The organism is Novosphingobium sp. AAP93 (genome assembly GCF_001296055.1).
In the GTDB taxonomy this organism is placed as follows: domain Bacteria; phylum Pseudomonadota; class Alphaproteobacteria; order Sphingomonadales; family Sphingomonadaceae; genus Novosphingobium.
Window position 1 is genome coordinate 1 of record NZ_LJHZ01000050.1, and the last position, 47,373, is coordinate 47,373.

Annotated in this window: 41 protein-coding genes; 19 read left to right on the forward strand and 22 right to left on the reverse strand. The window is 66.2% G+C overall.

The features are described from left to right. Positions 1-68: 68 nt before the first annotated feature. Positions 69-401: a hypothetical protein gene (locus tag IP83_RS20620; protein WP_369817012.1), complete on the forward strand. Its 333-nt coding sequence runs from the start codon at positions 69-71 to the stop codon at positions 399-401. Between the two features lie 788 nt (positions 402-1,189). After that, positions 1,190-1,717: a winged helix-turn-helix domain-containing protein gene (locus tag IP83_RS20625; protein WP_197274326.1), complete on the forward strand. Its 528-nt coding sequence runs from the start codon at positions 1,190-1,192 to the stop codon at positions 1,715-1,717. Positions 1,718-1,974: 257 nt separating this feature from the next. Here the strand turns inward: IP83_RS20625 and IP83_RS08970 are convergent, their stop codons facing one another. The 4 genes from IP83_RS08970 to IP83_RS08985 form a co-directional block, all read right to left on the reverse strand. Further along, positions 1,975-3,408: a glutamate synthase subunit beta gene (locus tag IP83_RS08970; RefSeq protein WP_054121878.1), complete on the reverse strand. Its 1,434-nt coding sequence runs from the start codon at positions 3,406-3,408 to the stop codon at positions 1,975-1,977. 180 nt (positions 3,409-3,588) lie between these two features. Then, positions 3,589-8,241 (reverse strand): glutamate synthase large subunit, encoded by a 4,653-nt coding sequence (gltB, locus tag IP83_RS08975; RefSeq protein ID WP_054121879.1) that lies wholly within the window; start codon positions 8,239-8,241, stop codon positions 3,589-3,591. A gap of 234 nt (positions 8,242-8,475) precedes the next feature. After that, positions 8,476-9,825 carry a hypothetical protein gene (locus IP83_RS08980; RefSeq protein WP_156309644.1) on the reverse strand — a complete coding sequence of 450 codons (1,350 nt, stop codon included), beginning with the start codon at positions 9,823-9,825 and terminating at the stop codon, positions 8,476-8,478. A 52-nt stretch (positions 9,826-9,877) separates the two neighbouring features. After that, a complete protein-coding gene (locus IP83_RS08985) occupies positions 9,878-11,110 on the reverse strand; it encodes a TIGR04063 family PEP-CTERM/XrtA system glycosyltransferase (RefSeq protein ID WP_054121881.1) in 1,233 nt (410 codons plus the stop codon). Positions 11,111-11,220: 110 nt separating this feature from the next. On the opposite strand from IP83_RS08985, the gene IP83_RS20180 reads away from it, so the two are divergent. From IP83_RS20180 to IP83_RS08995, 3 genes are all read left to right on the forward strand, one after another. After that, positions 11,221-11,394 (forward strand): hypothetical protein, encoded by a 174-nt coding sequence (locus IP83_RS20180; RefSeq protein ID WP_156309645.1) that lies wholly within the window; start codon positions 11,221-11,223, stop codon positions 11,392-11,394. Next, positions 11,387-12,757 (forward strand): putative O-glycosylation ligase, exosortase A system-associated, encoded by a 1,371-nt coding sequence (locus IP83_RS08990; protein WP_054121882.1) that lies wholly within the window; start codon positions 11,387-11,389, stop codon positions 12,755-12,757. The genes IP83_RS20180 and IP83_RS08990 overlap by 8 nt, the downstream gene beginning before the upstream one ends. Before the next feature lie 86 nt (positions 12,758-12,843). Then, positions 12,844-13,293 carry a MaoC family dehydratase gene (locus tag IP83_RS08995; protein WP_054121912.1) on the forward strand — a complete coding sequence of 150 codons (450 nt, stop codon included), beginning with the start codon at positions 12,844-12,846 and terminating at the stop codon, positions 13,291-13,293. Here the strand turns inward: IP83_RS08995 and IP83_RS09000 are convergent. Together IP83_RS09000 and IP83_RS09005 are read right to left on the reverse strand one after the other, a co-directional pair. Next, positions 13,274-14,161 (reverse strand): glycosyltransferase, encoded by an 888-nt coding sequence (locus IP83_RS09000; protein ID WP_197274327.1) that lies wholly within the window; start codon positions 14,159-14,161, stop codon positions 13,274-13,276. The genes IP83_RS08995 and IP83_RS09000 overlap by 20 nt on opposite strands. 259 nt (positions 14,162-14,420) lie before the next feature. Continuing rightward, on the reverse strand, positions 14,421-15,668 hold the full coding sequence (locus IP83_RS09005; RefSeq protein ID WP_072384687.1) for a polyhydroxyalkanoate depolymerase: 1,248 nt from the start codon (positions 15,666-15,668) through the stop codon (positions 14,421-14,423). Between the two features lie 159 nt (positions 15,669-15,827). On the opposite strand from IP83_RS09005, the gene IP83_RS09010 reads away from it, so the two are divergent. From IP83_RS09010 to IP83_RS09020, 3 genes are all read left to right on the forward strand, one after another. Further along, on the forward strand, positions 15,828-17,648 hold the full coding sequence (locus IP83_RS09010; protein WP_054121884.1) for an ABC transporter transmembrane domain-containing protein: 1,821 nt from the start codon (positions 15,828-15,830) through the stop codon (positions 17,646-17,648). A 100-nt stretch (positions 17,649-17,748) separates the two neighbouring features. Then, positions 17,749-19,881, forward strand: a complete 2,133-nt coding sequence (locus IP83_RS09015; RefSeq protein WP_054121885.1) for a M13 family metallopeptidase — start codon at positions 17,749-17,751, stop codon at positions 19,879-19,881. A gap of 66 nt (positions 19,882-19,947) precedes the next feature. Further along, positions 19,948-20,760, forward strand: a complete 813-nt coding sequence (locus tag IP83_RS09020) for an undecaprenyl-diphosphate phosphatase (protein ID WP_054121886.1) — start codon at positions 19,948-19,950, stop codon at positions 20,758-20,760. Between the two features lie 236 nt (positions 20,761-20,996). On the opposite strand, the gene phhA is transcribed toward IP83_RS09020, so the two are convergent. Continuing rightward, positions 20,997-21,935 (reverse strand): phenylalanine 4-monooxygenase, encoded by a 939-nt coding sequence (gene phhA, locus IP83_RS09025; RefSeq protein WP_054121887.1) that lies wholly within the window; start codon positions 21,933-21,935, stop codon positions 20,997-20,999. Between the two features lie 159 nt (positions 21,936-22,094). Between phhA and ppk2 the strand changes: the two genes are divergently transcribed. From ppk2 to ribA, 5 genes are all read left to right on the forward strand, one after another. Further along, a complete protein-coding gene (ppk2, locus tag IP83_RS09030) occupies positions 22,095-22,829 on the forward strand; it encodes a polyphosphate kinase 2 (RefSeq protein WP_054121914.1) in 735 nt (244 codons plus the stop codon). A gap of 104 nt (positions 22,830-22,933) precedes the next feature. Next, positions 22,934-23,101, forward strand: a complete 168-nt coding sequence (gene rpmG / locus IP83_RS09035; RefSeq protein ID WP_054121888.1) for a 50S ribosomal protein L33 — start codon at positions 22,934-22,936, stop codon at positions 23,099-23,101. 65 nt (positions 23,102-23,166) lie between these two features. Further along, positions 23,167-23,841: an outer membrane lipoprotein carrier protein LolA gene (locus tag IP83_RS09040; protein WP_054121889.1), complete on the forward strand. Its 675-nt coding sequence runs from the start codon at positions 23,167-23,169 to the stop codon at positions 23,839-23,841. A 305-nt stretch (positions 23,842-24,146) separates the two neighbouring features. Further along, positions 24,147-24,950: an exodeoxyribonuclease III gene (locus IP83_RS09045; RefSeq protein ID WP_054121890.1), complete on the forward strand. Its 804-nt coding sequence runs from the start codon at positions 24,147-24,149 to the stop codon at positions 24,948-24,950. Continuing rightward, entirely contained in the window at positions 24,947-26,017 is a 1,071-nt protein-coding gene (ribA, locus tag IP83_RS09050; protein WP_054121891.1) for a GTP cyclohydrolase II, read from the forward strand. Before IP83_RS09045 ends, ribA begins: the two co-directional genes overlap by 4 nt. Before the next feature lie 100 nt (positions 26,018-26,117). Here the strand turns inward: ribA and IP83_RS09055 are convergent, their stop codons facing one another. From IP83_RS09055 to IP83_RS09115, 13 genes are all read right to left on the reverse strand, one after another. Next, positions 26,118-26,582, reverse strand: a complete 465-nt coding sequence (locus IP83_RS09055; RefSeq protein ID WP_231624977.1) for a DUF2721 domain-containing protein — start codon at positions 26,580-26,582, stop codon at positions 26,118-26,120. Beyond that, complete coding sequence (locus IP83_RS09060; protein ID WP_054121893.1) at positions 26,572-27,375, reverse strand: class I mannose-6-phosphate isomerase; 804 nt, start codon at positions 27,373-27,375, stop codon at positions 26,572-26,574. The genes IP83_RS09055 and IP83_RS09060 overlap by 11 nt, the downstream gene beginning before the upstream one ends. Next, positions 27,372-28,412: a mannose-1-phosphate guanylyltransferase gene (locus IP83_RS09065; protein ID WP_054121894.1), complete on the reverse strand. Its 1,041-nt coding sequence runs from the start codon at positions 28,410-28,412 to the stop codon at positions 27,372-27,374. The genes IP83_RS09060 and IP83_RS09065 overlap by 4 nt, the downstream gene beginning before the upstream one ends. Positions 28,413-28,513: 101 nt before the next feature. Further along, positions 28,514-29,257 (reverse strand): TonB family protein, encoded by a 744-nt coding sequence (locus IP83_RS09070; RefSeq protein ID WP_054121895.1) that lies wholly within the window; start codon positions 29,255-29,257, stop codon positions 28,514-28,516. 54 nt (positions 29,258-29,311) lie between these two features. Then, complete coding sequence (gene fdhD / locus IP83_RS09075; RefSeq protein ID WP_054121896.1) at positions 29,312-30,097, reverse strand: formate dehydrogenase accessory sulfurtransferase FdhD; 786 nt, start codon at positions 30,095-30,097, stop codon at positions 29,312-29,314. Then, positions 30,087-30,311: a formate dehydrogenase subunit delta gene (locus tag IP83_RS09080; protein WP_054121897.1), complete on the reverse strand. Its 225-nt coding sequence runs from the start codon at positions 30,309-30,311 to the stop codon at positions 30,087-30,089. Before IP83_RS09080 ends, fdhD begins: the two co-directional genes overlap by 11 nt. After that, a complete protein-coding gene (gene fdhF, locus IP83_RS09085) occupies positions 30,308-33,187 on the reverse strand; it encodes a formate dehydrogenase subunit alpha (protein WP_054121898.1) in 2,880 nt (959 codons plus the stop codon). The genes IP83_RS09080 and fdhF overlap by 4 nt, the downstream gene beginning before the upstream one ends. Beyond that, the gene (locus IP83_RS09090; RefSeq protein ID WP_054121899.1) at positions 33,177-33,695 is read right to left on the reverse strand and encodes a molybdenum cofactor guanylyltransferase; all 519 of its coding nucleotides are present in this window, start codon (positions 33,693-33,695) and stop codon (positions 33,177-33,179) included. The genes fdhF and IP83_RS09090 overlap by 11 nt, the downstream gene beginning before the upstream one ends. A gap of 130 nt (positions 33,696-33,825) precedes the next feature. Further along, positions 33,826-35,367, reverse strand: a complete 1,542-nt coding sequence (locus tag IP83_RS09095) for an NADH-ubiquinone oxidoreductase-F iron-sulfur binding region domain-containing protein (protein ID WP_054121900.1) — start codon at positions 35,365-35,367, stop codon at positions 33,826-33,828. Beyond that, entirely contained in the window at positions 35,364-35,786 is a 423-nt protein-coding gene (locus tag IP83_RS09100; protein WP_054121901.1) for an NAD(P)H-dependent oxidoreductase subunit E, read from the reverse strand. The genes IP83_RS09095 and IP83_RS09100 overlap by 4 nt, the downstream gene beginning before the upstream one ends. Before the next feature lie 70 nt (positions 35,787-35,856). Then, positions 35,857-36,762: a LysR family transcriptional regulator gene (locus tag IP83_RS09105; RefSeq protein ID WP_054121902.1), complete on the reverse strand. Its 906-nt coding sequence runs from the start codon at positions 36,760-36,762 to the stop codon at positions 35,857-35,859. Positions 36,763-36,815: 53 nt separating this feature from the next. Then, entirely contained in the window at positions 36,816-37,847 is a 1,032-nt protein-coding gene (locus IP83_RS09110) for an NAD-dependent epimerase (RefSeq protein WP_054121903.1), read from the reverse strand. A 35-nt stretch (positions 37,848-37,882) separates the two neighbouring features. Then, positions 37,883-39,166 carry a nucleotide sugar dehydrogenase gene (locus IP83_RS09115; protein ID WP_054121904.1) on the reverse strand — a complete coding sequence of 428 codons (1,284 nt, stop codon included), beginning with the start codon at positions 39,164-39,166 and terminating at the stop codon, positions 37,883-37,885. Between the two features lie 275 nt (positions 39,167-39,441). Between IP83_RS09115 and bioB the strand changes: the two genes are divergently transcribed. From bioB to IP83_RS09140, 5 genes are all read left to right on the forward strand, one after another. Continuing rightward, complete coding sequence (gene bioB, locus IP83_RS09120; RefSeq protein WP_054121905.1) at positions 39,442-40,497, forward strand: biotin synthase BioB; 1,056 nt, start codon at positions 39,442-39,444, stop codon at positions 40,495-40,497. Positions 40,498-40,500: 3 nt separating this feature from the next. Continuing rightward, complete coding sequence (locus IP83_RS09125; protein WP_054121906.1) at positions 40,501-41,625, forward strand: 8-amino-7-oxononanoate synthase; 1,125 nt, start codon at positions 40,501-40,503, stop codon at positions 41,623-41,625. Continuing rightward, positions 41,622-42,242, forward strand: coding sequence for a dethiobiotin synthase (gene bioD / locus IP83_RS20880; protein ID WP_054121907.1), 621 nt, complete (start codon positions 41,622-41,624; stop codon positions 42,240-42,242). The genes IP83_RS09125 and bioD overlap by 4 nt, the downstream gene beginning before the upstream one ends. Continuing rightward, the gene (locus IP83_RS09135; protein WP_054121908.1) at positions 42,239-43,492 is read left to right on the forward strand and encodes an adenosylmethionine--8-amino-7-oxononanoate transaminase; all 1,254 of its coding nucleotides are present in this window, start codon (positions 42,239-42,241) and stop codon (positions 43,490-43,492) included. Before bioD ends, IP83_RS09135 begins: the two co-directional genes overlap by 4 nt. A 127-nt stretch (positions 43,493-43,619) precedes the next feature. Then, the gene (locus IP83_RS09140; RefSeq protein WP_054121909.1) at positions 43,620-45,359 is read left to right on the forward strand and encodes a hypothetical protein; all 1,740 of its coding nucleotides are present in this window, start codon (positions 43,620-43,622) and stop codon (positions 45,357-45,359) included. Here the strand turns inward: IP83_RS09140 and IP83_RS09145 are convergent, their stop codons facing one another. Continuing rightward, a complete protein-coding gene (locus IP83_RS09145; RefSeq protein WP_054121910.1) occupies positions 45,360-46,028 on the reverse strand; it encodes a peptidylprolyl isomerase in 669 nt (222 codons plus the stop codon). 219 nt (positions 46,029-46,247) lie between these two features. Between IP83_RS09145 and IP83_RS09150 the strand changes: the two genes are divergently transcribed. Further along, positions 46,248-46,595 (forward strand): energy transducer TonB, encoded by a 348-nt coding sequence (locus IP83_RS09150; protein ID WP_054121911.1) that lies wholly within the window; start codon positions 46,248-46,250, stop codon positions 46,593-46,595. An 85-nt stretch (positions 46,596-46,680) separates the two neighbouring features. Here the strand turns inward: IP83_RS09150 and IP83_RS09155 are convergent, their stop codons facing one another. Then, the gene (locus IP83_RS09155) at positions 46,681-47,277 is read right to left on the reverse strand and encodes a sigma-70 family RNA polymerase sigma factor (protein ID WP_369817013.1); all 597 of its coding nucleotides are present in this window, start codon (positions 47,275-47,277) and stop codon (positions 46,681-46,683) included. Positions 47,278-47,373: the final 96 nt, after the last annotated feature.

The following is a 47,373-nucleotide window of genomic DNA, read 5'->3' on the forward strand; positions in this document are numbered from 1 at the left end:
CCTGACGATGACCCAAGGCCACCGCCGAAATTACACCACATTGACGGACGCAACCCGAAGCCATCAGCATGGCCATTGATATTGGTGCAGAGCGACGCAAGACTACGACTGGCGCAGTCGCCATGCGGACCGCTTCGAAAGTTTGTCCGGAGCTTCAACTTTTAGATCGTGCCGGATCCATCGAGGCGAGCGCGCTCGTGGCCGATATGCTGATCGCACGGACAGGCGTCGACGCCGTGACCGCAGCGCGGGCTGGACGCATGGCCATCGAGGTGGCAAGGGCTGGTCTGGATTTCCTGCCTTACGAGAAACCGGCGGACTATGCAGCGTGGGTGGATGAAGCCAAGGCCGTAGTCTGCAACTACCTCGCGCCGTACTTCGAGGATCGCGCCGGCCTCTGACCTTGCGGCGGTTAAAAAATAAGTATTTACTTTTCCGCAGCCGGTGCTGGTCACGTGAGCGGGGAAAATACGGACCGGACCAGAAATCCGGGTCATGAAAATCCGGCGAAGGCGACGTTAGCGCCCCGATGATGTGGCTAACGGTATGAATAATATAGGAAATAATTGGATCGCGATTCAATTCCAAGCAAGCGATTGATCGTAAGTCGGTGCCTGCCTGGCAGGGCTGGCTCGCAAGCACATCAATAAGTGCAGGCGAGTGCGGGCCAGTAGAAAATATTTCTTCAGAATTCCATTTTGGCTGTATTCCTTAAAAATAGCCTGAAATCGATATCTTTAAAACAATCAGAATGGTCCTATTAACTCATGTAACCACTGCCTCATTCATTAACGTTTTATCGAGAACGCGGACTGATCAAATTTTGTTATCTCCCTAGCACAATCCGCCACGCAACCAAGGTGGAGTGCAACGAGGCTTATTAGGTGTGCTAACAGTCAATCGTCATCAGGCGGCTGAGCGAGGCCACAAGAAGACAGAGCTGTGCGCCGTCCCCGGATCGGCCACTTACGGCGAACAATTGGCATCTACCATAATGCAATTATTGCCGTCCGAAGAATTGGAATTATTTAGAAAAGTATCATTCCGGTATATTTCAATTAACGATCAGTTAAGGCCTGAAAGAGACGCGTGGATAGCATCGATATCTGATAATATCCAATATTATTTATCGCGATTTGAAGACACGTACCCGCTTTCTAGCGCCAATTCTGACTACGATATATTGGTAATGAGCGGTAATGACGCAGCTCGTGTTGCCAAGTTCGCTAAAACCAATTTTGCCTTGATCGGCAGCCGACCTCGTGTTGCGCTCGTGAGCTTTTGGGACCCAAGGCGCCGGACGCAAGTGCTTAATGCCGGATTCGACGACGTCCTAGATTGCTCGCGGTTGAACCCAATGGAAGGCGTGCTGAGGCTGTCGGCACTTTGGCGGCGCCATCAACTGACCGCGCAAGCCCAAACGGAAAGGGTAGAAGCGTTACGCATCCTTGCTGAGTTCACTAAATTAGAAACGTCACTAACCGCATCAGAGGCGCGCGTTCTTTCGAAATTAAGCGAAAATGTTGGAAAATGTGCATCCTATATCAAGCTGTGTGGTGTCGCCAGCAATAGCCATGAAAGCATAAGTTTCAACCACTTAAAAGTTATCGTTTCTGGTTTGCGGAAGAAATTAGCAGATGAATTTGAGATAAGATCGGTAAATTCTTACGGATACTCGCTCTATCCTAAAAATTCATCTGATTTCACTATCCCTTAGATGGGGCTTGCGGGCACGTTCTCTAGGTTACCGTGACACGTGCAACAACCCCCAAATACACGGGATGCAAGGGCGATGGCCCTTGCCCGCCGGAGGCTCTTTCTTTCGGCGTTGTTTTGGGCTGATGGCCACCTCCCGAAAGCCCCCTCCTCTGAAGAGGAGGGGGCTTTCGGGAGGTTTGTGCTTGGGGCGCTGGCCCCTCCACCACCGCCTGCGGCGGCGGTCCCCCTCCCCGAGCTAGCTCGGGGAGGTATTGATTAGCGCGGGAGTTCGCTCACGCCCATCAGGGCCTCGTCCACGGCGCGGGCGCATTGGCGGCCTTCGCGGATGGCCCAGACGACGAGGCTCTGGCCGCGGCGCATGTCGCCGCAGGTGAAGATGCGTTCGTGGCTGGTGTGGTAGTCGCTGGTGTTCGCCTTGACGTTACCGCGCGCGTCGAGTTCGACGCCGGCCTGTTCGAGCAGGCCTGCCCTGCGCGGGCCGACGAAGCCCATGGCGAGGAAGATGAGATCGGCGGGGATGACGAAGGTGCTGCCTTCGACTTCCTCCATCTTGCCGTTCTTCCACTCGACGCGAACGCATTCGAGGCCGGAGACGTCGTTTTCACCGAGGACGCGCTTGGTGAGGACGGCGAACTCGCGTTCCACGCCTTCCTCGTGGCTGGAGGAGGTGCGCAGCTTGAGCGGCCAGTTGGGCCAGGTGAGCGCCTTGTCTTCCTTTTCGGGGGGGCGCGGCATGATTTCGAGCTGGGTGACCGAGAGGGCGCCCTGGCGATTGGACGTGCCGACGCAGTCTGACCCGGTATCACCGCCGCCGATGACGACGACGTGCTTGCCGGTGGCGAGGAGCGAGCCGCGCGGGGCGGCGCGGATCTCGTCGTCACCCGCGACGCGCTTGTTCTGCTGGGTGAGGAATTCCATGGCGTAGCGCACGCCGGGAAGCTCGAAGCCGGGAATGCCGATGGGGCGCGGATCTTCCGCGCCGCCGGCGAGGACGACCTTGTCGAAGTTTTCAAGCAGGCTGGCGACCGAGACGGTGACGCCGACTTCGACCGAGGTGCGGAACTCGACGCCTTCGGCCATCATCTGGACGAGGCGGCGGTTGATGAGGTGCTTCTCGAGCTTGAAATCGGGGATGCCGTAGCGGAGCAGGCCGCCGACGCGGTCCGACTTTTCGAACACGGTGACCGAGTGGCCGGCGCGGGCGAGCTGCTGCGCGCAGGCGAGCCCGGCGGGGCCGGAGCCGACGACGGCGACGGACTTGCCGGTCTTCTGCGCGGGCACCTGCGGTTCGATCCAGCCTTCCTTCCAGCCCTTGTCGACGATCGAGCATTCGATCGACTTGATGGTGACGGGCTGGTCGACGAGGTTGAGCGTGCAGGCCGCCTCGCACGGGGCGGGGCAGATGCGGCCGGTGAATTCGGGGAAGTTGTTCGTCGAATGGAGATTGTCGAGCGCGGTGCGCCAGTCGTTCTCGTAGACGAGGTGGTTCCAGTCCGGGATCTGGTTGTTCACCGGGCAGCCGTTGTGACAATAGGGGATGCCGCAGTTCATGCAGCGCGCCGCCTGGCCTTTGAGCGTGGTGTCGTCATGCGGGATGACGAATTCGCGGTAGTGCTTCAGACGCTCCTGCGGGGCGTCGTAGGAGCGATCCTTGCGATCGATTTCGAGGAAGCCGGTTGCCTTGCCCATTGCGGTAATACCCTGAGACAGAATTTAATCATTTACCCGTTCGCCCCGAGCGAAGTCGAGGGGCCTTGCCGCGTGGGGACCTCGGCTTCGCTCGGCCAGAGGTCCCTCGGCTTCGCTCGGCCAGAGGTCCCTCGACTTCGCTCGGGACGAACGGGGTGGTTCAGTGCGTTCTTGCAAACATCATTCTGCGGCGACGCTGGCGGCTGCGGCGCGCTCGGCTTCGAGCTGGTGCAGGGCGCGGGCGTAATCGCGCGGCATGACCTTGACGAAGCGGGGGAGTGCTTCGGCCCAGTTGTCGAGAAGCGCGCGGGCGTGCTTGCTGCCGGTGTGGAGGTGATGGCGCTCGACGAGCACGCGCAGGCGCTCTGCATCGTGGCGCAGCATGTCGCCCATGCCGAAGTCGGTGACGTCCACCCCGCGCTGCTGCGGGCGGCCCCCAAGAGCAAAGTCGCCGTCTTCCTCGTCACGCTCGGCGCTGACAGGGAGAATGTCCACCATCGCGGCGTTGCAGAGGGCGGGGAAGCGGCCTTCCGGATCGTAGACGTACGCCACGCCGCCCGACATGCCCGCAGCGAAGTTGCGCCCGGTCTTGCCGAGAACGACGACGACGCCGCCGGTCATGTATTCGCAGCCGTGATCGCCGGTGCCTTCGACCACCGCGACGGCGCCCGAATTGCGCACGGCGAAGCGTTCGCCGGCGACGCCGTTGAAGTAGGCCTCACCCGCGATGGCACCGTAGAGCACGGTGTTGCCGACGATGATGTTCTCCTCCGCCACGCGCTCGACGTGGGCGGGCGGGCGGACGATGACCCGGCCGCCCGAGAGGCCCTTGCCGACATAGTCGTTGGCATCGCCGGTGAGATCGAGCGTGACGCCGTGCGCGAGGAACGCGCCGAACGACTGGCCCGCGACGCCGGTGAGCGTGACGTGGATCGTGCCTGAAGGCAGGCCGCGGTGGCCGTAGCGCTTGGCGACTTCGCCCGAGAGCATCGCGCCGACGGTGCGGTTGACGTTGCGCACCTTGCTTTCGATGCGGACGACCTCGCCGCGCGCCAGCGCCGGTTCGGCGGCGGCGATCAGCGTGTTGTCGAGCGCGGCGTCGAGGCCATGATCCTGCGTTCCGCTCCAGCCGAGCGTGGTGCCCGGCGCGGGTTCGACGCGGTGGAGGAGGCGTGAGAGATCGATGCCGCGCGCCTTCCAGTGCGTGATCGCGCTGCGGGTATCGAGGCAATCGACGCGGCCGACCATCTCACCGACGGTGCGGAAGCCGAGTTCGGCCATGATCGCGCGGAGTTCTTCGGCGACGAAGAAGAAGTAGTTGATCACGTGCTCGGGCTGGCCGGTGAAGCGCGCGCGCAGGACGGGGTCTTGCGTCGCGACGCCGACCGGGCAGGTGTTGAGGTGGCACTTCCTCATCATGATGCAGCCCGCTGCGATGAGCGGAGCGGTGGCGAAGCCGAACTCGTCCGCGCCGAGGAGCGCGGCAACCGCGACATCGCGCCCGGTGCGCAGGCCGCCGTCCGCCTGCACCGCGATGCGGCTGCGCAGGTTGTTGAGGAGCAGCGTCTGCTGGGTTTCGGCGAGGCCGATTTCCCAGGGCGAGCCCGCGTGGGTGAGCGAAGTGAGCGGCGAAGCGCCGGTGCCGCCTTCGTAGCCCGAGATCGTGACGTGGTCCGCGCGCGCCTTGGAAACACCCGCAGCGACCGTGCCGACGCCGACTTCGGAGACGAGCTTGACCGAAATGCGCGCCTTGCCGTTCACGTTCTTCAAGTCGTGGATCAGCTGGGCGAGATCCTCGATCGAATAGATATCGTGGTGCGGCGGCGGCGAGATGAGGCCCACGCCCGGGGTCGAGTGGCGGGTCTTGCCGATCACCTTGTCGACCTTGTCACCCGGCAGCTGGCCGCCTTCGCCGGGCTTGGCGCCCTGGGCCATCTTGATCTGGATGTCGTCGGCATTGACGAGATATTCGGTGGTGACGCCGAAGCGGCCCGAGGCGACCTGCTTGATCGCCGAGCGCATCGAATCGCCGTTGGGCAGCGGGACGAAGCGATCCGGTTCCTCGCCGCCTTCGCCGGTGTTCGACTTGCCGCCGATGCGGTTCATCGCCACCGCGAGCGTAGTGTGCGCCTCGCGGCTGATCGAGCCGAACGACATCGCGCCGGTGGCGAAGCGCTTGACGATCTCGCTCGCCGGTTCGACTTCATCGAGCGGTACGGGCGCGCCAGCCGCCTTGAATTCGAGCAGGCCGCGGATCGTCAGCATGCGAGCCGACTGGTCGTTGATGGTCTGCGCGAACTCGCGGTACTTCTCGGGGATATTGCCGCGCACCGCATGCTGGAGGGCGGCGACGTTCTCAGCCGTCCACGCATGTTCCTCGCCGCGCAGGCGCAGCTGGTACATGCCGCCGACGTCGAGCATCTTGCGGTAGAGCGGGCTGTCGCCATAGGCCGCGGCGTGGCGGCGCACGGTTTCCTCGGCGATTTCCGTCAGGCCGACGCCTTCGATGGTGGTGGCGGTGCCGGTGAAGTACTTGTCGATGAAGGCCGAGGAGAGGCCGACCGCATCGAAGATCTGCGCGCCGCAATAGGACTGGTAGGTCGAGATGCCCATCTTGGACATGACCTTGAGAATGCCCTTGCCGACCGCCTTGATGTAGTTCTTCTCGACCTCGTAGCACGAGAGCGGCAGCTCGCGGCTGACGCGGATCGATTCCAGCGTCTCGAACGCTAGATAGGGGTTGACCGCTTCCGCGCCGTAGCCCGCGAGGACGCAGAAGTGGTGCACTTCGCGCGCTTCGCCGGTTTCCACGACGAGGCCGGTCTGCATGCGCAGGCCCTGGCGGACGAGGTGGTGGTGGACGGCCGCGGTGGCGAGCAGCGCCGGCATGGCGATGCGGTTTGCGTCCTGCGCGCGGTCGGACAGGATGAGGATGTTCTTGTCCGCGAGCACGGCTTCGGTCGCCGCCCAGCACATTTCCTTGATCGCCATTTCGAGGCCCGCGGCGCCGGTCGAGGCGTCCCAGGTCGTGTCGATTGTCTCGGTGCGGAAGGCGCCGTCGAGCGCGGCTTCGACCGAGCGGATCTTGGCGATATCGGCGTTGGTGAGGATCGGCTGATCGACTTCGAGGCGCTTGTGCGTGCCGGCATCGTGGCCGAGCAGGTTGGGGCGCGGGCCGATCATCGAGACGAGGCTCATCACGAGCTCCTCGCGGATCGGGTCGATCGGCGGGTTCGTCACCTGCGCGAAGTTCTGCTTGAAGTAGTCGTAGAGCAGGCGCGAACGGTTCGAGAGGACTGCGATGGGCGTATCGGTGCCCATCGAGCCGATAGGATCGTCGCCGGTGGTCGCCATCGGTTCGAGGAACTTGGCGATGTCTTCCTGCGTGTAGCCGAAGGCCTGCTGGCGATCGAGGAGCGACGAAGTCGGCTCGGGCAGCGCGGCTTCCTCGGGCTCGACCACCGCGAGTTCCTTGAGCTTGTACTGGGCCGAACCCAGCCACTCCTCATAGGGATACTCGGCGGCCAGCTGCGCCTTGATTTCCTCGTCCTCGATGATGCGGCCCTGTTCGAGGTCGATCAGCAGCATGCGGCCCGGCTGGAGCCGCCACTTGCGCACGATATCTTCCTCGCGGAACGGCAGCACGCCGCTTTCGGAGGCCATGCAGACGAGATCGTCACGCGTGATCGAGAAGCGTGCGGGGCGCAGCCCGTTGCGATCGAGCGTCGCGCCGATCTGGCGGCCATCGGTGAAGGCGACGGCGGCGGGGCCGTCCCACGGCTCCATCAGCGCGGCGTGGTATTCATAGAAGGCGCGGCGCTTGGCATCCATCAGCGGATTGCCGGCCCAGGCTTCGGGGATCAGCATCATCACCGCGTGGGCGAGGCTGTAGCCGCCCGCCAGCAGCAGCTCGAGCGCGTTGTCGAGGCTGGCGGTATCCGACTGGCCGTGCGGGATAAGCGGCCACATCTTGTCGAGATCGGGGCCGAGCAGCTCCGATTCCATCGTGCGGCGGCGCGCGTTCATCCAGTTCACGTTGCCGCGCACGGTGTTGATTTCGCCGTTGTGGGCGATGAACCGGTAGGGGTGCGCCAGCTTCCAGCTGGGGAAGGTGTTGGTCGAGAACCGCTGGTGCACGAGGCCGAGCGCCGACACGCAGGCCGGATCGCGCAGATCATCGTAGAACGAGCCGACCTGATCGGCGAGCAGCAGGCCCTTGTAGACGACGGTGCGCGACGAGAAGCTGGGCATGTAGAGCTGCGTGACGCCCGGGAGGCCGTGCTTCTCGGCCATGGCCTTGAGCGGGTTCTGCGTCTGCTTGCGGATCGCCAGCAGCTTGCGCTCGAACGCGTCCTGATCGGGGCAGTTATCGCCGCGCCGGATCAGGCACTGGCGGATGACCGGCATCTGTTCGATCACCGTCTTGCCGAGCCCGTCAAGCGTGGTCGGCACATCGCGCCAGCCGATGAGGTGCTGACCTTCCTTCGCAATGAACTTCTCGAACACTTCGATCACGAAGTTCCGCGCCGGTTCGTCCTGCGGCAGGAAGCACATCGCGACGGCATAGTCGCCGGGGGCCGGCAGGTCCTTGCCCTCGGCTTCGGCCCAGCGGCGCAGCAGCGCATCGGGGATCTGGATCAGGATGCCAGCGCCGTCACCGAGCAGCGGGTCCGCGCCGACCGCGCCGCGATGATCGAGATTGCGAAGGATCTCAAGCGCCTGCTCGATAATTCCGTGGCTTTTGATGCCTTTGATATGCGCGACGAAGCCGACGCCGCATGCGTCGTGTTCGTTACGCGGATCGTAAAGGCCCTGAACCTGCGGAAAACCCATCACAATTTTTGCCCTGCACTCGGTCAAAACGACGTCGGTTGATACGCCCAGCGCGAATCACGCTGCCCAATGGGCAACGAAAGTTGCGCGGAATCCCCCCATGACTGCAGGAAAGTTATTTTGCAATGGCGCAGCGCGAATTGCCCGAAGGGCTCGGCGCCGATCTGGTCGGAAATACGGATGCATGGTGCGCGGCTGCCAGGGCAAGGCTGATAAATCAGCCTTGCCGTAGCGTCAGGCGCGTGCGCTCATGCGTTTGAGCGTCGCCAGCGCCGAGCGCAGGGCCTCATCCGCTTCGACCGGGGCCGTGGGTGCCGACGCGGCGGGCTCGACCGGACGGAGCGGAACGACCGCTTCCGCCTGCACTGAGGCAGGGACGGGGACAGGGGCGGGGCGCGTGAAGAGCCGCGCCGCAGCTTCGTTGTCCTTGCCGTCGACCGCCTCGCCGGCAGCAATCGCACCGAGGCGGCGCAGAATGGATTCCCGCGCAGAGCCGATGGCGGGCACGTCGGAAGCCTGCGAAGCAGGGCTGGCGATGTGCGGGCGTGAGAACGGGCCGGGTTCGATTTCCGGCGCGGCAGCCTCCGCTTCAGCGGTGTTGTCGGCGGCGATCACCGCTTCGTTGGCCGCCTTCTGCTCGGCAATGGCGAGCGCGAGGCGTTCGATCAGCTGGACAAGGCCAAGGTTTTCGAGCCGGGCACCGGCGACGGGCGAGCGCTTGACCTCGGCTGCTTCGGGCAACGCGGCGGCGAAACTGACGGGGAGCTGCGGAGTTGCCGCGATCAGCACCGGGGTGGCCGCTGGCTCGGGCTCAGGCTCAGGCTGGGGCTGGGGCTGGGGAGCAGCGGCGGCCGCGGCGGTCTCGATTGCCACGGGCTCCGGCTGCGCGGCGAAGGGCTCCTCGATCGGCTCATCGAGGTCGAGCGCGGAAAGATCGAGGGGACGGACCGCGCCGGTGCCGCCGGGCGTGTACTCGGGGATATACGGTGTCACATCGGCCGCCGACTCGGCCGAGGCGGGGCGCGGCTTGCGGCGCAGCAGGGGCGCGAAGGTTTCAGGCTCGGGTTCGGATTCGACAGCAGCTTCGACAAGCGGGTCGACCAGAGCTTCGGTCAGCACCAGCGGGCGGCGCGGCGGCGCGTCGGGATGGGCATCGCGGGCGCGGACCTTGTAGGCCGCCTCAGGTTCGGGAGCAGCGGCGGGGGCGACCGGCGCGGCGCGGCGCACTTCCGCCTTGTCCTTCGGACGCAGCCGGAGTGCCACAGCAAGGCCGAGTGCCGCGCCGAATACGGCGAGCGCGAAAGCAACCAGCAGATGTGCGGTGAAGCCCAGCGGCGGGGCGGCGGCGGGGACGATGGCGGGAAGGCCCGTCTTGAGCACGACGGCGCCGAGCAGGCTGCCCGGAATGGCGAGGCTTCCAAGACCGAACAGCGCGGCGAACCAGAGGGCGGCGAAGGCCGGGAACAGGCGGTGCGCGGTGACCGGAGCGGCGCGGCGGCGCTTGCGGGGTGTGCCGATCATATCTTCGGGATCGGGCCTGGCCCGGTTAGTCGTGGCCTGAAACTTCTGGCGAAACGTACTCATGGCGCGTGTCGGCCCCCGGTCGGAAGGTGACCTCCGATGAAGCTGCCCGAGATCAGGCCGCAGCGCCGGAGATTGCTTGATTTCGGGTTAACAGGGTTTGGTAAACGGAATCATAACGGGCAGCGTTACGCGACCAGTCATGGGCACGTTCGACGAAGGCGCGGGCGACTGTGCGGCGGGCGGGCCACATGGCGCGGTCCTCCAGCAAATCCGCCATCGCGGCGGCGAGGCCGGCGGGGGCGTCGGGCGGAAACAGCGTGCCGGTCATGCCATGCTCGATCAGTTCGCGGTGGCCGCCGACCGAGCTTGCCGCGACGAGCTTGCCCTGCGCCATGGCTTCGAGCGGCTTCAGCGGCGTGACGAGATCGGTGAGGCGCATGGCCTTGCGCGGATAGCACACGACATCGACGAGCGCGTAATAGCGGTCCACCTCGTGGTGCGGCACGCGGCCGATGAAGTGGATGGCGTGCGCGGCGGGAGATGCGGCGGCCTGTGCGCGAAGCTGCGCTTCCGCCGGACCGCCGCCGACGAGGAGCAGGCGCGCGTCGGGCTGGCGGGCGAGGATCAGCGGCATCGCAGCGATGAGGTCGTCAAGGCCTTCGTAGGGGTAGAAGCTGCCGAGGAAGCCGATCACCGGGCCGTCGCCGAGGCCGAGGCTGTCCGCGAACGCCGCGTCGCGCTCCAGCGGCTGGCCGAACAGCGCGAGATCGACGCCGTTGGGCATCACGGTGATCTTGGCGGCGGGAAACCCGCGCGCGACGAGATCGCCGCGCAGGCCCTCGCAGATCGTGACCACCGCATCCGCGCCGCGCACGACTTCGTTTTCGAGCGCGCGGGTCAGCCGGTAGCGCAGCGAGCCTTCGCGTCCTGTGCCGTTGCCCGCAGCAGCGTCTTCCCAGAAGGCGCGGATTTCGTAGACGACCGGAAGGCCAAGCTTGCGCCCGGCGCGCACCGCTGCGAGGCCGCCGAGTGCAGGCGAGTGGGCATGGAGGACATCGGGGCGCCATTTGCGGGCGACGGCTTCGATGCGGCGAGCCAGCGCGCCAATTTCCTGCCATTCCGCCAGCCCCGGCGGGCCGGACGGTTTGCCCGAAGTGCGGTGGAACGGAAGGCCATCGTGCAGTTCGGGCTCTGCCCCGGTGAACGGCGCGGTGTGGCGCAGGCCGGTGAGGCCGCGCACTTCGTGGCCCAGCCCTTCCTGCGCCTTGAGGATCGCGCGCGTGCGGAAGGTATAGCCGCTCTGCAGCGGCAGCGAGTGATCGAGGATATGGAGAACCCGGGCCATGCGGCTGGCCATGCCACGGCAGGACTTAACGCCGCGTCAACCGAGTTTGCCTATTGAGCAGGTGAGAACGGTTCGATGGCGGGCCGGAAGGTGACCTTGGGCATGCCCGCATGATCGACATCATTACCGTGGTCGTGCCCCATATGCTGATGGCGATTGCCGTCTGGCGCCTGCTGCACCGCGACGATCTCGACAACGATCCCATCCTGCCCGGGCGCGAGCGCGGGCTGATGGGGCGCAAGGGCAAGCAGGCGATCCCCGGCGAAGAGCGCCCGCGTGCTTAATCTGTTCCTCACCGCCTTCGTGACCGCGTTTCTGGCAGCGGGCGTGCGCAAGCCGTTCCTGTTCGTGCTGGCCTATGCCTATATCGACATCGTCGCGCCGCAGAAGGTGAGCTGGGGCTTCCTGCAGTCCATCCCGATCAGCCTGATCGCGTTCATGGGCGCAGTGACGGCCTGGGCGGTGGCGGAGGACAAGAGCGGCATCCGCTTCTCGCCGCGCCAGATGCTGCTTTTCCTGCTGCTGATCTACTGCGGGCTCAGCACGCGCGGCGCGGACTTTCCGGACGAGGCGCTCGAGAAGTGGGCGTGGGTGTGGAAGGCGCTCGTCTTTGCGATGTTCCTGCCGCTGACCCTGCGCACCCGCCTGCGCATCGAGGCGTTCACGCTGATCATGGTGCTTTCGGTGGGCGTGATCGTGATCGGCGGCGGGATCAAGACGCTGGCGGGCGGCGGCGGCTATGGCGAGCTCAAGCTGCTGGTGAACGACAACACCGGGCTCTACGAAGGCTCGATCATCTCCACCTGCGCGGTCTGCGTGATGCCGCTGGCGCTGTGGCTCGCGCGCCATGGCACGATCTTCAAGCCGGGCCTGCTGGTCTGGCTCTTCGCGCTGGGCATCTGCTTTTCCTGCCTGCTGATGCCGGTGGGCACACAGGCGCGCACCGGCCTGATCTGCGTGGCGGTGCTGGGCGTGATGATGCTGCGCTCGGTCAAGCGGCGCCTGCTCTATATCGGCGCGATCGGTGCGCTGGTGACGATCGCGATCCCGTTCCTGCCACAAAGCTATACCGAGCGGATGAGCACGATCCGCAACCACCAGTCCGATCAGTCGGCCTCGACGCGCGTGGCGGTGTGGAAGTGGACCATCGAATACGCCAAGACGCATCCGTTCGGCGGCGGCTTCGAGGCCTATCGCCAGAACGTGCTGAGCTACGACAAGATCGAGGCCGAGAACGCGGGCGACAACAACACCGCGATCGAGACCCAGCGGATCGAGGAGCGCGGGCGCGCCTACCATTCGAGCTATTTCGAGATGCTGGGCGAACAGGGCTATCCAGGCCTCGCGATGTGGCTGCTGCTCCATATCATGGGCGTGGTGCACATGGAGGTGATCCGGCGCAGCTATGCCAGGAACACAAGCCCCGAACTGCGCTGGGTGACACCGCTCGCCGATGCCCTGCAGCAGGCGCAGATCGTCTACCTGTTCGGCGGGGCCTTCGTGGGGATTGCGTTCCAGCCGTTCTGCTACATGCTGGTGGGGCTGCAATGCGGGCTTTCGGCCTATATCGGCCGGGTCAAGCGCGCGGCGCCCAAGCCCTTCCGTATGCCGCGGCAAGGCGCCCCTGCCCTGCCCGCTTCGGCCTGACCACCACCTGTTGCGCGGCGCGGCGTTTGCAGCCTAGAGAAGGCGCAAAGGCACAGCCACGACGGGAGAGGGCAGCGATGAAGACGATGGCACCGGGCGCAATCAAGGACCTGGTCGGTCAGGTGGTGGGCACTTCGGAATGGGTCGAGGTGACGCAGGAGCGGATCAACCAGTTCGCCGAGGCCACCGGCGACTTCCAGTTCATCCATATCGACGCGGAAAAGGCCAAGCTGACCCCGTTCGGCGGGACCATCGCGCACGGCTTCCTGACGCTCTCGCTGATCCCGCTGCTGACCCAGCAGAGCGATTGCCCGCGCCCCGAAGGCGTGAAAATGGGCGTCAACTACGGCGGCAACAAGACGCGCTTCCTCGCCCCCGTCCGCTCGGGCAAGCGGGTGCGCGGCGTGTTCAAGCTGCTTGAGCTTGACGAGAAGCGCCCCGGTCAGTGGCAGCAGACGATGGAAATCACGGTCGAGATCGAAGGCGAGGAGAAGCCCGCGCTGATCTGCGAGTGGATCACCCAGTTTTTCGTGTGATCACCCGGACGAAGTGATGCGCAAGGTGGCGCAGGATCGCATTGATCCGGCCCCTTGCGAGCCCCGGTGACAGCGCAAGGCCGAGCGCGAGCATATCGAGCCGCGCATCGATGCGGCTGGCAAGGCTCTGCTCGACCAGCGCGCGGGCACGCCGTTTCCGATCAGGCTCCAGTGCGAGTTCGCGGCGCAGGATGTGCGAGCCGAGCCGGTGGATGCGCAAGGCGCGCCGGTCGGTCAGGCTCGCTTCGTGGCGACGGTAGAGATAGAGGTCCTCGTCGAGCTTCACGAAATCGAAGCGCCGCGCCGCGCGCAGCCAGAAGTCATAGTCCTCGACCCCGAACAGCGCCTCGTCATAGCCGCCCAGCGTGCGGGTGACTTCGGCGCGGTAGAGGAAGGCCGCGCCGATGCGGTTGCCGAGGAGGATATCAGAGGCCGGGCCCATCTTCTGGAAGCCGGTGACGCGGCCCTCGGCATCGATCACGCTGAAATCGGCGTAGGCGATCGAGGCATCGGGAGCAGCATGAAGCGCTGCGACCAGCCGCGCCAGCATGTCGGGCCGCGCGATGTTGTCGTCAGATGTCCAGGTGTGGAGCGTGCCGCGCGCGGCCGCAAAGCCGGTGTTGAGCGCGCCGGGAAGGCCCTTGTTGGGCGAATTGGTGATGATCCGCACGCGGCGATCCCCGAGGGCATGGCGCCTGAGGATGGCCGGGGTATCGTCGGTCGAGCCATCGTCGACGCAGATCAGTTCGAAATCGCGAAAGGTCTGCGCAAGGATCGAAGTGATGGCGGCATCGAGAAAGGCCGCGCCGTTGTGCACCGGCAGCACGACCGTGACGCGCGGCGCGGGATCAGGGTCTGGCGGTTCCACAGGACATTCCTCCCATGAACCGGTGCCCGATGAATCTTCGGCGCGGAAGAATGCAGTTACCATATCCATGCGATAGCAGGTAGTGGATTTGGCCTGCAGCCGCTTTTCCCTAGCGTTGCTTAGTATTGCCCTGCCACGAAACTGAACAAATGGTGGACTTTTTCGGAATCGCAGTCCTGTTTCGGCACAGCGTTACGGCCTTGCCTTAACAAGCGCGCGAATCTGAAGCGCCCCACCGCCGCGCGGCGGGGCGCCTGGATCAGGCGACCACGCTCAGCTTGCGCGCCGTGGCATTGGAGCGGATCCAGCCCTCGACCACCGGGGCGATGCTGGTGCGCCAGCGCGAGCCGTTGAAGATGCCGTAGTGGCCGACTTCGGGCGCAAGGTGATACTTCTTGAGCTTCTCGGGCAGGTTCGGCGTCACCTTCAGCGCGGCCTTGGTCTGGCCGATGCCCGAGATGTCGTCACGCTCGCCCTCGATGCACAGGATCGCGGTGTCCTTGATCGCCCCGAGATCGACGAGGATGCCGCGATGGACCAGTTCGCCCTTGGGCAGCAGGTGCTGCTGGAACACGACATCGACGGTCTGGAGGTAGAATTCGGCGGTCATGTCGCAGACGGCGCGATATTCGTCGTAGAAGGCCTTGGTCGCATCCGCGCTTTCGCCGTCGCCCTGGACCATGTGCTTGAACAGCCCGTAGTGGGCGTTCATGTGGTTGCCGAGGTTCATCGACATGAAGCTCGCGAGCTGGACGAAGCCCGGATAGACCTGCCGCCCCGCGCCGGGATAGTTGGCGGGCACGGTGGTGATCACGTTGTGCTTGAACCACACGAACGGCTTGGTGATCGCGTGGTCGTTCACCGCCGTCGGGCTTTCACGCGTGTCGATCGGGCCGCCCATCATGGTAAGCGTGACCGGGCGGCAGGGGTGCTCGCGCACCGCCATCACGCCGGTTGCTGCGAGCGCGGGGACCGAAGGCTGGCACACCGCCATCATGTGCGCGCCGGGGCCGATGTGCTCAAGGTAGCCGATCAGGTAGTCGATGTATTCATCAAGATCGAAGCGGCCTTCAGCCAGCGGCACATACTTCGCATCGGCCCAGTCGGTGATGTAGACAACGCAGCGTTCGAGCATGCGCTCCACCGTGCCGCGCAGCAGGGTCGCGTAGTGGCCGCTCATCGGCGCGACGATAAGGAGGCGCGGCGCATCGGCGGGCAGGCCTTCGTGCGTGAACTTGCGCAACATGCCGAAGGGTTGCTGGATCTCGACCGTCTCGTTCACCGCGTGGGGCGTGCCATCGACCTGCACGACCTTGATCCCGAACGCCGGCTTGCCGCGCGGAGCGGCGGCGTGGGCGAACACGTCGAGCGCGGAAGCGAGCATCTGGGTGCCGCCGAAGGGCGCCCAGGGGTTGCGCGGATCGGTGAGCATTTCGGCGCCCATCGCCGCCATCGCGCTGCCCGCGTTGAGCATCGAGCGCTGGATCTCGTAAGCCTTGTAAAGCACTGCGAACACCTTTGTCTTGTTGCGGAGCCGTGCGCTGCTCCGATTGGACCTAGTGTGCCGTGATTTTGCACCTTGTGCAACGCACCATTGTCCCACTTCGGCGGGGATTGCCCCGCTGCCCCCTTTCGGCCCCTCTCCGCATGGGCTAGGGCGGGGGCGATGGACGCCAATACCCAGAACATCGGCCCCGAAACACAGGCTGCCGAAGCCGCGCCCGCCCTCCGCCCCGCGCGTACGCTCAGCCCGCTGCGCATGCTGCTGCGCGAAGGCGCCAGCTATCCGGGCGAAGTGGCCATCGCGTTGACGGCGCTGCTGATCACGTCCGGCGCGACGATTGCCGTTCCCGCCAGCTTCAAGTCGATCATCGACAAGGCGTTCAGCAAGGGCGCCAATTTGGAGACGATCAATAGCTCCTTCCGCTGGCTGCTGCTGGTCGTGGTCATCCTCGGCCTGGGCACGGCGGTGCGGTTCTATTTCGTCTCGTGGCTGGGCGAGCGCGTCGTTGCCGATATCCGGCTCAAGGTGCAGGCCAACCTGCTGCGCATGCCGCCGAGCTTCTTCGAGACGAACAGCCCGAAGGAAATCTCCTCGCGCATGACATCCGATACCGCGATCATCGAACAGGTGGTGGGGACGACGTCTTCCATCGCGCTCAGGAACTCGATCACGGCGCTTGCCGGCATTGCCTATCTTTTCACGCTGGCGCCGGCCCTCACGGCGGGGTTGCTGGTCGGCATCCCGGTCGTGGTCGGCCCGATCGTGTTTTTCGGCTCGCGCCTGCGCAATGCCTCGCGCTCCAGCCAGGACCGGGTCGCGGACATCGGCGTCCAGATCAGCGAAGTGCTCGGCGCGATGAAGGTCGTGCAGGCTTTCGGGCAGGAAAAGCGCGAGGCGGGCCGGTTTGCCGAGGCGGTCGAGCGGACTTTCAGCGCGGCAAGGCGGCGCATCATGATCCGTTCGGTCATGACCGCCATCGTCATCTTCCTGGTGTTCGGCGGGATCGCGGTGCTGATGTGGCAGGGCGCGACGGCGGTCGCCAACGGTTCCATCAGCGGGGGCACCATCGCCGCTTTCGTGCTGACGGGGGGCATCGTCGCGGGCGCGGTCGGCGCGCTCACCGAAGTCTATGGCGACCTCCTGCGCGGTGCGGGGGCAGCCGGGCGGCTCAACGAACTGCTGCTCGAACAGCCCGAGATCACCGCACCGGCGCGCCCGCTGCACCTGCCGCAGCCGCCGCGCGGGCAGCTGGCGTTCCAGAACGTCTCGTTCCGCTATCCCAGCCGCCCGGAAGTCGCAGCGCTGGAAGACTTTTCGCTGGCGGTGGAACCGGGCGAGACCGTCGCCATCGTCGGTCCCTCTGGCGCGGGCAAGTCGACGCTGTTCCTGCTGGCGGAGCGCTTCTACGATCCGCATGCCGGCATGGTCCGCATCGACGGCGTGCCCTTGCCGCAGGCGGACCCCGCCGAAGTGCGCGCGCGCATGGCGCTGGTGCCGCAGGAGGGCGTGCTGTTTGCCGCCTCGGCGCGGGACAACTTGCGCTACGGCAACTGGAACGCCAGCGACGCGCAGATCTGGGAAGCGGCGGAAGCGGCCAATGCGGCGACCTTCCTCAAGGACCTCCCCCAAGGACTCGACACCTTCCTTGGCGAGGACGGCGCGCGGCTATCAGGCGGGCAGCGCCAGCGCATCGCCATCGCCCGCGCGCTGCTGCGCGACGCGCCGATCCTGCTGCTCGACGAGGCGACCAGCGCGCTCGATGCCGAAAGCGAGCGGCTGGTGCAGGACGCGCTCGACCGGCTGATGAAGGCGCGCACCACTTTGGTGATCGCGCACCGGCTCGCCACCGTGCGCGCGGCGGACCGCATCGTGGTGATGGACAAGGGCCGCATCGTCGAACAGGGCACCCACGCCGTGCTTTCCGCGCAGGACGGGCTCTATGCCCGCCTTGCCCGCCTGCAGTTCGACAGCGCCGAGGCGTAATCACCTGCACCAAAGTAATACTGCGGGTGCTGGACAAGCGCCGACCGATGACTAGTGTCCCAATTAGGTACATCTGCAACCGATGGGAACTTCCTGAGTCATGCTGAAGCACGTCAAGGGCGCGATTTCCGCCGCCTCGCTGTTCGCGCTCGCGCTTTCCACCGCCGCCCAGGCCGACACCGCCAAGCCCGCCGAGATCGACGGCTACCCCATCCCGACGTTCGGCGGCTGGGGGCTCGATCCCGCGCAGGTCGACAAGGCGGTGAGGCCGGGCGACGACTTCTTCGCCTATGTGAACGGCAAGTGGGACCGCAGCGAGGCGATCCCGCCGCAATATCCCTACAGCGGCGTGGCGCTGGCGCTTACACTGAGCGCGGAACAGGCCGTGAAGGACATCGTCCAGGGCCTTGCCGCAGCGCCGCAGGCACCGGGGAGCGACAGCCAGCGCATCGCCGACAGCTACAAGGCATTCCTTGACCGCCCGGCCATCGACGCTGCTGGCATGGCCCCCGCGCAGCCCTATCTCGACCGGATCAAGGCCGCGAACACCCGCGCCGATCTCGCCGCGCTGTTCGCCGCGCCCGGCTTTCCCTCGCCGCTCGGCTTTTCGGTGCAGATCGATGCCGAGAACCCGGGCGTCAACGCAGCCTACAGCGATCTCGGCGGGCTCGGCTTGCCGGACCGCGACTATTACCTCGTCGACAATGAGCGCAACCGCGAGCTGCAGGGCAAGTACCGCGAGCTGCTGACCTTCATGCTGGGCAAGGCCGGCTATGCCGACGCAGCCGGCATGGCGGCCAAGGTCTATGACTTCGAGCGCAAGATCGCGGTGCTCGATTGGGACAAGGCGCTGCAGCGCAATCCGCTGCTCACCACCAACCGCGTCTCGCGCGAGGAGCTGATCGCGATGGGCGGACCGTTCCCGGTGGCGGCGCTGCTCGATGGCTCGGGGCTGGGCAAGGCGAGCTCGGTGTTCGTGGGCGAGATCCCGCCGAGCGCGGACAAGATCGCCAGGCTCGGCCTGACCAAGGACGACCTCGCCAAGCTCGGCGGCGGCATTCCGGCGCTGATCAAGCTGCTCGGCGAGGAAGACATCGCGACCTTGCAGGCGTGGACCGCCGCGCATTTCCTGATGAATTACGCCTCGGTGCTGCCAAGCGATGTCGATGACGCGCGCTTTGCGTTCTACGGCAAGACGCTGCAGGGCCGCGAGCGCGACCGCCAGCGCTGGCAGCGCGCGCTCTCCAGCGTGCAGGGCCAGATGGGCGAAGGCATCGGCAAGGCCTATGTCGAGCAGCACTTCCCGCCTTCGAGCAAGGCGGCGATGGTCACGCTCGTCAGCAACTTGCGTGCCGCGCTGGCCGGCAAGCTCAAGACGCTGGCGTGGATGAGCCCGGCGACGCGCAAGGCGGCTCTCGCCAAGCTCGACGCCTTCACGGTGAAGATCGGCTATCCCGACAAGTTCAAGACCTATGACGGCATGTCGATCAAGCCCGACCAGCCGCTGGCCAACGCCATCGAGGCAGCGCGCTGGCACTGGCAGGACGATCTGAGCGAGCTCGGTAAGCCGGTCGACAAGACCAAGTGGCTGATGACCCCGCAGACGGTGAACGCCTATTACCAGCCGACCGCGAACGAGATCGTGTTTCCGGCCGCCTATCTCCAGCCGCCCTACTTCAACCCGAAGGCCGACGCGGCGGTGAACTACGGCGCGGTGGGCGCGACCATCGGCCATGAGATCGGCCACGGGTTCGACGACGAGGGCTCGCGCTATGACGGCACTGGCGCGCTCAAGGACTGGTGGACGCCGGCCGACCGCAAGACCTTCGACAAACTGGGGGCGAAGCTCGCTGCGCAGTACGACAAGGTCTGCCCCTATGACGACGGCAAGACCTGCCACAACGGCAAGCTGACGCTGGGCGAGAACATTGGCGATCTGGCCGGGCTTTCGATGGCCTATGCCGCCTACAAGCTATCGCTGGGCGGCAAGCCCGCGCCGGTGATCGACGGGCTGACCGGGGACCAGCGCTTCTTTCTTTCCTACGCGCAATCGTGGCGCGAGAAGCTGCGCGAACAGCTGGCGCGGCAATTGCTCAAGACCGATCCGCATTCGCTTGCCGAGGCGCGGGTCAATGCGGTCGTGCGCAATTTCGATCCGTGGTACGCGGCGTTCAAGGTGAAGCCGGGCGACAAGCTCTACCTCGCGCCCAAGGACCGCGTGCGGATCTGGTGAGATGACAAAACTTTAAGCCGCCTCTGCGCTTGACAGAATGCTGCGCTGCGGCGACCCCTGCGCGCCATGGATACGACCATCACCGCCATTCTGCTCGGCATTGTCGAGGGGCTCACCGAGTTCATCCCCGTCTCCTCGACCGGGCACCTGATTCTGGCGTCGGAGCTGTTCGGCTATGACGCGAAGACCTGGGAGGTGTTCAACGTCGTGATCCAGCTGCCGGCGGTGATGGCGGTGGTGGTGCTCTACTGGCGCACCTTCATGGACGTCGCGATGGGCGCGCTGCGCGGATCGCGCGAATCGATCGCCTTCGTGCGCAACGTGCTGGCGGCGTTCATTCCGGCGGCCATCGTGGGCGTGCTGTTCAAATCGAAGATCGATCTGCTGCTCGAGAACCCGGTTGTGGTCTGCATCGCGCTGATCGTGGGCGGCTTTGCGATCATCGCGGTGGAGCGGCTGGTCTCGCACCAGACCTACCGGCCGGTGGGCCAGATGCCGCTGGCGCAGGCGATCCGCATCGGCATGATGCAGTGCATCGCGGTGATCCCCGGCGTCTCGCGCTCGGGCGCGACGATCATGGGCGCGCTGGTGATGGGCGAGAACCGCAAGACGGCGGCCGAGTTCAGCTTCTTCCTCGCGGTGCCGACGATGCTGGGCGCGACGGTGAAGCAATTGTGGGACCACCGGCACGAGCTTTCGGCAGGCGCAGGCCCTGTCGGCATCAAGGAAATCGCGATCGGCTCGGTGGTCTCGTTCCTTGTCTCGCTGATCGTGATCAAGTTCTTCATCGGCTATGTGAGCAAGCGCGGCTTCACGCCGTTTGCCGCCTACCGCATCGTGCTGGGCGCACTGGGTCTGGCGTGGTTGCTGTGGGTTTGAGTTTCTGGGGGTAGCCGTACTGGTGTGAACGGCGAGAACTGGATGGGAAGCGGACAATTCCACCAGCACACTGCCCGTCGGCCCGTGCTTGACACGGGCCTTGGCTTTTCCTTTCAGGCCGGGCGTAAAAAGAACAGCCAAACCCCGTGTCAAGCACGGGGTGACGGTGGGTTTTTAGTGGCGATGGTAAGCCGTGATGTCCGCAACTGGGCGAAAACCGACACGCACCGCAATATCTAAACCGGCGAAGCCCCGCTCCCCCGCCCACCGCGTAGATGGTATTCCAGCGTGCCTCGGTGGAGCACATCATCGACATCGATCACCGCGCTGCCGGCATAGGTGAAGCTCGCGCCGAGCCCGCGATAGAGCCGGTCGAAATCGCGCTCGACGGTCTGGCGGTAGAGATCGGCGAAGCTCTCGATCACGAAGTAGGTCGGCTGGAGATCGTCGATTGCGTAGTCGGTGCGCATCACGCGGTCGACATGCAGGAAAATGCGGTTGGGGGACTGCGCCTCAAGGGCAAAGCGTACCTCGGTGGGCCCGGAAAGGATGCCCGCGCCATAGGCCCGGAGGCCATCTGCTTCCATGATCAGGCCGAATTCGACCGTGTACCAGTAGAGCGCGCCCAATGCCTTCAGGCGGTTGTAGCGCATCGCCTTCCACCCGGCGCGGCCATATTCCTGCATGTAGTCGGCAAACACCGGGTCGGTGAGCATCGGCACATGGCCGAATACATCGTGGAAGACGTCTGGTTCCTCGATGTAGTCGAACTGCGCGCGGGTGCGGATGAAGTTGCCGGCGGGAAAGCGCCGGTTGGCGAGGTGCCAGAAGAACACGTGATCGGGGATCAGCATCGGCACCGGCACCACGCTCCAGCCCGTCAGCGCGCCAAGCTCTGCCGAAAGCCGCGAAAAATCGGGCACCCCGCCGCGCCCCAGATCGAGCCGGTCAAGTCCCTTGAGGAACGCGGTCGCCGCGCGGCCGGGGAGGACCTGCATCTGGCGGGCGAAGAGATCGTCCCACACGCGGTGGTCATCCGCGTTGTAGTCGGTCTGGTGCGGCTCCAGCCAATCCTCGCCGACATGGGGCGGGCGCTGCAGCGGCGCGGTAAAGACACCGTCCGGCAGATCGGGGAGCCGCGTGAAATCGGCTGCGAGTTCGACAAGGTCCGACATGGTTTCAATTGCAACTTGTAGCGCTTGCGGCTGTTCCTTGCAACGGGCGGCGATTGCCAAAGCGGCAGGCCTGCGACAGTCTGCCCTCGCAAAGCGAGAGGATACCGCGTGAGCAAGGACGAGCTTGGCCGCAAGGACTACGAAGAAGCGCTCGAGGGCATGCAGGGCGAACTCACCGCGATGGCGGGCTGGGCGCGGGCGTGCGGCGCGCGGATCCTCGTGATCCTCGAAGGACGCGATACGGCGGGCAAGACCGGTGCGATCCACGCGATCTCGCAGAAGCTCAATCCCCGGCAGGTGCGCACTGCCGCCCTCCCTGCCCCGACCGAGCGCGAGAAGACGCAGTGGTACTTCCAGCGCTATGTCCCGCACCTGCCCGCTGGCGGCGAGATCGTGCTGTTCGACCGCAGCTGGTACAACCGCGCGGGCGTCGAGAAGGTGATGGGCTTCGCAACCGATGAGCAGGTCGAGGCCTTCCTCGAAGCCGCGCCGAAGTTCGAGAAGCTGCTAGTGGAGGACGGGCTGCTGCTGTTCAAGTACTGGCTCACCTGCGATCAGGAAGAGCAGGAGGAACGGCTGGCTGAACGGCACGACGATCCAGGCAAGCAGTGGAAGATTTCCCCGATCGATGTGGCGGCGCGCGGCAAGTATCGCGACTACACCAAGGCGCGCGAGGCCATGCTGGAAGCCACCCACAGCAAACATGCGCCGTGGACTCTGGTCGATTTCAACGACCAGCGCCGGGGGCGGCTGACGCTGGTGCGCGATTTGCTGGATCGGCTGCCGGTGAGGCCCGTCGAGCAGAAGGTTCCCGCGCTGCCGCCGCTCGACGAACCGCTGGCAAAGGAGCACTTCGGGGTGATCAAACCGCTGAAGCCCTATCCCGCCCCTTGACTTTTGCGCGATTCGCTCCCAACGACCGGCGCCTGTCTGGCGGCGTGGCAACGCGCCGCCGCATTCGTTTTTGACGTGCGCACGCTAGTTTTCAGGATAAAGTCATGGCCAAGCCCACTACCGTCAAGATCCGCCTGGTCTCGACCGCCGACACCGGCTTCTTCTATGTGACGAAGAAGAACCCGCGCAACACCACCGAGAAGATGGTGTTCCGCAAGTATGACCCGGTGGCGCGCAAGCACGTCGAGTTCAAGGAAGCCAAGATCAAGTAAGCGGCGCATGGCCGCGGCGAGACAGTTCACGCCGGGTTCAATGCTCCTTCGGCAGTGGTATAGGGATGACGATGACGCTCTCCCTTGCCCGCCGGCTTGCCGCCTCCCGCCCGTTTGTCGCCGCCGCGCTTCTTGCGTTGGCGGCACCTGTCGTTTCCGTTGCCGCGCCTCCGCCAGCGGCGCCAACGACTGCGATCGATCCGCAAGTCGAGCAGGCGGTCGCGGCGCTGCGCGCGATCACCACGCTGCAGGCCGATTTCGTCCAGACCGACCGCAACGGCCAGCGGCTGACCGGCGTGCTCAGCATGCAGCGCCCCGGCAAGATCCGCTTCCAGTATCAGCCGGGCATTCCCCTGCTGATCGTCTCTGACGGGTCTGCGCTCACGCTGATCGACTACGAAGTGCGGCAAGTACAGCGCTGGCCGATCAAGAACAGCCCGCTAGGCGCGCTGCTCGATCCCAACAAGGACGTCGCGCGCTTCGCCACGCTCAATCCCACCGGGCATTCCGAAGTGATCAGCCTCGATGTGCGCGATCCGCGTCATCCGGAATACGGCTCGATCACGATGATCATGCTCAAGAAGCCGAGCGCACCGGGCGGGTGGGAGCTCAACAGCTGGGTCGCGCTCGATTCGCAGAACCGGCGGACCACGGTGCGGCTGACGAATCAGCGCTATGGCGTGGCGCTGCCCTCCAACACCTTCCGCTGGACCGATCCGCGCGGGTCCGGGCGCAAGTAAGCATCGGTTCGTCGCAGCCGTGCAAAATGCCGTCACGATCCTGCGACAATTTGCGACCACTTTGGGTCTACCCTGAAAGGGCCGTTCATCCGCCAGCAAGCGGAACGATCCTAGTAAGGGCTGGTCAAGACGGCACCGACCGGGTTCGCCCCCCCTGTTACCCGGTCCACAATCCCCCGCCGTCTGACAGCGTGACGAACGCAGAAGGAACCCTCGGACCATGCCCCCGGTCCGAGGGTTTTTTCGTTCTGCGCTTGCCCGCCGCGCCGCTTGCCGCTGCTGGCCAAGGCTCCTAAAGCCCGCGCATGGCCTCCCCGACCCTCTCCATCGCCACCTGGAACATCAATTCGGTGCGGCTGCGCATCGATCAGGTCGCCCGTTTCCTCGCCGAGCAGCAGCCCGACGTGCTGTGCCTGCAGGAGATCAAGACGGCCGAATCGCTGTTCCCGCACGATGTGTTCGAGCAGCTGGGCTACACCCACCGCGCGGTGCATGGGCAGAAGGGCTACCACGGTGTCGCCACCGTCAGCCGCGTGCCGATCCGCGAGCTGAACCGCCACGACTGGCAGGCCAATGGCGAAGCGCGGCATGTCGGCGTGGAAGTGATGACGCCCGGCGGCGGGCTGATTCTCGAGAACGTCTATATCCCGGCGGGCGGCGACATCCCCGACCCGGAGGCCAATCCCAAGTTCGGCCAGAAGCTCGCCTTTCTCGAACGGATGACGCAGTGGGCCGGTGCGATCGAGCGTCCGACCTTGATCGTGGGGGACTTCAACATCGCCCCGCTCGATTGCGATGTCTATGACCACAAGGCGCTGCTCAAGGTCGTCAGCCACACGCCGCAGGAAGTCGCCGCGCTCGGCGCATTCGGCGCGGCGCATGGCTGGGTCGATCTGGGCCGCAAGCATATCCCGGCGCCGCAGCGCAACTATTCGTGGTGGTCCTACCGCTCCTATTGGCGCGACAAGGATCAGGGGCGGCGGCTCGATCACATGTGGGCCTCGCCCGCGCTGGCGGACAAGTCGGCAGGGCACCGGATCGTCGAGGAAACGCGCAAGTGGGATCAGCCTTCGGACCACGTGCCGTTGATCACGGAGTTCACGCTTTGAGCGGAAACCCGCGCGCGGCGGCGCTGGCACTCGATGCGCTGCGCCATGGCTGGGCGATCCGGGTGGAGGCAGCCGACGGCGCGCTCGATCTGCTGCCTGCCGAGACGGCGTTCGTGCAGCCCGGCCTCTATGCCGCGCGGCTACTGATTTCCCACGCCCGCGCCGCCACGCTCAAGCTTGCCAACCAGCGCGATGCCGCTGCGCCGCACATGCCGGTGATGATCCACGGCGCCGAGCCCTTCTCGCTCCACGCCGCGCGCACTTTGGCCGATCCGGCGCTCGATCTCGCTGAACCGATGCGCGGGCCTTTCCGCGCCGATCCCTGCCCGGCGCAGGCGGCCGCGGTGGCGGCGATGGAACTGGCGCGGCTGGCTGGTATCCTCCCGGCGTTTATGGTTGCGACCGGCGTGGAAGCTGCGGCGACGGTCACGGCAGACGACCTCGCCGCGTTCAAGGACCCGCTGGAACTCACCGTTCAGGCCCGCGCGCGCCTGCCGGTCGATGCGTGCGAGCACGCCGAGATCATCGCCTTCCGCGCGCGCGACGACCTGCGCGAGCATGTCGCGCTGGTGATCGGCACGCAGAGCGGGGATCACGTGCCGCTGGTACGGCTTCACAGCGAATGCCTGACGGGCGACGTGCTCGGCAGCCTCAAGTGCGATTGCGGCCCGCAGCTTGATGCGGCGCTCGCGCGCATGGCGGAGGAAGCCAATGCGGGCGGCTGGGGCCTGCTGCTCTACCTCAGGCAGGAAGGGCGCGGGATCGGCCTCATCAACAAGCTGCGCGCCTATGAGCTGCAGGATCAGGGCTTCGACACGGTGGATGCCAACGAACGGCTGGGCCTGCCCAGCGAAGCGCGCGATTTCCCGGTCGCGGCGCGGATGCTCGATCTGCTGGGCGTGGGGGCGGTGCGGCTGCTCACCAACAACCCGGCCAAGGTCGCCGCGCTGGAAGCCGTGGGCGTGACGGTGGCCGAACGCGTGGCGCACCAGCTGCCGGCGAACCCGCACAACGCGCGCTATCTCGATACCAAGCGCGACCGGACAGGGCATCTGCTTAAAAAGTAGGGACAGTCCCTATTTTTCAGACATCGAAGCTCGACGTGCTATTTCCGTTTTTTCAATGTGATAGATCGCAATAAACAGGGACTGTCCCTATTTTAGCGCATCAGAGGTCGCCGCGTTCGAGTTCGAGGAGTTCGGGCGGCAGGCGCAGGGTTTTCGCCGCCAGCCGGGTTTCAAGCAACAGCAGCACCAGCGCGACCATCAGCAGCGCAATGGCGAGAACGAAGGTAGCGGCGATGACGATGCCGAGATCTGCACCTGCCAGCTCGCTCAGGAACAGCGCCGCCACGGTCGTGCCGATGGCGAGGCCGCTGATCACAAGGCACAGCAGCGCGCGGCCGATATGGGCGATGCGCCGGTCGATGACGCGCATTTCGGTCACCACCCCGTCGTGCTCGCTGCCCATGGTGCCGCCATGGAGCGCCTGCAGGTGGCGCGAACGATCGACCATCCGCGCAAGGCGGGCGGTCAGGATGTTCATGATGTTGCCGATGGCGACGAGCACGAAGACGGGCGCCAGCGCGAGCTGGATCGTCTGCGCCAGCATGACCGGGTGCTCAGGCTGCACGAACAAGGATGCTCTGGCTTTCCGGGTTGAAGGTGATCGCCGACGCCGAAGCGGCATAAGCGCATTCGCCGGGACGCACGACCTGTTGGCCCAATCCGAGCTCGCCGCGGCGGGGCAGCACCAGCAGCGGGCCGTCATACTCCTCCAGCAGCGCGGCATCGGGCACACCTTCCACCCGGTGTGCGGTGAAATAGCGCCCGCGCGCCAGCTCCACCGTGCCGGTCGGCGCAAGGTGCCGATGAAGCGCGGCGGCATAGGGCTCACCCTTCGCCACTGCGATCCCCTTGTCGAGATGCAGCCGACGCGGGCGGCCATAGTCGTAGAGGCGGTAGGTGATGTTCGAGTTCTGCTGGATTTCGATCAGGCTGACCCCGGCGCCGATGGCATGGACCGTGCCCGCCGGAATATAGAAGAAATCGCCCGCCTGCACCGGATGCCAGACCATCAGATCCTCGATGCTGCCATCGAGCGCCGCGGCGCGCATGGCGTCGGCACTCAGCTCGCCATGAAAGCCGATGCCAAGCGTTGCGCCGGGCTCCGCATCAATCACCAGCCAGCATTCTTCCTTGCCGGTATCGTATTCGCCGAGGTCCTTGGCCTGCGTGTCATCCGGATGGACCTGGACCGAGAGCTTCTCGCTGGTGAAGATGTACTTCACGAGGAGGGAATAGACTTCCTCGACTGGTTCGAACCAGATCTCGCCGATCCGCTTGCCGAAAGGGACCGTGAACGGGGCGGGCAGCTGGCTGCGCCCCCACGGCTTTTCGACGGTGCGGATGGCAAGTTCGCTCATTGGTTCACAGCTCCGGCAAGCTTGCCCACTTTCTGCGCCCCGGCGGCAGAGCAGACGAGCACTTCATCCTTGTCGACCACGACGATCAGGTCGCTCGCCCCGATGACCGAGACGCGCGGGCCGTCGCTGTCGACGAGAACATTGGTGCAATCGACCAGTTCCGCCCGCCCGCGCGCGGCGTTGCCGCCCTCGTCGCGATCGAGCGCTTCGTGGAGCGCCTGCCAGTTGCCGATATCGGACCATGCCATCGCGGCAGGCACCATCGCGGCGTGGGCGGTGTTTTCCATCACGGCATAGTCGACCGATTCGCCCTCGATCCGCGCGAAAGCAGCGGCATCCGGATGGAAGCGCGTGCCGTCCTCACGGCCCTCGGCAACCGCGGCGCGCACGGCCTCGAACAAGGCGGGGCGATGGGCGGCCAGTTCGGCAAGGAAGGTGCCGGCGCGGAAGGCGAAGATACCGCCGTTCCAGGCGTAGCCGCCGTCTGCGAGGAAGCCGATGGCGCGCTGGAGATCGGGCTTTTCGACGAACTGCGCCACCGCGAAACCGCCGGAGCCGGGGATGGCATCGCCGCGCCTCAGATAGCCGAAACCGGTCTCGGGCGCGGTCGCCGCGATCCCGAACGAGACAAGCCAGCCGCCCCGGGCCAGCGCCGCCGCTTCGCGCGCGGCAGCCTGAAAGGCTTCGACATCGCCGATATGATGGTCGCTCGGGCAGACCAGCATGACCGCGTCTTCGGGCAGGCGCAGCGCGGCGAGCGCGATGGCGGCGGCGGTGTTCTTGCCTTCGGGTTCGACGATCACCGTGCTGTGCGCCGGATCGGGCAGCTGTGCCTCGACATGCTCGACATGCGCGGTGCCGGTTACGACGATGGGCGCGCCGAAGCCCGCTTCCGCGGGGCAGCGCAGCACCGTCGCCTCGAACAGCGTGGTATCGCCGACCAGCGGCAGGAACGGCTTGGGGCAGGTCTTGCGCGAACGCGGCCAGAGACGTGTGCCGCTTCCGCCGCACAGAACAACGGGAATTATCGTATCCATCAGGTTCCTGTGTCTTAGGTTGTGAACCGAGCCGACTGCGGCGCCGATCCCGCTTTTGCCATAACCTAGGTATATGTCACGGCAATGTTGCACTGCATCACTTATGGCGCAAACCATCGTTGTTGCCAGCCGAATTCGGATGCAATCGGAGTACCGGCGCGGTCGGTCGCAGGGCGAAAACGGAAACGTTCGGTAGCAAGACGGCAGGTGATGGCATCGGCTTCCGGGTCCGGGCTGGCTTGGTGGATGCGGCAGCCGTGGACACGGCCATCGGTGCCGACGGTGAGCACGACGACAACGCTCTTGCCCAGCCGAAGGTTGCGGGTGCGCGCGGGATAATCGCGCGTGGCGGTGATATCGCCGGCGATCTTGACCGCGCGGCTGGCGCCCGATCCTGAGCCGTCACCACTGCCGCCTGCTCCGGTGCCCGCCCCCGCATTGCCACCGCCGGTGCCGCTGCCTGCACCGGCGGCACCGGACTTGGTGGCATCTCCGGTCGAGGCGACAGGCGCGGCGGCCATCGCCTTGTTGGGGATCTGCGGGGGGGGCGCTGCGACCGGCTTGGGCTTGGCGCGTTTGGCAGCGGCGCCCTCGTCGCCGGCGGGTTCCGGCGTGGGGACGGGATTGGCAGGCGGTGGCGGCGGAGCTGGCGGATCGAGCGGGACCGAATATGCCGCTGTTGCAGCATCCTGAATCAGCGTGATCGCGCCGCTCGCGAGGCCGGTGAGAATCGCGAAACCAAGCCCCACGTGCAGCAGCGCAACCGCCAGCAGCAGCCAGAGGCGGGTCCTGCGGCTGAGCGCGGGGCGGTCGCCAAAGCGGGTGCTCGCCAGAATGTCGCTCATCGGCTGACACCTTAGTGGAAGCGGGGCCGCACCGGAATCCCTCGGGCGATGAACTCAGTCAGCGAGAAAGCTGTCTTCCCGCGCCAGCGAGACGAGCCGCAAGCCGTGCGCGGCGGCCTGCTCCGCCGCCAGTGTGGAAGCGGCAGAGATCGTGACCAGCAGCGGACAGCCGGCAACCACCGCCTTCTGCACCAGTTCGAAGCTGCAGCGGGCGGTGAGGACGATGAAGCCATCCCCGGCATTGAGGCCAGCCTGCGCCATCGCGCCGAGCAGCTTGTCGAACGCGTTGTGGCGGCCGACGTCCTCGCGCACCAGCCGCACGGTGCCGTCGGGATCACAGAACGCGGCGGCATGGACGGCGCGCGTGGCTTGCCCCAGCGGCTGAAGTGCCGGGAGTGCCACAACGGCGCGGAAGATCGCTTCATCATCCACAGCGAGCTTGGCCTCGACCGGCGGCAACGGGCGCAGCACTTGTTCGAGGCTTTCGATCCCGCAAAGTCCGCAGCTCCCTTCGGCAAGGCGCAGGCGGGCGCGCTCCATCAGCGGGGCGGCATCATCGGCGGCGAGCTGGATACGCAGCATCCAGCCGCCGGCGGGGACTTCGCTCGCCTCGGCAGAGAGGAGCTGCGAGGGAGACGCGATCAGCTGTTCGGAGAGGCAGAAACCCAGCGCGTAGTCGGCAAGGTCAGACGGCGTCGCCATCATCACGGCATAGCCGAGACCGTTGATCTCGATCGCCACGGGCGCTTCGATGGCGAGCAGCCGCTCGCGCGGGGCGGGCGCGCGGCCATCGGCAAAGTGCTCGGCAAATGTATGCGCGAGGGCGGCCTTACCCGGCATGAGCCGCAAGCCGGTCGAGCGCGGCACGCGCCACCGGATCGAGGGCGGCGCCTTGCGGGCCGTCCAGTACGGCAAACACGTCAGCCTTCATCCGCGGCGACCAGAACGCGTGGATATGATCCGCGATCATCGCCACCGGGTCGGGATCATGCGTCATGTTCCGGGCGATCTGGTTCGCCATGTAGACCAGCTTTTCGGTGGTATGCGCGCTCATTCGGCGGGCTCCATCGCCCCTTCATGGCCCTTGATCCGGCGCGAGCGCGTGGCCTGCGCCTCGTATTCCTCCTGCCAGTCGCTGGGGCCGTTTGAGGGGGTGATCTGGACGGCGGTCACCTTGTATTCGGGGCAGTTGGTCGCCCAGTCCGAATAGTCGGTGGTGACGACGTTGGCCTGCGTCGCGGGGTGATGGAAGGTGGTGTAGACGACGCCCGGCGCGACGCGATCTGTCACGGTCGCGCGCAAGGTGGTCTCGCCCGAGCGGCTGGCTAGGCGCACCCAGTCGCCCGACTTGATGCCGCGATTCTCGGCATCGGTCGGGTGGATTTCGAGCAAGTCTTCCTCGTGCCACACGACATTGGCGGTGCGGCGGGTCTGCGCGCCGACATTGTACTGGCTGAGGATGCGGCCCGTGGTGAGAAGCAGCGGGAAGCGGGGGCCGGTCTTCTCGTCGGTCGGCACGTAGTCCGTCACCACGAACTTGCCCTTGCCGCGCACGAAACCATCGATGTGCATGATCGGCGAACCATCTGGCGCCGCGTCATTCACCGGCCATTGCAGCGAGCCTTCGGCATCGAGCCGCGCAAAGCTGACGCCCGCGAAGGTCGGCGTGAGGCGGGCGATCTCGTCCATGATCTCGCGCGGGTGGGTGTAGTTCCAGTCGAGCCCCATCGCCCGTGCCATGAGCTGGGTGATCTCCCAGTCTTCGTAGCCGTTCTTCGGTTCCATCACCTTGCGCACCGGCTGGATGCGGCGCTCGGCGTTGGTGAAGGTGCCGTTCTTTTCGAGGAAGGTGGAGCCCGGCAGGAAAACGTGGGCGTAGTTGGCGGTCTCGTTGAGGAACAGGTCCTGCACGATCACGCATTCCATCGCGGCGAGGCCTGCCGCCACGTGCTTGGTATCGGGGTCGGACTGGAGGATGTCCTCGCCCTGGATGTAGATCGCCTTGAACAGGCCGTCGGTCGCGGCATCGAGCATGTTGGGGATGCGCAGGCCCGGTTCCGGATCGATGCGCACGCCCCATTCGGCCTCGAACAGCTGGCGGGTCGCGAGGTCCGACACGTGGCGATACCCTGAGAGTTCATGCGGGAAGCTGCCCATGTCGCAGGCGCCCTGCACGTTGTTCTGCCCGCGCAGCGGGTTCACGCCGACGCCGCGGCGGCCGATGTTGCCGGTTGCCATGGCGAGGTTGGCGATGGCCATGACGGTGGACGAGCCCTGGCTGTGTTCGGTGACGCCGAGGCCATAATAGATCGCGCCGTTGCCGCCGGTGGCAAAAAGCCGCGCCGCGCCGCGCAGGTCGGCGGCAGGAACGCCAGTGACCGGCTCGAGGAATTCGGGGCTGTTGCGCTCAAGGCTGACGAAATCGGCCCAGTGGCGATACTCTTCCCAGTCGCACCGCTCGCGCACAAAGGCCTCATCGGCGAGGCCTTCGGTAACGATCACGTGGGCGAGCGCGGTCAGCACGGCCACGTTGGTGCCCGGGCGCAGCGGCAGGTGATAGTCGGCGCTGATATGCGGGCTGCGGACAAGATCGGTGCGGCGCGGATCGATCACGATGAGCTTGGCGCCCTGGCGCAGGCGGCGCTTCATGCGGCTGGCAAAGACGGGGTGGCCATCGGTCGGGTTCGCGCCGATCACGAGGATCACATCGCTGTCCTCGACCGAATCGAAGTCTTGCGTGCCCGCAGACGTGCCGAAGGTGGTCTTGAGGCCGTAGCCCGTCGGCGAGTGGCAGACGCGCGCGCAGGTATCGACGTTGTTGGTACCGAAGCCGGCGCGGACGAGCTTCTGGACGAGGAACGTCTCCTCGTTGGTGCAGCGGCTGGACGTGATGCCGCCAAGCGCGTTGCGGCCATACTTGGCGGAGATGCGCTTCAGTTCGCTGGCGGTGTGGGCGATGGCTTCTTCCCAGCTCACTTCCTGCCACGGCTCGTAGATCGAGGAGCGGATCATTGGCGAGAGCACGCGTTCCTGATGCTGGGCATAGCCCCAGGCGAAACGGCCCTTGACGCAGGAGTGCCCGCGATTGGCCTTGCCGTCCTTCCACGGCACCATGCGGACGACGTCCTCACCGCGCGTTTCGGCGCGGAAGGTGCAGCCGACGCCGCAATAGGCGCAGGTGGTGACGGTGGCGCGCTCGGGCTTGCCGATTTCCTTGACCGCCTTTTCCTGCAGGGTCGCAGTCGGGCAGGCCTGCACGCAGGCGCCGCACGAGACGCATTCGGAGGAGAGGAAGCTGTCCGAGGCGAGCCCCGCGCTCACCTTGCTGCCGAAGCCGCGGCTTTCGATGGTGAGCGCGAGGGTGCCCTGCACTTCATCGCAGGCGCGCACGCAGCGCGAGCAGACGATGCACTTGGAGGGATCGAAATCGAAGTAGGGGTTCGAGATATCCATCGGCTGCGCCAGATGGTTCTCTCCCTCGTAGCCATAGCGCACATCGCGAAGGCCTACCGCAGCGGCCTGGTCCTGCAGTTCGCAATCGTTGTTGGCGCTGCAGGTGAGACAATCGAGCGGGTGGTCGGAGATGTAGAGCTCCATGACCCCGCGCCGCAGTTTCTCCAGCTTCTTGGTCTGGGTGTGGACCTTCATGCCTTCGGACACGAGCGTGGTGCAGCTGGCAGGCGTACCGCGCATCCCGTCGATCTCGACAAGGCAGAGGCGGCACGAGCCGAACTGCTTGACGCTGTCGGTCGCGCAGAGCTTGGGGATCGAGCCGCCGGAGACGGCAGCCGCGCGCATGACCGTGGTGCCGGGGGCGACCGAGACTTCGCGGCCGTCAATGGTCAGCGTGACCGTTGCGGCGCCCGCGCGTTCAGCCGGGGATGGCGGCGTGCCGAGATCGGGCTGGGGGCGATAGATTTCAGAGTCCATCGATATGCTCCTGCGCGGCCGCAAGGTCTTCGCGCGTGTTGATATTAGCGGTTTTCGCCGAAAGGGTCACGGGGCGCGCGCCGATCATTTCGGCGAAGGCGCGCATGGAGTGCTTGGCATCGGTGGCGAGGAAAGCGTCGAGCGAGGTGGCAGCGGTGGCGGGCCAGAGGCCGATCACCGGCTGGTCGGCGACGTAGGCAGGTGCGGGAGTGAGTTCTGCCATGGTATCGGGTGCAAGGCCGCCACAATCGACGCCGCATGTCAGCACCTCGGCATAGCCCTGCGCATGCGCGTGATGCAGCGCGGCGTTGATCCCGCCCAGTGGCCCCATTCCGGCACACGGGCGGTCGGGTACTTCACCGCGACCGACCACGATCACATCATCGCACTGCGTTTCGAGCGAGGCGACTGCACGCTCCAGCAAGGTGCGCCCGCCCAGCGCGGCCAGCGCCTTGTCGCTGCCGAAGCGCGAGGACTGCCCGCCTGCAAGGACCGCGCCGAGGATCATGCCTGGGGCCATGCTGCGCGAGCGTGCTTCGACAAGCTCAGCACGAGCGGATCCTGGTGGTTGTGGAATGGAGCAATACCCCCACCCCGCTCATCCTGAGCTTGTCGAAGGATGCTGGCGCGACGCCCGATCACTCGGCGGCTTCCTGCTCGGGCGCGCCCATGCCGAAATCCTCCGGCCAGTGCTTCAACGCCGAAAGCACCGGATAGGGCGTGAAGCCGCCCAGCGCGCAGAGCGAGCCGAACTTCATTGTTTCGCAAAGGTCTTCCAGTAGCTCGATCTCGTCGCCCAAAGTGCGCGGCACCTTGCGGGCGTTGTGCATCTGGGGGAGTCCCTCGACCTTGTCGGCCGCGCGACCGGTACGCGCGCGAATGCGGTCGATCAGTTCAACGCCGCGCGTGGAGCCGATGCGGCAGGGGGTGCACTTGCCGCAGCTTTCGGCGGCGCAGAAGCTCATCGCGAAGCGGGCCTGTGCGCTCATGTCTGCGGTCTCGTCGAACACGGTTAGGCCGGCATGGCCGATCAGGCCATCGGCGGCGGCGAAGGCTTCGTAATCGAACGGCAGGTGGAAATCGGCGGGCGGGTGGTAAGCGCCCAGCGGACCGCCCACCTGCACCGCGCGGACCGGACGGCCCGAAGCCGTGCCGCCGCCGATCTCGTTCACCAGTTCGCCGAGCGTGATCCCAAAGCCGACTTCGAACAGGCCGCCGTGCTTGATGTTCCCGGCAAGCTGGATCGGCATCGTGCCGCGCGAACGGCCGAAGCCGACGTCCGCGTAGGCTTGGCCGCCGTTAGCCAGAATCCAAGGCACCGCGGCAAGAGTTAGCACGTTGTTGACCACGGTCGGCTTGCCGAACAGGCCTTCGAGCGCCGGGAGCGGCGGCTTGGCGCGCACTTCGCCGCGCTTGCCCTCAAGCGAGTTCAACAGCGAAGTTTCCTCGCCGCAAACATAAGCCCCCGCACCGACGCGCACTTCGACTTCGAACGGCGCGATATGGGGGACCGCCAGCGCAATCGCCGCGTTCAGCTTGGCGATGGCGTGCGGGTATTCGCTGCGGACGTAGATATAGCCCTTGCCCGCGCCGACAGCGTGGCCGGCGATCGCCATGCCTTCGATCAGCATGAAAGGATCGCCTTCCATCACCATGCGATCGGCGAACGTGGCGCTGTCGCCTTCGTCGGCGTTGCAGACGATGTATTTCACCGGACCCGCCGCCTTGGCGACCGTGGTCCACTTGATCCCCGCCGGGAAGCCCGCGCCGCCGCGCCCGCGCAGGCCGGATTGGGTGACTTCGGCGATGGTGGCTTCGCCGCCGAGTTCGCGCGCGCGCTTGAGGCCGGCCCAGCCGCCGGTCGCGGCATAGTCGTCGAGGCTCAGCGGGCGCGTGCGCCCCGCGCGGGCGAAGGTGAAGCGCTGCTGGCGGGCGATGAAGGGGTGCTCGGCGACGGCGCCGATCGCCTTGTCGCTGGTTCCGGCAAGCACGGCCGCGACATCGTCGGGCGTGAGCGGGCCGAAGCCCATGCCATTGATCTCGGCCAAGGGTTCGAGCCAGTGCATGCCCCAGCTAGAGACGCGCTCAACCGTGCAGCCAGCGGCGACGAAGGCAGCCACTACCGCATTGGCACCGCAAGCAATCGCCGCGGCGTCATCGGAAATGCGCACGACCGTCATGCCAGGCTCTCCACCAGCGCGCCAAGGCGGGCCGCATCGAGCCTGCCGTGAACGTCGTGACCGACCATCGCAGCCGGGCCGACGCTGCACAGGCCAAGGCAATAGACCGTCTCGACCGCCACGCGAGGATTGTCCGGCAGCGCGGCGACCAGCGCCTCGACGCCGCGCGCCTGGCAGCTTTCGGCGCGGCAGAGCTTGAGCACCGGGCGGGCTTCCGGCTCCTCGCGGAAATCGTGGTAGAAGCTGACGACACCGTGCACTTCCGCCCGCGTCAGGTTCAGCGCATGGGCAATGTGGCGGATCGCGCTTTCCGAAACATGGCCGAACGCGGCCTGCACATCGTGCAGGATCGGCAGCAGCGCGCCTTCGCGGCCAGTGTGGGCGGCAAGGATGCCATCAAGCTCGTCTTGGTCTGTCATGCGAAAAAGCCTTGGGAAATCCGCATCAAAGGTCAAATTGAAATATGGTATGACTGATAGATTTTCTCTATCAAAACGGAGGTTGCAGCCCCGCCGGCTCGAGCGCGCGGGCTGCTGCCAGCGCGGCGCGGGCCATCGGCCCCAAGGGATCGCGGTTCACCACCACCAGCCCCACGCGCCGCGCTTCTTCCGGCGCGTCGAAGGGCAGGAACCGCGCCCATTCCACCCCCGCCATCAACCGCGCATAGCCATCGGGCACGATTGTCGCGAAAGCGCCCGAACGAACCATGTCGAACAGCGCGAAGTGGCTGTCCGCCGTCGCGCGCGGGGCGACCGCAAGCCCCCGCGCCGCCAGCCGCTCATCGAGAATCCGGCGGTACTGCATGCCCTGATGGAGCAGGCACAAGGTCTGCGCGCAGGCTTCGTTCCAGCTGACGGCCTCGTGCGCATCGAACCCGCCGCCGCGCGCGACCAGAAACATGTAGCGCTCGGCATAGAGCGGCACCGATAGGACGTTTGCGGGCGGTTCGTGGTCAAGATAGGTCAGCCCCGCATCGACTTCGAACGCATGCAGCCCATGCTCGATCGCGCGCGACGTAGCCGAGCGGACCGACAGCGTGATACCCGGATTCTGCGCCAGCAACGCCTCGCCCAACAGGCCGACGAGCGGCAGCGCGGCTGGAATCGCGGCCAGCCCGAACTCGCCCCGCAGCGGCGCGGCGGTGGCGGCGACCGCGCTCGCCATGCCGCTCACGGCGCCGAGGATCTGCTCGGCCCATGGCAGCATCGCCTCGCCATGTTCGGTCAGCCCGATAAACCTGCGGTCGCGCTCGACCAGCCGCCGCCCGAACTCGGCTTCCAGCGCGGTGAGGCCCGCCGAGAGCGTCGGCTGCGAGATGCCGCAGGCCGCCGCCGCCTTGGCGAAATGCCGCTCGCGCGCGAGCGTGACGAAATAACGCAAGTGGCGCAGCTGCATGGACGGGCGGCCTCCTCTGAAAGGAACCGCCTATCACACTCGGCGTACAGGCGTCAGCCAGCAGACTTCGTCATGTAGTCCTGATACCACGCCACGAACGCCGCCACGCCTTCCTTCACCGTGGTCGCCGGCTTGTAGCCCAGCTCGCGCTCGAGGTCGGAGACATCGGCGAAGGTATCCGGCACGTCGCCCGCCTGCAGCGGCAGCAGGTTGCGGATCGCCTTCTTGCCCAGCGCCTCTTCCAGCGCCTCGATATATTCGGTCAGCTTGACCGGGCTGTTGTTGCCGATGTTGTAGATCCGGTAGGGCGCGTTGCTCGTCGCGGGGTCGGGCCGGTGCGCATCCCAATCGGGGTTCGGCTGTGCGGGGTTGTCGCAGGCGCGGATCACGCCTTCGACGATATCGGTGACGAAGGTGAAATCGCGCGTGTGGTTGCCGTAGTTGAACACGTCGATCGGCTTGCCCGCGATGATGTTCTTCGCGAAGAGGAACAGCGCCATGTCCGGGCGGCCCCACGGACCGTAGACGGTGAAGAAGCGCAGGCCCGTCGTCGGCAGGCGGTAGAGATGGCTGTAGCTGTGCGCCATCAGCTCGTTCGCCTTCTTGGTCGCGGCGTAGAACTGCAGCGGGTGATCGACGCCGACATGCTCGCTGAACGGCATCGCCTGGTTGGCGCCGTAGACGCTGCTGGTCGAGGCATAGACCAGATGCTCGACCCCGCCATGGCGGCAGGCTTCGAGAATGTTGGTGAAGCCGATGATGTTGCTTTCGACGTAGGCGTGCGGGTTCTCTATGGAATAGCGCACCCCGGCCTGCGCGGCGAGATTGATCACCCGGCGGATGTCGTTGTCGGCAAACGTGCGCTCCACCGCCGCGCGGTCGGCCAGATTGGCGCGGACGAAGGTGTAGGACGCGTTGGTGCGCCGCGCGGTCTCCTCGAGAATCGAGAGGCGCGCTTCCTTGATCGCGGGGTCGTAGTAGTCGTTGACGACATCGAGCCCGACCACGTCGTCCCCGCGTTCGAGCAGGGTCTTGGCGGTGTGGAAGCCGATGAAGCCGGCATTGCCGGTTACGAGGATTGCCATGTCAGTCTCCGGCGCGCGCGTATTCAGACCAGAGCCTAGAGGCTCCAGTAGCGGATGTCTTCACGCAGGTCGTGCGGCGCAAGCACGGACTTCACGTCGATCAGCACACCGCCCGGCGCCACCATGCGCTGGATCGCGTCGACGCCCAGCGCCGCATAATGATCATGCGAGACCGCGTAGATGAGGAGGTCGAGCCCGGTGAAGTCGTCGATCGGCGAAAGCGCGATGCCGAATTCGTGCTGTGTCGCCTCCGGGTGCGCCAGCGGATCGTGGACCAGCGGCGCAATGCCGAATTCGCACAGTTCGCGGTAGATATCATCCACCTTCGAATTGCGGATATCCGGCACGTTTTCCTTGAAGGTGAGGCCGAGGATGCCGATCCGCGCGTCCTTCAGCGGGTGGCCGGATGCCGCGAGCATCTTCACCCCGCGCCGCGCGATATAGCTGCCCATGCTGTCGTTGATGCGGCGCCCCGAAAGGATCACTTCGGGGTGATAGCCCATCTGCTCGGCCTTGGCGGTAAGGTAATAGGGATCGACGCCGATGCAGTGTCCGCCGACAAGACCGGGGTAGAACTTGAGGAAGTTCCACTTGGTTCCCGCCGCCGCGAGCACTTCCTTGGTGCGGATGCCGACGAGGTCGCAGATCTTCGAGATCTCGTTCATCAGCGCGATGTTGATGTCGCGCTGGGTATTTTCGATCACCTTGGCGGCTTCGGCCACCTTGATCGACGAGGCGCGGTGGATGCCGGCGTGGATCACCGAGCCGTAAAGCTGGGCCAGTGTCTCGAGCGTCTCGGCGTCCTGCCCGGCGACGACCTTGACGATGGCTTCCAGCGGATGCGCCTTGTCGCCCGGATTGATGCGTTCGGGGCTGTAGCCGAGCTTGAAGCCCTCGCCGCTCTTGAGACCCGAGGCCGCCTCGATCACCGGCGCGCAGACTTCCTCGGTCGCGCCGGGATAGACGGTGCTTTCGAACACGATGATCGTTCCGGGGGCGATGATCTTGCCGATGGCGGCGCAGGAGGCGGTGATGTTGGAGAAATCGGGGCGGCGGCTTTCGTCGACCGGGGTGGGCAAGGTCACGATGAGGATGCTGCAGCCCCGCAGATCCTCGATCGACGAGGTGATCGCGAGCGTGGAAGCCTTGAGGTCCTCGTGCGAAATCTCGTGGGTATAGTCATGCCCGGCGCGCAGCGTGGAGACGCGGTGCTCGCTGACATCGAAGCCCACCACATCGTGCTTGCGCGCGAACGAGACCGCGAGCGGCAGGCCGACATAGCCAAGCCCGATCACACCGATTTTGCCGAACGCCTTCATAATGGAAAAGCCTGCCTCACAAACCTGGTCATGCGGACGCTGCACCATCCGGCTGACGACCGATGCGGGGCGCAAAGCCCCTTTGTTTCGTGTCCGCTGGTAGCACTGGTTAAGTGAAAAAATTCCAAAGGCCGGGCGCCCCGACAGCAAATGAGCACTGCCCAGTTTCCAGATGTGAAATGACCCGACCTATTTTCGGGGCAGTCAGGCCAGCTCAACTCGGCTAGGGGCAAGTCTCTGATTCCCTTTCCCCGAATTGCCCGACGGAGTGCCCCATGACCCAAGCCGCGATAATCCCTGACCGCGAGGCCGCAGGTAGCCCCGAAGGCGTGCGCACCGACTGGTCACGGGAAGAGATCGCGGCATTGTTCGACCTGCCGTTTACCGAACTCGTTTTCCGCGCCGCCGAAGTGCATCGCCGACACCACCGGCCGGATGAAGTCCAGCTCTGCACGCTGCTCTCGATCAAGACCGGCGGCTGCCCGGAAGACTGCGGCTATTGCGCGCAATCGGTGAAGGCGGACAGCGGGGTCAAGGCGACCAGGCTGATGGACGTTCAGGCCGTGCTGCAATCGGCCGCGCAGGCGCGCGATGCCGGCTCCAAGCGCTTCTGCATGGGCGCGGCGTGGCGCAACCCCAAGGACCGCGACATGCCCGCGATCATTGCGATGGTGAAGGGCGTGCGCGCGATGGGCATGGAAACCTGCATGACGCTGGGCATGCTGAGCGAGAGCCAGGCCGCGCAGCTCGCCGAGGCGGGGCTCGACTACTATAACCACAACATCGATACCTCGCCCGAACGCTATGGCGAGATCATCACTACGCGCACCTTCGAGGAGCGCATCGATACGCTCTCCCGCGTGCGCGAGGCGGGGATCAACGTCTGCTCGGGCGGGATCGTCGGCATGGGCGAGACGCGCAGCGACCGGGTCGGCTTCATCCATGCGCTGGCGACGCTGGAGCGCCATCCGGAAAGCGTGCCGGTGAACGCGCTGGTGCCGATCAAGGGCACCGTGCTGGGCGACATGCTGGCCGATACCCCGCTTGCCAAGATCGATGACATCGAGTTCGTTCGCACGGTCGCTGTCGCCCGGATCACCATGCCGCGTTCGATGGTGCGGCTCTCGGCGGGGCGCGAGTCGATGTCGGAGGCGACGCAGGCGCTGAGCTTCATGGCGGGGGCGAACTCGATCTTCACCGGCGACCGGCTGCTCACCGCCGCCAACGCGGGCGACGATGCCGATGCCGCGCTCTTCGCCCGGCTGGGGCTCAAGCCGATGGAAGCGGAGGAGCCCATGCGCGCGGAAAAGGCTAGGGCTTGCGGGCGGTAGCCTATGGATATCTGGCAAGCCCACCGCGCCGATCTGGACAGCCTTGCGGCGCGCGGACGGCGGCGGCAGCTGATCCTGCGGCGGGGGCGGGATTTCTCCTCGAACGACTACCTCGGCATGTCGGGGGCGCCGCGCCTTGCGCGCGCGGTGGAAGCGGCCATCGCGCGCGGGGTGCCGATGGGCTCGGGCGGATCGCGGCTGCTGCGCGGCAATGATCCCGAGCATGAGGCGCTGGAGGCGGAGGCCGCGCGGTTCTTCGGCTGCGAAAGCACGCTGTTCCTCTCGTCAGGCTATGCCGCCAATGTCGCGCTGCTGGCGACCCTGCCGCAGCGCGGGGACCTCGTCGTCTACGATGCGCTGATCCATGCCTCGATGCACGAGGGGCTGGCGCTGACGCGGGCCGACAAGGCCATGGCGGCCCACAACAACGTCCAGAGTTTCGCCGATGCAATCACCGCTTGGCGCACCGCAGGCGGCAGGGGCCGGGCGTGGCTGGCCTTCGAAAGCCTCTATTCGATGGACGGCGACCGCGCACCGCTGGCGGACCTTGCGGCGCTGGCGGAGCGGCACGAAGCGGTGATGCTGATCGACGAGGCCCACGCCACCGGCGTGTTCGGGCCGGACGGACGCGGTCTGGCTGCCGCGCTCGACGGGCGGGCGGATACCGTCGTGCTGCGCACCTGCGGCAAGGCGCTGGGCTGTGAGGGGGCGCTGATCTGCGGCCCTTCCGTCGTGCGCGATTTCCTCGTCAACCGCGCCCGTCCTTTCATCTTCTCGACCGCCCCCTCACCCCTCATGGCCGCCGCCGTGCGCGAGGCGCTGCGCATGCTGGTCGATGAACCCGAGCGCCGCACGGGCCTTATGGCACTGGCTGCCCATGCCGAGGCGGTGCTGGCTCCACTCGGCGCGACCGTGACCGGCACGCAGATCATGCCCCTCATCCTCGGTGATGAAGCACGCACCATGGGCGTGGCCGCGCAGCTGCAGGAGGCGGGTTTCGACGTGCGCGGCATCCGCCCGCCGACGGTTCCCACAGGCTCCAGCCGCCTGCGCATCTCGCTGACACAAAACGTTATCCTGGAGGATATTGACGCGCTGGCCGCCGCCTTGGCAAAGGCGCTGGCATGAGTGCGTTTGTTGTGACCGGAACCGATACCGGCATTGGCAAGACGGTGTTTTCAGCCGCTCTGACGGGAGCGCTGGGCGCCCATTACTGGAAACCGGTGCAATCCGGCCTCGATGACGGGGCCGACAAGGACAGCGTGGCGACGCTGGCCGGGTTGCCTGCCGAGCGGATCATTCCCGAGGCCTATCGCCTGACCGAACCACTCTCTCCGCACCGCGCGGCGGAACTCGACGGCGTCGCGATCGATCCCGACGTGCTGCTCCTGCCCGAAGCGCGGCCGCTGGTGGTGGAAGGCGCGGGCGGCGCGCTCGTGCCGCTGACGCGCGAAGTGACCTACGCAGATGTCTTCGCCGAATGGGGCCTGCTGACGATCGTGGTCGCGCGCACCACGCTGGGCACGATCAACCACAGCCTGCTCACCATCGAGGCGCTGCGCGCCCGCCGCGTGCCGATCCACGGTGTGGCCTTCGTGGGCGAGGCGAACGAGGACAACGAGGCGACGATCTGCGAGATGGGCAAGGTCCACCGCCTCGGCCGCCTGCCGGTGCTGCCCGCGCTGACGCCGCAGACGCTGGCCGACGCCTTTGCACACGGCTTCAACCTAGACGACTTTTCGTGAGCGGCTCGTCCGTCTGGCACCCGTTCACCCAGCATGGTCTGGGCGATCCGGTGCCGCTCGTCACCCACGCGCAAGGCGCCGCGCTCTACACGGCGGACGGGCGCCGGGTGATCGACGCGATCTCCTCGTGGTGGGTGACCACGCACGGCCACTGCCATCCCCGCATCGTCGAGGCGATCCGCGCACAGGCGGGGGCGCTGGACCAGTTGATCTTTGCCGGCTGGACCCATGCACCCGCCGAACGCGTCGCCGTCGGACTGCGGGCGATGATGCCCGACGAGCTCACCCGCGTTTTCTTCTCGGACAGCGGCTCGACCTCGGTCGAAGTCGCGCTGAAGATGGCGCTGGGCTACTGGGCGCATACCGGACGGCCGCGCGGGCGCATCCTCGTGCTCGAACACAGCTATCATGGCGATACCATCGGCGCGATGTCGGTGGGCGAGCGCGGGGTATTCAACGCGCCCTATGCGCCGCTGCTGTTCGATGTCGGCACGATTCCCTTTCCGGTGGGTGACGGCGCCAACACCCTCGAAGCATTGGAAGCCGCCTGCTGCGAGGCGCCTGCCGCGTTCATCGTCGAACCCTTGGTACTCGGCGCTGGCGGCATGCTGATGTACCCGCCCGCGCTGCTCGCCGCGATGGCGGAGGTCTGCCGTCGCCACGAGGTGCTGCTGATCGCCGACGAAGTCATGACCGGCTGGGGGCGCACCGGCACGCTGCTCGCCTGCGAACAGGCGGGCGTGGTGCCCGACATCCTGTGCATCGCCAAGGGCCTGACCGGCGGCTCGATGCCGCTGGCGGTGACAATGGCACGCGAGGAGATCTTCATGGCACACTGGTCGACCGACCGCGCCAGGATGTTCTTCCACTCGTCGAGCTACACCGCCAACCCCATCGCCTGTGCCGCCGCCGCCGCCAATATCGCGATCTGGCAGGAAGAGCCGGTGCTGGAGCGGCTGGCAGACCTCGGCTCGCGCCAGCAGGCCTTGCTGGACCGGCTCGCCATGCTCCCCGGCGTCGCCGCCACACGCCGCTGCGGCACGATTGCCGCGCTCGATCTGGAGGTGCCGGACGGCGGCTACATGTCCTCGCTCGCGCCGCGCCTGCTCACGCTGTTCCGTGAGGCCGACGTGCTGCTGCGTCCGCTCGGCAACACGATCTACGTGATGCCGCCCTACTGCATCGACGACGCCGATCTCACGCGGATCGGCGACGTGATCGAGACGGGCGTCCGCGCGGTCTTTTCCTAAGGACAAACCCCCAAGCGTTCGGCGAGACTGGCGCAACACACAAAAATGGCCGCTTAAGCGTCTCCGCTGGGAGCGCATTAAGGCGCCTTCGGCACCCTTGTCGCGTCCCCTGTTCGGAGAGCGTGCCATGGTCCGCCGTGCCCTTATCGATCCCCTTCGCCAGACTGCCAGCCAGGTTCGCCCGGCTTTGCGCATTGCCGTGCTGGTGGCGATGCTCGCTGCTTGCGGCCCGGCGCACCTCAGGCATACCGCGGAAGTCACCTCGCCCATCGGCACCGCGCAAGCCGCGGGGACAGCGGAACCGGCGAAGCTCCCGCCGATGGTGCTCGGCGTGCAGACGCATTTCAGTCAGGGCTGGACGCCGTCCACGCTGGCGCAGGCGCAGCAGGTCGGCGCGCCGATGCTGCGCGATTCGCTGCCCTGGGCCGAAACCGAGAAGGTGCGCGGCAGTTACAGCCTGAACACCCCCGCCGCGCAGACGCTGGCAGCGGCCTGTGCGGGCGGGCAGCGTCTGCTGCTCACCGCCGTGCCGTCCAATCCGCTCTATGATGGCGGCGGGTGGGTATCGAGCGCAGCGGGCAACGCCGCGTTCGCCGCCTATCTCGCCGCGCTGGCGGACCGCTTTGGGCCATGCCTTGCCGCCGTCGAAGTCGGCAACGAGATCAACGGTTCGGGCACCTTGGTCTACCCCGCAGGGGTGGACCGCGCCGCCGCTTATGTCGCGACCTTGAAAGCCGTCCGCGCGCGCCTTGGTGGCCGCACGGCGATCCTCGGCGGTTCGACCAACATGATCGGTACCGGCTTCCTCCGGACGCTGTTCGCCGCAGGCATGCTCACCACCGTCGATGGCATTGCCGTGCACCCCTATCGCCTGCGCGCCGAGGGGCTCGATGTGGAGCTGGCGCAGCTCAACGCGGCGATGGACGCAGCGGGCAAGCGCGTGCCGGTCTGGGCGAGCGAGTTCAGCGTCGACACCCGCAACCAGCCCGTCGCCGCGGGCGAGCTGGTCAAGCAGGCGACGATGCTCGCCGCGCATGGCGCCGCGCAGGCGAGCTGGTATGCGCTGATCGACCAGCGCTGGTTCCCGAACATGGGACTCTATGCCGGCAATGCCCCCAAGGCGCAGGCAGGCGCCTTCCGGCTGATGCAGCAACTCCTGGCGCGCGGGCGGCCGCAGCGGCTCGATCTCGGCGATCCGCTGCTCTTTGCCTATCGGTTTGGCGCCGATACCACCGTGGTCTGGGGCGCCCCGCGCGCGCTGACCGTGCAAGGCGGGCAAGTGCGCGATGCGACCGGCGCGCCCGCAACGAGCTTCAGCGTCAGCGAAAGGCCGCTGGTGATCACCGGAACCACCGCGATCCGCTATGGCACTTCGACATGGATCGCCGATACGCTGATGGGCTGGGGCAGCCCGCAGTGGCGCTATGCCACGCGGCTCAAGGCCGAGGCAGGCTACCGCCTGCCGCTGTTCGACGACCAGTTCACCAGCTACTTCGGCGACCGCTGGTACCGCCCGCTACGGATCAACACCACCTCCGCCGCGCCGGGCGGCACTGCCGCCGCCCCCATCCGCGCGGTCTGGCGCTATGTCGCACCGGGCGCGCAGGCCGTCGACATCGGCGGCTGCTTCGCCAAGGCGGCTTCGGGCGACGGGGTGGACCTGACCGTTACCGCCGCAGGCAAAGTGCTGTGGCGCGGTGTGCTGACGGGCCAGCTGCAACTGCCCTCGCTCAGCGCGAACCTCGCTGCGGGCGATGCCGTGGAACTGGTCGCGGGGCCGAACCAGACGGCTGGGGGCGATTCGTTCAACCTCAGGCTGGTGCTGTTCCAGCGCGGCGCGGGCGAACCGGTGGCGTGCCCGGAATGATCAGGGTGCGGCAAGCGGTGGCAGGCGGCGCGCGGTGAGGATCTTTACCGGCGCTTCCAGCATCTGCCCGCGCATCGATCCCTCGCCGAGGGTTTGCGAGATAGGCGATTCCCAGATCTTGCGCACCACATCCATCCCCGCCGTCACTTTGCCGAACACGGCATAGCCCGCTTGGGCCTCGGGATCGGCGGACGCGGGATTGGCATCGAGGCTGGTCAGGTCCGACAGCATGATCGAGAAATCGGCCGTTGCGGTGCCCGGCGCATTGCGCGCCATCGAGATCGCGCCGGCCACGTGGCTGAGCCCGGTCTGGCTCGTCGGCTCGTGCGCGATGGGCGGAAACAGGCGGCGCGGATCGCGCAGGCCGCCTTGCAGCAGGCCATTGGGCTGATCGCCCCAGTTGAGGTGCATCGCGCGGTAGAAGCTGATCCCGTCGAACCGCTTGCTATCGACATAATGCAGAAAGTTGGCGGTGCTGATCGGGGCATGCGCACCATCGAGCGCGAGTTCGATCACCCCCAGCTCGGTCGTCAGCCCCACGCGTTCCACGGCAGCGAGCGGAGGGGGGGGAGGCGGCGGTGCGGGCACAACCATGCGCTTTCCGGGTGCGGCGGCAACCAGCAAAAACGCGAGCGGAAGCGCGGCAAGGACGAATCGGCGGTTCAGCATACCCCGCCATTAACCTTCAAGGCGCGCGGCGAAGCAAGGATTCCCGCCAGCAACAGTCCGGAATGGCGTGAATGCCCCCTCCGGTGCCGTTCGTAGCGCGCCTTGGCGCGAATCTAACGGCCTTGCCGCCAGATGGAGCCACCCCACGACACCCCGGTCCGTCAGCCCGTCCCCCCCGGCTGGCGGACCACTCCGACGCCAAGAACGGAAGGACCCACCATGTTCAAGACTGCCAAGACCCTTGCCCTCGGGCTCTTCGTTGCCGCCGCGATGGCTGGCCCTGCGCACGCCCAGTCGGCCGACTGGATTCGCCAGGTCACCCGCACCATCGCCGCCAAGCAGACCTACCCCAAGGCCGCGCAGGCGCGCGGCGAAGAAGGTACGGCCAAGGTGAAGATCTATGTCGCGGCTTCCGGCGCGGTGGAACGCGCGGAACTGGTTTCGGCCTCGGGCTCGACCGCGCTCGACCGCGAGGCGCTGGCCCTGCCGAGCCGCACCGGCTCGGTGCCGCCGCCGCCGGGCGGTGCGACCACGGTGACCGTGCCGATCACCTGGAAGCTGCTGTGATCCACTTGCTTTCGAGCTGACGACCGGAGCCATCTGGCCCTCGGCCGAGGAAGGGGCGGAGCAATCCGTCCCTTCTTTTTTGCGTTCAGCCGATGAGATCGGCCGCCGGCTCGCCTTCGCCGAAGAAAGTCTTGAGCGCCGCGAGCCCGCGGTGGATGTTGACCTTGATCAGCGCTTCGGATTGCCCGGTCATCGCGGCGGCTTCGCGCACCGAGAAGCCCTGCAGCTTGACCAGCCGGATCGCATCGGCTTGCGGGCGGCGCAGGCGATCGAACAGGCGGCCCATCACGATGCCGCTGAGCGATGCGCTTTCATGGCTGGCAACGCCGTGCAGGCCTTCGTCCAGTTCCTCGGTGCGGTTGCGCCCGGCGCTGCGCAGGCTGTCGACACCCTTGAAGCGGGCAATCGCGGCGAGCCAGGGCAGGAAGGGGCGGCCCGGTTCGAACGTGGCGCGCTTGAGGTGCAGCGCGGTGAGCGCTTCCTGCACGGCATCGTCGACCATCTCGGGAGAAAGGCGGCGGGCAAAGTAGCGGCGGAGCCAGCGGCCTGCTTCTTCCAGCAGGCGGCGATAGGCAGCCGCATCACCGGCGAGACTGGCGGCCATGGCGGCTTCCCAATCGTAGCCGGCGCTCTTGCGCGGGCTGGTTGCGGCGCGCCGGGCGATCTCCAGTTGGCTTGCCATGCTTTCCTCCTTTGCCATTCGATGCACCAACAGTGCCCGAGGGTTGCGTCCGTCAATGTGGTGTAATTTCGGCGGTGGCCTTGGGTCATCGTCAGG

Coding starts and splice junctions, on each gene's coding strand:
- IP83_RS09060 (WP_054121893.1), bottom strand. CDS start 27,375: ATGAGCGAACTTGCCATCCGCACCGTCGAAAAGCCGTGGGGGCGCAGC.
- IP83_RS08985 (WP_054121881.1), bottom strand. CDS start 11,110: ATGGCCCGGGTTCTCCATATCCTCGATCACTCGCTGCCGCTGCAGAGC.
- IP83_RS08980 (WP_156309644.1), bottom strand. CDS start 9,825: ATGAGTACGTTTCGCCAGAAGTTTCAGGCCACGACTAACCGGGCCAGG.
- IP83_RS09080 (WP_054121897.1), bottom strand. CDS start 30,311: ATGAGCGCGCATACCACCGAAAAGCTGGTCTACATGGCGAACCAGATC.
- IP83_RS20180 (WP_156309645.1), top strand. CDS start 11,221: ATGATCGACATCATTACCGTGGTCGTGCCCCATATGCTGATGGCGATT.
- IP83_RS09020 (WP_054121886.1), top strand. CDS start 19,948: ATGGATACGACCATCACCGCCATTCTGCTCGGCATTGTCGAGGGGCTC.
- fdhD (WP_054121896.1), bottom strand. CDS start 30,097: ATGCCGGGTAAGGCCGCCCTCGCGCATACATTTGCCGAGCACTTTGCC.
- IP83_RS09110 (WP_054121903.1), bottom strand. CDS start 37,847: ATGGCAATCCTCGTAACCGGCAATGCCGGCTTCATCGGCTTCCACACC.
- IP83_RS20625 (WP_197274326.1), top strand. CDS start 1,190: ATGAGCGGTAATGACGCAGCTCGTGTTGCCAAGTTCGCTAAAACCAAT.
- IP83_RS09140 (WP_054121909.1), top strand. CDS start 43,620: ATGGTCCGCCGTGCCCTTATCGATCCCCTTCGCCAGACTGCCAGCCAG.
- IP83_RS09105 (WP_054121902.1), bottom strand. CDS start 36,762: ATGCAGCTGCGCCACTTGCGTTATTTCGTCACGCTCGCGCGCGAGCGG.
- ppk2 (WP_054121914.1), top strand. CDS start 22,095: ATGCAGGGCGAACTCACCGCGATGGCGGGCTGGGCGCGGGCGTGCGGC.
- bioD (WP_054121907.1), top strand. CDS start 41,622: ATGAGTGCGTTTGTTGTGACCGGAACCGATACCGGCATTGGCAAGACG.
- IP83_RS09155 (WP_369817013.1), bottom strand. CDS start 47,277: ATGGCAAGCCAACTGGAGATCGCCCGGCGCGCCGCAACCAGCCCGCGC.
- rpmG (WP_054121888.1), top strand. CDS start 22,934: ATGGCCAAGCCCACTACCGTCAAGATCCGCCTGGTCTCGACCGCCGAC.
- IP83_RS08995 (WP_054121912.1), top strand. CDS start 12,844: ATGGCACCGGGCGCAATCAAGGACCTGGTCGGTCAGGTGGTGGGCACT.
- IP83_RS09100 (WP_054121901.1), bottom strand. CDS start 35,786: ATGACAGACCAAGACGAGCTTGATGGCATCCTTGCCGCCCACACTGGC.
- IP83_RS09145 (WP_054121910.1), bottom strand. CDS start 46,028: ATGCTGAACCGCCGATTCGTCCTTGCCGCGCTTCCGCTCGCGTTTTTG.
- IP83_RS09065 (WP_054121894.1), bottom strand. CDS start 28,412: ATGGATACGATAATTCCCGTTGTTCTGTGCGGCGGAAGCGGCACACGT.
- phhA (WP_054121887.1), bottom strand. CDS start 21,935: ATGTCGGACCTTGTCGAACTCGCAGCCGATTTCACGCGGCTCCCCGAT.
- IP83_RS09115 (WP_054121904.1), bottom strand. CDS start 39,166: ATGAAGGCGTTCGGCAAAATCGGTGTGATCGGGCTTGGCTATGTCGGC.
- IP83_RS09125 (WP_054121906.1), top strand. CDS start 40,501: ATGGATATCTGGCAAGCCCACCGCGCCGATCTGGACAGCCTTGCGGCG.
- IP83_RS09095 (WP_054121900.1), bottom strand. CDS start 35,367: ATGACGGTCGTGCGCATTTCCGATGACGCCGCGGCGATTGCTTGCGGT.
- IP83_RS08970 (WP_054121878.1), bottom strand. CDS start 3,408: ATGGGCAAGGCAACCGGCTTCCTCGAAATCGATCGCAAGGATCGCTCC.
- IP83_RS09070 (WP_054121895.1), bottom strand. CDS start 29,257: ATGAGCGACATTCTGGCGAGCACCCGCTTTGGCGACCGCCCCGCGCTC.
- IP83_RS09090 (WP_054121899.1), bottom strand. CDS start 33,695: ATGATCCTCGGCGCGGTCCTTGCAGGCGGGCAGTCCTCGCGCTTCGGC.
- IP83_RS20620 (WP_369817012.1), top strand. CDS start 69: ATGGCCATTGATATTGGTGCAGAGCGACGCAAGACTACGACTGGCGCA.
- IP83_RS09150 (WP_054121911.1), top strand. CDS start 46,248: ATGTTCAAGACTGCCAAGACCCTTGCCCTCGGGCTCTTCGTTGCCGCC.
- IP83_RS09010 (WP_054121884.1), top strand. CDS start 15,828: ATGGACGCCAATACCCAGAACATCGGCCCCGAAACACAGGCTGCCGAA.
- gltB (WP_054121879.1), bottom strand. CDS start 8,241: ATGGGTTTTCCGCAGGTTCAGGGCCTTTACGATCCGCGTAACGAACAC.
- fdhF (WP_054121898.1), bottom strand. CDS start 33,187: ATGGACTCTGAAATCTATCGCCCCCAGCCCGATCTCGGCACGCCGCCA.
- IP83_RS09040 (WP_054121889.1), top strand. CDS start 23,167: ATGACGATGACGCTCTCCCTTGCCCGCCGGCTTGCCGCCTCCCGCCCG.
- bioB (WP_054121905.1), top strand. CDS start 39,442: ATGACCCAAGCCGCGATAATCCCTGACCGCGAGGCCGCAGGTAGCCCC.
- IP83_RS09015 (WP_054121885.1), top strand. CDS start 17,749: ATGCTGAAGCACGTCAAGGGCGCGATTTCCGCCGCCTCGCTGTTCGCG.
- IP83_RS09045 (WP_054121890.1), top strand. CDS start 24,147: ATGGCCTCCCCGACCCTCTCCATCGCCACCTGGAACATCAATTCGGTG.